At 65.9% G+C, this 56355-nt stretch carries 53 protein-coding genes and 2 pseudogenes (1 of these 55 only partly in view); 37 read left to right on the top strand and 18 right to left on the bottom strand.

Features of this window, described 5'->3' with window-relative positions; genetic code table 11:
- The 5 genes from DIE11_RS32190 to DIE11_RS32170 all read left to right on the top strand — a co-directional run.
- On the top strand, positions 1 to 1129 hold the 3' portion of the coding sequence (locus tag DIE11_RS32190; RefSeq protein WP_124629471.1) for a DUF3138 family protein. The gene continues 446 nt to the left of window position 1, outside the view; 1129 of the gene's 1575 nt are visible here — the last part of the coding sequence; its start codon lies off the left edge, out of view; the stop codon is at positions 1127 to 1129.
- Between the two features lie 26 nt (positions 1130 to 1155).
- Entirely contained in the window at positions 1156 to 2448 is a 1293-nt protein-coding gene (locus DIE11_RS32185; RefSeq protein WP_124629470.1) for an FAD-binding oxidoreductase, read from the top strand.
- Positions 2449 to 2519: 71 nt separating this feature from the next.
- Positions 2520 to 2900, top strand: coding sequence for a cupin domain-containing protein (locus DIE11_RS32180; protein WP_124629469.1), 381 nt, complete (start codon positions 2520 to 2522; stop codon positions 2898 to 2900).
- Between the two features lie 47 nt (positions 2901 to 2947).
- Positions 2948 to 4372 carry an amidase family protein gene (locus DIE11_RS32175; RefSeq protein WP_124629468.1) on the top strand — a complete coding sequence of 475 codons (1425 nt, stop codon included), beginning with the start codon at positions 2948 to 2950 and terminating at the stop codon, positions 4370 to 4372.
- A 25-nt stretch (positions 4373 to 4397) separates the two neighbouring features.
- Positions 4398 to 5888 (top strand): aldehyde dehydrogenase, encoded by a 1491-nt coding sequence (locus DIE11_RS32170; protein WP_124629467.1) that lies wholly within the window; start codon positions 4398 to 4400, stop codon positions 5886 to 5888.
- Positions 5889 to 5949: 61 nt separating this feature from the next.
- Here the strand turns inward: DIE11_RS32170 and DIE11_RS32165 are convergent, their stop codons facing one another.
- A complete protein-coding gene (locus DIE11_RS32165; protein ID WP_124629466.1) occupies positions 5950 to 7803 on the bottom strand; it encodes an ABC transporter ATP-binding protein in 1854 nt (617 codons plus the stop codon).
- Between the two features lie 288 nt (positions 7804 to 8091).
- On the opposite strand from DIE11_RS32165, the gene DIE11_RS32160 reads away from it, so the two are divergent.
- From DIE11_RS32160 to DIE11_RS32135, 6 genes are all read left to right on the top strand, one after another.
- Positions 8092 to 8658 (top strand): TetR/AcrR family transcriptional regulator, encoded by a 567-nt coding sequence (locus DIE11_RS32160; protein WP_059684599.1) that lies wholly within the window; start codon positions 8092 to 8094, stop codon positions 8656 to 8658.
- 224 nt (positions 8659 to 8882) lie between these two features.
- Positions 8883 to 9308 (top strand): organic hydroperoxide resistance protein, encoded by a 426-nt coding sequence (locus tag DIE11_RS32155; protein ID WP_059449252.1) that lies wholly within the window; start codon positions 8883 to 8885, stop codon positions 9306 to 9308.
- 58 nt (positions 9309 to 9366) lie between these two features.
- On the top strand, positions 9367 to 10401 hold the full coding sequence (locus tag DIE11_RS32150) for an alpha/beta hydrolase (RefSeq protein ID WP_124629465.1): 1035 nt from the start codon (positions 9367 to 9369) through the stop codon (positions 10399 to 10401).
- Positions 10402 to 10728: 327 nt separating this feature from the next.
- Positions 10729 to 11100: a CidA/LrgA family protein gene (locus DIE11_RS32145; RefSeq protein ID WP_059600713.1), complete on the top strand. Its 372-nt coding sequence runs from the start codon at positions 10729 to 10731 to the stop codon at positions 11098 to 11100.
- Positions 11097 to 11831 carry an LrgB family protein gene (locus tag DIE11_RS32140; RefSeq protein WP_124629464.1) on the top strand — a complete coding sequence of 245 codons (735 nt, stop codon included), beginning with the start codon at positions 11097 to 11099 and terminating at the stop codon, positions 11829 to 11831. The genes DIE11_RS32145 and DIE11_RS32140 overlap by 4 nt, the downstream gene beginning before the upstream one ends.
- 243 nt (positions 11832 to 12074) lie before the next feature.
- On the top strand, positions 12075 to 12389 hold the full coding sequence (locus DIE11_RS32135; protein ID WP_124629463.1) for a hypothetical protein: 315 nt from the start codon (positions 12075 to 12077) through the stop codon (positions 12387 to 12389).
- A 103-nt stretch (positions 12390 to 12492) separates the two neighbouring features.
- Here DIE11_RS32135 and wrbA read toward each other — a convergent pair whose 3' ends face one another.
- Both wrbA and DIE11_RS32125 read right to left on the bottom strand, forming a co-directional pair.
- The gene (wrbA, locus tag DIE11_RS32130; protein ID WP_059600705.1) at positions 12493 to 13095 is read right to left on the bottom strand and encodes an NAD(P)H:quinone oxidoreductase; all 603 of its coding nucleotides are present in this window, start codon (positions 13093 to 13095) and stop codon (positions 12493 to 12495) included.
- Between the two features lie 61 nt (positions 13096 to 13156).
- The gene (locus DIE11_RS32125; RefSeq protein WP_124629462.1) at positions 13157 to 13882 is read right to left on the bottom strand and encodes a pirin family protein; all 726 of its coding nucleotides are present in this window, start codon (positions 13880 to 13882) and stop codon (positions 13157 to 13159) included.
- A gap of 127 nt (positions 13883 to 14009) precedes the next feature.
- On the opposite strand from DIE11_RS32125, the gene DIE11_RS32120 reads away from it, so the two are divergent.
- Complete coding sequence (locus tag DIE11_RS32120) at positions 14010 to 14894, top strand: LysR family transcriptional regulator (protein ID WP_124629461.1); 885 nt, start codon at positions 14010 to 14012, stop codon at positions 14892 to 14894.
- Here DIE11_RS32120 and DIE11_RS32115 read toward each other — a convergent pair.
- Positions 14854 to 15138, bottom strand: a complete 285-nt coding sequence (locus DIE11_RS32115) for a hypothetical protein (RefSeq protein ID WP_124629460.1) — start codon at positions 15136 to 15138, stop codon at positions 14854 to 14856. The two genes, DIE11_RS32120 and DIE11_RS32115, sit on opposite strands and share 41 nt — an antisense overlap.
- 215 nt (positions 15139 to 15353) lie before the next feature.
- Between DIE11_RS32115 and DIE11_RS32110 the strand changes: the two genes are divergently transcribed.
- The 6 genes from DIE11_RS32110 to DIE11_RS32080 all read left to right on the top strand — a co-directional run bounded on the left by DIE11_RS32110 (position 15354) and on the right by DIE11_RS32080 (position 21649).
- Entirely contained in the window at positions 15354 to 16337 is a 984-nt protein-coding gene (locus DIE11_RS32110) for a lysozyme inhibitor LprI family protein (protein ID WP_409364594.1), read from the top strand.
- Positions 16338 to 16654: 317 nt separating this feature from the next.
- A complete protein-coding gene (locus DIE11_RS32105) occupies positions 16655 to 17068 on the top strand; it encodes a DoxX family protein (RefSeq protein WP_059449243.1) in 414 nt (137 codons plus the stop codon).
- A gap of 163 nt (positions 17069 to 17231) precedes the next feature.
- Positions 17232 to 18176 carry an SDR family oxidoreductase gene (locus DIE11_RS32100; RefSeq protein WP_124629458.1) on the top strand — a complete coding sequence of 315 codons (945 nt, stop codon included), beginning with the start codon at positions 17232 to 17234 and terminating at the stop codon, positions 18174 to 18176.
- A 985-nt stretch (positions 18177 to 19161) separates the two neighbouring features.
- A complete protein-coding gene (locus DIE11_RS32090) occupies positions 19162 to 19491 on the top strand; it encodes an H-NS family nucleoid-associated regulatory protein (RefSeq protein ID WP_124629457.1) in 330 nt (109 codons plus the stop codon).
- 266 nt (positions 19492 to 19757) lie between these two features.
- Positions 19758 to 21005, top strand: a complete 1248-nt coding sequence (locus tag DIE11_RS32085; protein WP_059600685.1) for an MFS transporter — start codon at positions 19758 to 19760, stop codon at positions 21003 to 21005.
- 77 nt (positions 21006 to 21082) lie between these two features.
- Positions 21083 to 21649: a DNA-binding protein gene (locus tag DIE11_RS32080; protein WP_124629456.1), complete on the top strand. Its 567-nt coding sequence runs from the start codon at positions 21083 to 21085 to the stop codon at positions 21647 to 21649.
- 42 nt (positions 21650 to 21691) lie between these two features.
- Here DIE11_RS32080 and DIE11_RS32075 read toward each other — a convergent pair.
- The 3 genes and pseudogenes from DIE11_RS32075 to DIE11_RS32065 all read right to left on the bottom strand — a co-directional run.
- A pseudogene (locus tag DIE11_RS32075) lies at positions 21692 to 21835 on the bottom strand (polyamine ABC transporter substrate-binding protein); the annotation flags it as partial.
- Between the two features lie 211 nt (positions 21836 to 22046).
- On the bottom strand, positions 22047 to 22739 hold the full coding sequence (locus DIE11_RS32070; RefSeq protein WP_059600681.1) for a pentapeptide repeat-containing protein: 693 nt from the start codon (positions 22737 to 22739) through the stop codon (positions 22047 to 22049).
- A gap of 84 nt (positions 22740 to 22823) precedes the next feature.
- Positions 22824 to 23462, bottom strand: a complete 639-nt coding sequence (locus DIE11_RS32065) for a TetR/AcrR family transcriptional regulator (RefSeq protein ID WP_124629455.1) — start codon at positions 23460 to 23462, stop codon at positions 22824 to 22826.
- A 264-nt stretch (positions 23463 to 23726) separates the two neighbouring features.
- On the opposite strand from DIE11_RS32065, the gene DIE11_RS32060 reads away from it, so the two are divergent.
- The gene (locus tag DIE11_RS32060; protein ID WP_124629454.1) at positions 23727 to 24914 is read left to right on the top strand and encodes a beta-propeller fold lactonase family protein; all 1188 of its coding nucleotides are present in this window, start codon (positions 23727 to 23729) and stop codon (positions 24912 to 24914) included.
- A 169-nt stretch (positions 24915 to 25083) separates the two neighbouring features.
- On the opposite strand, the gene DIE11_RS32055 is transcribed toward DIE11_RS32060, so the two are convergent.
- Both DIE11_RS32055 and DIE11_RS37275 read right to left on the bottom strand, forming a co-directional pair.
- Entirely contained in the window at positions 25084 to 25842 is a 759-nt protein-coding gene (locus DIE11_RS32055; protein WP_124629453.1) for a hypothetical protein, read from the bottom strand.
- Between the two features lie 144 nt (positions 25843 to 25986).
- Positions 25987 to 26121 (bottom strand): hypothetical protein, encoded by a 135-nt coding sequence (locus DIE11_RS37275; RefSeq protein ID WP_006750603.1) that lies wholly within the window; start codon positions 26119 to 26121, stop codon positions 25987 to 25989.
- Positions 26122 to 26513: 392 nt separating this feature from the next.
- Between DIE11_RS37275 and DIE11_RS32045 the strand changes: the two genes are divergently transcribed.
- The 6 genes from DIE11_RS32045 (at position 26514) to DIE11_RS32020 (ending at position 31394) form a co-directional block, all read left to right on the top strand.
- On the top strand, positions 26514 to 26945 hold the full coding sequence (locus tag DIE11_RS32045; protein WP_124629452.1) for a hypothetical protein: 432 nt from the start codon (positions 26514 to 26516) through the stop codon (positions 26943 to 26945).
- A gap of 102 nt (positions 26946 to 27047) precedes the next feature.
- A complete protein-coding gene (locus DIE11_RS32040; protein WP_124629451.1) occupies positions 27048 to 27860 on the top strand; it encodes an alpha/beta fold hydrolase in 813 nt (270 codons plus the stop codon).
- A gap of 185 nt (positions 27861 to 28045) precedes the next feature.
- Entirely contained in the window at positions 28046 to 29215 is a 1170-nt protein-coding gene (gene ampC / locus DIE11_RS32035) for a class C beta-lactamase (protein ID WP_124629450.1), read from the top strand.
- Between the two features lie 93 nt (positions 29216 to 29308).
- On the top strand, positions 29309 to 29662 hold the full coding sequence (locus DIE11_RS32030) for a hypothetical protein (protein WP_124629449.1): 354 nt from the start codon (positions 29309 to 29311) through the stop codon (positions 29660 to 29662).
- Positions 29663 to 29822: 160 nt separating this feature from the next.
- Complete coding sequence (locus DIE11_RS32025; protein WP_059600841.1) at positions 29823 to 30077, top strand: hypothetical protein; 255 nt, start codon at positions 29823 to 29825, stop codon at positions 30075 to 30077.
- Between the two features lie 144 nt (positions 30078 to 30221).
- Positions 30222 to 31394, top strand: a complete 1173-nt coding sequence (locus DIE11_RS32020; RefSeq protein WP_124629448.1) for a 4-hydroxybenzoate 3-monooxygenase — start codon at positions 30222 to 30224, stop codon at positions 31392 to 31394.
- A 78-nt stretch (positions 31395 to 31472) separates the two neighbouring features.
- Here DIE11_RS32020 and DIE11_RS32015 read toward each other — a convergent pair whose 3' ends face one another.
- Positions 31473 to 32372 (bottom strand): helix-turn-helix domain-containing protein, encoded by a 900-nt coding sequence (locus DIE11_RS32015; protein WP_124629447.1) that lies wholly within the window; start codon positions 32370 to 32372, stop codon positions 31473 to 31475.
- Between the two features lie 183 nt (positions 32373 to 32555).
- Here DIE11_RS32015 and DIE11_RS32010 point away from each other — a divergent pair, with 183 nt between their 5' ends.
- From DIE11_RS32010 to DIE11_RS31995, 4 genes are all read left to right on the top strand, one after another.
- Positions 32556 to 33392 carry an SDR family NAD(P)-dependent oxidoreductase gene (locus DIE11_RS32010; RefSeq protein ID WP_124629446.1) on the top strand — a complete coding sequence of 279 codons (837 nt, stop codon included), beginning with the start codon at positions 32556 to 32558 and terminating at the stop codon, positions 33390 to 33392.
- A gap of 85 nt (positions 33393 to 33477) precedes the next feature.
- Positions 33478 to 35259, top strand: coding sequence for an FAD-dependent oxidoreductase (locus DIE11_RS32005; RefSeq protein WP_260437231.1), 1782 nt, complete (start codon positions 33478 to 33480; stop codon positions 35257 to 35259).
- A gap of 14 nt (positions 35260 to 35273) precedes the next feature.
- Positions 35274 to 35615 carry an NIPSNAP family protein gene (locus DIE11_RS32000; protein ID WP_124629444.1) on the top strand — a complete coding sequence of 114 codons (342 nt, stop codon included), beginning with the start codon at positions 35274 to 35276 and terminating at the stop codon, positions 35613 to 35615.
- Between the two features lie 222 nt (positions 35616 to 35837).
- Positions 35838 to 37211, top strand: a complete 1374-nt coding sequence (locus tag DIE11_RS31995) for an MFS transporter (RefSeq protein ID WP_124629443.1) — start codon at positions 35838 to 35840, stop codon at positions 37209 to 37211.
- Positions 37212 to 37359: 148 nt separating this feature from the next.
- Here DIE11_RS31995 and DIE11_RS31990 read toward each other — a convergent pair whose 3' ends face one another.
- Positions 37360 to 38301 (bottom strand): dihydrodipicolinate synthase family protein, encoded by a 942-nt coding sequence (locus DIE11_RS31990; protein ID WP_059525958.1) that lies wholly within the window; start codon positions 38299 to 38301, stop codon positions 37360 to 37362.
- Between the two features lie 591 nt (positions 38302 to 38892).
- Between DIE11_RS31990 and abaF the strand changes: the two genes are divergently transcribed.
- Positions 38893 to 40272: a fosfomycin efflux MFS transporter AbaF gene (gene abaF, locus DIE11_RS31985; RefSeq protein WP_124629442.1), complete on the top strand. Its 1380-nt coding sequence runs from the start codon at positions 38893 to 38895 to the stop codon at positions 40270 to 40272.
- A 289-nt stretch (positions 40273 to 40561) separates the two neighbouring features.
- Here the strand turns inward: abaF and DIE11_RS31980 are convergent, their stop codons facing one another.
- From DIE11_RS31980 to DIE11_RS31965, 4 genes are all read right to left on the bottom strand, one after another.
- Positions 40562 to 41485, bottom strand: coding sequence for a recombination-associated protein RdgC (locus DIE11_RS31980; RefSeq protein WP_124629441.1), 924 nt, complete (start codon positions 41483 to 41485; stop codon positions 40562 to 40564).
- A gap of 154 nt (positions 41486 to 41639) precedes the next feature.
- Positions 41640 to 42626: an NAD(P)H-quinone oxidoreductase gene (locus DIE11_RS31975; protein ID WP_124629440.1), complete on the bottom strand. Its 987-nt coding sequence runs from the start codon at positions 42624 to 42626 to the stop codon at positions 41640 to 41642.
- Complete coding sequence (locus DIE11_RS31970; protein ID WP_124629439.1) at positions 42623 to 43000, bottom strand: carboxymuconolactone decarboxylase family protein; 378 nt, start codon at positions 42998 to 43000, stop codon at positions 42623 to 42625. The genes DIE11_RS31975 and DIE11_RS31970 overlap by 4 nt, the downstream gene beginning before the upstream one ends.
- 12 nt (positions 43001 to 43012) lie before the next feature.
- Entirely contained in the window at positions 43013 to 44449 is a 1437-nt protein-coding gene (locus DIE11_RS31965) for an NAD-dependent succinate-semialdehyde dehydrogenase (protein WP_124629438.1), read from the bottom strand.
- Between the two features lie 377 nt (positions 44450 to 44826).
- Between DIE11_RS31965 and DIE11_RS31960 the strand changes: the two genes are divergently transcribed.
- The 3 genes from DIE11_RS31960 to DIE11_RS31950 all read left to right on the top strand — a co-directional run bounded on the left by DIE11_RS31960 (position 44827) and on the right by DIE11_RS31950 (position 47641).
- Positions 44827 to 45762 (top strand): LysR family transcriptional regulator, encoded by a 936-nt coding sequence (locus DIE11_RS31960; RefSeq protein WP_124629437.1) that lies wholly within the window; start codon positions 44827 to 44829, stop codon positions 45760 to 45762.
- A gap of 516 nt (positions 45763 to 46278) precedes the next feature.
- Entirely contained in the window at positions 46279 to 46662 is a 384-nt protein-coding gene (locus DIE11_RS31955; protein ID WP_059684678.1) for a hypothetical protein, read from the top strand.
- Between the two features lie 298 nt (positions 46663 to 46960).
- On the top strand, positions 46961 to 47641 hold the full coding sequence (locus DIE11_RS31950) for a GntR family transcriptional regulator (protein WP_059600652.1): 681 nt from the start codon (positions 46961 to 46963) through the stop codon (positions 47639 to 47641).
- A 122-nt stretch (positions 47642 to 47763) separates the two neighbouring features.
- Here the strand turns inward: DIE11_RS31950 and DIE11_RS31945 are convergent, their stop codons facing one another.
- A complete protein-coding gene (locus DIE11_RS31945; protein ID WP_059600650.1) occupies positions 47764 to 47958 on the bottom strand; it encodes a hypothetical protein in 195 nt (64 codons plus the stop codon).
- A 742-nt stretch (positions 47959 to 48700) separates the two neighbouring features.
- Between DIE11_RS31945 and DIE11_RS31940 the strand changes: the two genes are divergently transcribed.
- The 4 genes and pseudogenes from DIE11_RS31940 (at position 48701) to DIE11_RS31925 (ending at position 52863) form a co-directional block, all read left to right on the top strand.
- A complete protein-coding gene (locus tag DIE11_RS31940; RefSeq protein WP_124629436.1) occupies positions 48701 to 49687 on the top strand; it encodes a TRAP transporter substrate-binding protein in 987 nt (328 codons plus the stop codon).
- Positions 49684 to 50262 carry a TRAP transporter small permease gene (locus DIE11_RS31935; RefSeq protein WP_124629435.1) on the top strand — a complete coding sequence of 193 codons (579 nt, stop codon included), beginning with the start codon at positions 49684 to 49686 and terminating at the stop codon, positions 50260 to 50262. Before DIE11_RS31940 ends, DIE11_RS31935 begins: the two co-directional genes overlap by 4 nt.
- A gap of 4 nt (positions 50263 to 50266) precedes the next feature.
- Entirely contained in the window at positions 50267 to 51619 is a 1353-nt protein-coding gene (locus DIE11_RS31930; protein ID WP_059449222.1) for a TRAP transporter large permease, read from the top strand.
- 396 nt (positions 51620 to 52015) lie between these two features.
- Positions 52016 to 52863 (top strand): annotated as a pseudogene (locus DIE11_RS31925) (alpha/beta fold hydrolase).
- A gap of 82 nt (positions 52864 to 52945) precedes the next feature.
- Here DIE11_RS31925 and proP read toward each other — a convergent pair.
- Together proP and DIE11_RS31915 are read right to left on the bottom strand one after the other, a co-directional pair.
- Complete coding sequence (gene proP / locus DIE11_RS31920) at positions 52946 to 54415, bottom strand: glycine betaine/L-proline transporter ProP (protein WP_059600638.1); 1470 nt, start codon at positions 54413 to 54415, stop codon at positions 52946 to 52948.
- Between the two features lie 489 nt (positions 54416 to 54904).
- Positions 54905 to 55972, bottom strand: coding sequence for a porin (locus tag DIE11_RS31915; RefSeq protein ID WP_124629434.1), 1068 nt, complete (start codon positions 55970 to 55972; stop codon positions 54905 to 54907).
- Between the last annotated feature and the right edge of the window lie 383 nt (positions 55973 to 56355).

The raw sequence follows: 56355 nt of genomic DNA, 5'->3' as shown, positions 1-56355 counted from the left end.
TACGTACTACAACAGCACGTTCGGCGACGTATTCCTCGACATCAAGAAGACATTTGGCGTTGGCCCGACCGCGCCGTCCGCGGAAATCACATTGATGCCGAACCGCGGCGCGGGCCTGGCGATGATGACTGGCAGCGGCGCGGGCGGGCTCGACATCGTGAACACGGCGGTCGTCACGGTGCCGCTGTCGGGCACGACGGCGTTCGTCGGCGGCCTCGTGCTCGGCTTCGGCGGCTACGAGTACCAGCAGTCGAACCAGATGCTCACGCTCACGCACAATCTGCTGTACGATTTCTCCGACCCCGGTTCGTCGATCGGCGCGGGCATCAACTACCAGAGCGCGGACGGCCACTGGGCGTGGAAGTTCTTCGTCGGCAACGAGCAGTTCCGCAGCGCGGGCGCGGTTACGCAGACGGGCGTCAACGCGCTCGGCGACCCGATTACGACGAGCAACAAGGTGCCGACCTTCACCGCGCGCGTCGACTACATGCACGGCAGCGCGCTCGATATCGGCGGCTCGATCAACATCGGCCGCCAGACGCTGCCGAGCGCGATCGATCCGGCGACCGGCAACGTGCGTTACGGCGTCGGCGGCAACGCGCCGAGCGCGTACGGCGCGTTCTTCTTCGGCGAAGCCGACGCAACCTACACGCTCGCCGACGCGCAGTACAACGCTGAGATCGACTATGGCCAGCAGCAGCACGGTGCGTTCAACGGCGGGCTTGCGCAGTGGTTCGGGCTGTCGCTGCTCGCGCACCGCAAGTTCAACGCGCCGGTGATCGGCCGGATGGGCGCGACGCTGCGCTATGACCTGCTCGTGAACCGGAAGAACGGCGGCGGCGGTTCGTCGATCGGCCTGAACGGCAACGGGATGGATCCGAACAACGGCTTCGGCATCGACGCGGACTGCCTTGCGCTGTCGAAGACGAACGGCGGCGTCGGCTTCGAGTGCAAGGGCGCGACGCGGCAGGCCGCCGCGTTCGACCTGCTGTTCTACCCGACCCAGCAGGTGACGGTGAAGGTCGAATACCGGCACGACTGGGCGAGCAACAAGGTCTTCCTGCGTCACGACGGGTCGTATGCGAAGTCGAACGACCTGCTCGCGACCCAACTCATCTACGCATTCTGACGCGACGCCATTCGCGAGTCTCACTCATGCTCAAGTTCAAAAACCAGCAACATGTTCAGTCGTACTATGCAGCGACGGTCAACAGCCGTGTGCACCATCCGCAGCTCGACGGGGGCGTGACCGCCGACGTCTGCGTGATCGGTGGCGGGCTCACCGGCCTGTCCGCGGCGCTCGATCTCGCCGAACGCGGCCATTCGGTCGTGCTCGTCGAGGCGTCGAAGATCGGCTGGGGCGCGAGCGGGCGCAACGGCGGCCAGTTGATTGCCGGGTACGCGTGCGACATCGATACGTTCTCGGCGTACCTGCCGGACGACGACGTGCGGCGCGTGTGGGCGATGGGGCTGGAGTCGGTCGATATCGTCAGGCAGCGGGTCGAGCGGCACGGCATCGATTGCGACCTGACGTTTGGTTACCTGATTGCCGCGAACAAGCCGCGCCATCTCGATGCGCTGCGCAAATGGCGCGATACCGCGGCAAGCCGCTTCGACTATCGCGGCTACGAAATCGTCGAGCGTGCCGACATGCAGCACTTCGTCGCCTCGGACCGTTACGTCGGCGGCCTGCGTCACGACGGCAGCGGCCACCTGCACCCGCTGAACTACACCCTCGGCCTCGCGCGGGCGGCACGCGAGGCCGGCGTGACGATCCACGAGGACACGCCCGCGCTCGCGCTCGAGCGTGCCGCGCCGTACCACCGCGTCAGGTGCGCGCACGGGAACGTGGACGCCCGCTACGTCGTGCTGGCGGGCAATGCATACCTCGGGCAGCTAGCGCCGGCGCTCGCGCGCAAGATCATTCCGGTGGCGACTTACGTGATCGCGACGGAGCCGCTCGGCGACACGCGCGCGGCCGAGACGATGCCGGCCGACGCGGCGATCTGCGACTGCAATTCGGCGCTCGACTATTTCCGGCTGACGCGCGACCGCCGGCTGCTGTGGGGCGGCAAGGCCAGCAGCTCGACAAACACGCCGCGCGACCTCGCGGCCGCGATGCGGCGCGACATGCTGAAGACGTTTCCGCAGCTTGCCGACGTGCGGGTCGATTATGCGTGGGGAGGCCTGATCGACGCGACGATGAATCGCGCGCCGCATTTCGGCCGGCTCGAGCCGACCGTGTATTTCGCGCAGGGCTTCTCCGGGCATGGCGTCAACGTGACCGGCCTCGCGGGGCGGCTGATCGCGGAAGCGATCGACGCACAGGCTGCGCGCTTCGACCTGTTCGGGCGGATTCGCCATCGCGACTTCCCGGGCGGACAACTGCTTCGCACGCCCATGCTGGCGCTCGCGATGGCGTGGCACCGCGCGATGGACCTGCTCTGACCCGCGTGGGCCGCCTCGTCCGGCCGCGCGGCACCGCAACATTTCGAACTACTCATGCCCTGGAGGCAAACATGACCAACATCACGAATCTCGTCGACCTGATGCGGGCGCCGGCGAAGCTCACGCAGAGCCGCGTGCCGAGCGGGCTGCTGCTCGACGGCAACCCGATGCAGACGCTGTCGCATCACTACATCAGCCCGTGCGGACAGTTCAGTTGCGGAATCTGGGAATGCACGCCCGGCCGCTGGACGATCGACTACGACGAATCGGAGTATTGCGAAATGCTGAGCGGCGTCGCGATCGTGCGCGATGCGGACGGCCGCGAGCGCGTGCTGCGCGCCGGCGACCGGTTCGTGATCCCGCCGGGTTTTCGCGGCACGTGGGAAGTCGTCGAAACGTGCCGCAAGGTCTATGCGTCGCATTCACCGCAGGCCGACCAGCCGCGCGCGTAATGCGCGGCCGGCTTGCGACAACTATCGAGATCAACGAGGAGCAACCCATGACTCAGGAATTGTGGCGTCTCAGTGCGGCCGAGATGGCCGCGCATGTCGCACGGCGCGACGTGTCGGCGACGGAACTCACGCGCAGCTGCCTGCAGCGGCTTGAACAGGTGAACCCCGTCATCAACGCGATCGTCGACGTCATGGCCGACAGCGCGTTGCAGGCGGCATCCGATGCCGATGCAGCGATTGCGCGCGGCGCGCCGCTCGGCCCGCTGCACGGTGTGCCGGTGACCGTGAAGATCAACGTCGACACGGCCGGATGCGCGACGACCAACGGCGTGCGCGCGTTTTCGGACCTGGTCGCACACGAGGACAGCCCGGTGACCGCGAACCTGCGCAAGGCCGGTGCGATCGTGATCGGGCGCAGCAACGCGCCGGCGTTTTCGTATCGCTGGTTTACCGACAACGAATTGCACGGCCGCACGTCGAATCCGTGGAATCCGGCGCTGACGCCGGGCGGTTCCAGCGGCGGCGCAGCCGCGGCGGTGGCCGCCGGCATCGGCGCGATCGCGCATGGCAACGACCTGGGCGGTTCGATCCGGTACCCGGCGTATGCGTGCGGTGTCGCCGGGCTGCGGCCGAGCACCGGGCGCGTCCCTGCGTACAACCCGACGCAGTCGAAGGACCGCACGCTCGCGGTGCAGCTCGCATCCGTGCAGGGGCCGCTCGCGCGCACGGTCGGCGACCTGCGTCTTGCGCTCGATGCGATGGCGGCCGGCGACGCGAGCGACGCATGGTGGATGCCGGTCGCGCCGGTCGCGCCGGTCGCGCGCGAGGCCGCGTTCCCCGCGCGCGTGGCCGTGTGCACGGCGCTGCCGGGCGTGCCGTCCGATCCGGTGGTCGTCGACGCGATCCGGCAGGCCGCGCGCTGGCTCGAGGACACCGGCTGCATCGTCGAGGAAGCGGAACCGCCGCGGATCGCCGAAGCGTGCGAACTGTGGCTCGACCTCGTGACCAACGAAGCGCGCAGCGGGCTCGGCGACGTGATCATGCAGCACGGCGACGCGGCGATCCGCACCGCGTTCGCGAGCCAGCGCAATCTCGCGGCGCCGCTGGATCTCGCCGCCTACATGAACGGCCTCGCGCGGCGCACCGCGCTGCTGCGCGACTGGCAGCAGTTCTTTACGCGCTATCCGCTGCTGCTGATGCCCGTGTCGTGCGCGCAGCCGTTCGAGATCGACGCCGACCAGCGTGGTGACGACGCGATGCGCGAGATCATCGGCCGGCAGGGGCCACTGCTTGCGACCGCGCTGCTCGGGCTGCCGGGGCTGTCGGTGCCGACCGGCATTCGCGACGGCGTGCCGACCGGCGTGCAGCTCGTCGCCGGACGCTTCCAGGAGGCGCTGTGTCTTGCCGCGGGCGAGGCGATCGAGGCGCGCGCGGGGATCTTCACGCCGATCGATCCGGTCACCGGTTCGTGATGCACGACTTTTCATGGGAGTACGAATGAATCAACGGACATACGAAGACTGGCAGGCCCGCGCGGCCGTGTTGCGGATCGAAGGGCGCGCGTTCATCGACGGCGAAGCGCGTGACGCGCACGCCGGCGCGACCTTCGCCTGCGTGAGCCCGATCGATGGCCGCGTGCTCGGGCACGTGGCCGATTGCGGCGGCGACGATGTCGACGCAGCGGTCGCGGCTGCGCGCCGCGCGTTCGACGCGCGGGTCTGGGCCGGCATGAACCCGCGCGTCCGGAAAGCCGTTTTGCAGCGCTGGACCGCGCTGATGCGCGAGCATCTCGACGAACTCGCGCTGCTCGAGACGCTCGACACCGGCAAGCCGATCGCCGACACCACAGCGATCGACGTGCCGGCCGCCGCGCATTGCGTCGAGTGGTATGCGGAAGCGATCGACAAGGTCGGCGGCGAGGTCGTGCCGGCGGACCATCATCTCGTCGGGCTCGTCACGCGCGAGCCGATCGGCGTCGTCGCGGCGGTCGTGCCGTGGAATTTCCCGCTGCTGATGGCCGCGTGGAAGTTCGCGCCGGCGCTCGCGGCGGGCAACAGCGTGGTGCTGAAGCCGTCGGAGAAATCGCCGTTGACCGCGATCCGCGTCGCGCAGCTCGCATGCGACGCGGGCGTGCCGCCCGGCGTGTTCAGCGTCGTGCCGGGCGGCGCGGAGCCGGGCAGGGCGCTCGCGCTGCATCGCGATGTCGATTGCATCGCATTTACCGGGTCGACGCGCACGGGCCAGCAGATCATGGCGTGCGCCGCGCAGTCGAACCTGAAGCGCGTATGGCTCGAACTGGGCGGCAAGTCGCCGAACATCGTGCTTCCCGATTGCCCCGATCTCGACCGCGCCGCGCAGGCCGCTGCCGACGCGATCTTCTTCAACATGGGCGAAGTGTGTACGGCCGGCTCGCGTTTGCTCGTGCATCGCGACATCAAGGATGTATTCGTCGCGAAACTGGTCGAAGCATCGCGGCGTTTCGCGCCCGGGCATCCGCTCGATCCCTCGGTGACGATGGGCGCGATCGTCGACGGCATCCAGCTCGAACGCGTGCTCGGCTATATCGAGGCGGGGCGCAGCGAAGGCAGGCTCGTCACGGGCGGTACACGTGTGAAGGAGGAGACGGGCGGCTTCTACGTCGAGCCGACGGTCTTCGAGGTGAAGCCCGATGCGAAGATTGCGCGCGAGGAAATCTTCGGGCCCGTGCTGTCGGTGATCGTGTTCGACGACGTCGACGAGGCCATTCGCATTGCCAACGACACCGAGTACGGGCTGGCCGCGGCCGTGTGGTCGGCCGACCTCGCGACTGCGCACCGGCTTGCGCGGCGCCTGCGGGCGGGCACCGTGTGGGTCAACTGCTACGGCGACGGCAGCGACGACATGAACTTCCCGTTCGGCGGCTACAAGCAGTCGGGCAACGGTCGCGACAAGTCGCTGCATGCGCTCGACAAGTACACCGAGCTGAAATCGACGATCGTGCGGTTGTAGTGTCGGGTGCGGCGCGTGGCCCCGGCAACGAGGCCGCGCGTTGCACGTATCGTGGAGCGGCTTACTGCTCCGCGCCTTCCGCCTCCGCCGTTTCGCCGAGAAACCCGCCGCTCTGGTGCGCCCACAGCGCCGCATAGATGCCGCCAGCCTGAAGCAGTTGCTGGTGCGTGCCTTCCTCGACGATGCGCCCCTCGTCGAGCACGATCAGCCGGTCCATCGCCGCGATCGTCGACAGCCGGTGTGCAATCGCGATGACCGTCTTGCCGCTCATCAGGCCGTCGAGGCTGCGCTGGATCGCGATCTCGACTTCGGAGTCGAGCGCGCTGGTCGCTTCGTCGAGCACGAGGATCGGCGCGTCCTTGAGCATCACGCGCGCGATCGCGACGCGCTGCCGCTGGCCGCCCGACAGCTTCACGCCGCGCTCGCCGACCTCGACGTCATAGCCGCTGCGCCCGTGCCGGTCGCGCAGCCGCTCGATGAAGTCGGACGCTTCCGCGCGCACGGCCGCGTCGTGCATCTCGCGCTCGGTCGCGTCGGGGCGACCATACAGGATGTTCTCGCGCATCGTCCGGTGCAGCAGTGACGTATCCTGAGTGACCATCCCGATCGCCGCGCGCAGGCTGTCCTGCGTCACGTGCGCGATGTCCTGCCCGTCGATCCGGATCGCGCCGCCGTCCACGTCGTAGAAGCGCAGCAGCAGGTTCACGAGCGTCGACTTGCCGGCGCCCGAGCGGCCGATCAGGCCGATCCGCTCGCCCGGCCGGATCGTCAGGTTCAGCCCGTCGAACACCGCGCGCTCGTTGTCCTCGTGCGCGAAGCGCACGTTGTCGAACACGATACCGCCGCGTTGCACGACGAGCGCCTTCGCGTCGGGTGCGTCGACCACGCTGCGCACCTTCGTCAGCGTGTTGATGCCGTCCTGGATCGTGCCGACGTTCTCGAACAGTTCGGTCATCTCCCACATGATCCAGTGCGAATAACTCGACAGGCGCAGCGCCATCGCGATCACGGCCGCGACGACGCCCGCGCTCGCTTCGCCATGCATCCACAGATACAACGCGAGGCCGGCCGAGCCGACCAGCAGCAGCGTCGACAGCAGATGGTTGACGACCTCGAACGCGCTGACGAGCCGCATCTGCGCGTCGCCGGTCGCCTTGAACGCCTCCATCGCGCGGCGTGCGTGGTCGGCTTCCCGCCGCGTGTGCGAGAAGAGCTTCACGGTCGTGATGTTCGAATACGCATCGGTGATGCGGCCCGTCATCAGCGCGCGTGCGTCGGCTTGCCGGCTGCCGACGGCACCCAGGCGCGGCACGAAATACGCGCAGGCCGCGCCGTAGCCGAGCGCCCACAGCGCGAGCGGAATCATCAGCCGCCAGTCGAAGCTCGCCGCGAGCGCGAGGATGCCGATCAGGTACGCTGCGACGCCGATCACGACGTCGACCGACATGAACAGCGCATCGCGCACGGCAAGCGCGGTCTGCATGATCTTGGTCGTCACGCGGCCGGCGAACTCGTTCGCATAGAACGACAGGCTCTGGTCGAGCATCAGCCGGTGAAACAGCCAGCGCAGCCGCATCGGGAAGTTGATCGCGAGCACCTGGTGCTTGACCATCGTATGCAGCGCGATCAGCAATGCGCTGCTGGCAAGGATCGCCGCGAAGCCAGCGAGCGTGCCGAAGTGTCGGCCGCCGAATTCCGCCGGTGTCGCGGACGACAGCCAGTCGACCACGCGCCCCATCATCGCGAACAGCGCGGCTTCGTACGCGGCCAGCGCGGCCGAAGTCAGCGCGATCAGCAGGATCCAGCCCCGCGCGCCTTTCGTGCACGCCCAGACGAACGAGAAGAATCCCCTCGGCGGCGTGACGGGATCTTCGAGCGGGAAAGTCGGCAGGCGCCGTTCGAACCACGAATACATCAACTGTTCTCCTTATTCGGTCCGGCGAAGTGGACGGACCCGTGATGCAGGTGCCGGATGCGACGAGATATCGGGGCGCTGGCGCGCACATTCGACCAACCGACGATTGCGTCGTGGTCGCGTCGCCTGGCTGGGAGTGTCGCATTGATTCGATTGGGCCGCAGGCCGGTTGTAAGCAGCCGCGGCTGGGCGGGGCGGGTGTGACCGCGCCCGGGGTTTCGAGGCCTTACCCTTCCACCTCATAAAAAGTCCTTGACTATCTATCTATGAGTAGATAAAGTTCGATCCATGGAAACGAAACCGACCGTCCGCGAACAGATTCTCGACCACGCGATCACGCTGATGATGCTGCGCGGTTACAACGGCTTCAGCTATCGAGACCTGTCCGACCTGGTGGGCGTGAAGACGTCGAGCATCCACTACTACTTCCCGTCGAAGGACGACCTCGTGCTGGAAGCGGTGGCGGCCTACAGCGACGAAGTCCTCGCGGCCATGCGGGCGATCGATCCGGCGCTGCCGGCCGACGTGAAGTTGAGCCTGTACACGAAACTGTTCGGCCGGACGCTCGGCGACGGCAACCAGATTTGCCTGTGCGGGATGCTCGCGGCCGACATCGAATCGTTGCCGGAGAACGTGCGGCAGGCCGTGCAGGCGTTTTTCAAGGCCAACGAGAACTGGCTTGCGGAATTGCTGGCGCAGGGCGCGAAGGAACGCACGCTGCAGTTCAGCGGCAAGCCCGAAACGGCGGCGCGCACGTTGTACGCGGCGTTCCAGGGCAGCGTGCTGGCCAGTCGGCTGTTTCACACCAGGGCGCGTCTCGAGGATGTCGAGGCCGTCTGGAAAGTCCGGTCCTGACGGGCGGGGCGAGCAGTCAGGCGGTTCGCCGCCTTTTGTCGGGTTTTGCTGTCTATCTTTTGGTAGATAGATTATCGGAGCAGGTGGATCGACCGCCTGCATTTTTTGGGGATGTTTATCTATCTATGAGTAGATAAACAAGCGTGATGCCGGCGGCAAGGCTTTCGGTACGCGGTCCCCGGGTTGGAAGGCTGTTTCACTCACTGGTTGAAAAGGAGTCTGTCATGTCGATCGAAAAAGTGTTGTACCGCGCCCATGCAAAAGCCACCGGCGGCCGCGACGGCCGTGCCACGGTGCCCGAAAGCGGCCTGGACCTGAAGCTGACCACGCCGCGCGAACTTGGCGGCGCGGGCGGCGCAGGCGCGAATCCCGAGCAACTGTTCGCGGCCGGCTATAGCGCGTGCTTCATCGGCGCGATGAAGTTCGTCGCGGCCCGCGACAAGATCGCGATCCCCGCGGACGCCGCCATCGAAGGCAGCGTTGGTATCGGCGCGATCCCGAACGGCTTCGGCATCGAAGTCGAACTGAAGATTTCGTTGCCGGGCCTCGATCGCGAGACCGCGCAAACGCTGATCGACCGCGCGCACATCGTCTGCCCGTACTCGAACGCGACGCGCGGCAACATCGATGTCACGCTCACGCTCGCCTGATCAATCGCACTGCGAACCATTAATCGTCATTCATCGGGTTGAACCCGGGAGTTTCATCATGAAGATCGTCAAGCCGCTGCTGATCGCCACCGCTGTTGCAGCCACGTTGTCCATCGCGTCCACCGCATTTGCCGCCGGCGCCGAAGCCGCTCGGCCCGATGTGGCGACGAGCGGGTTCCTCGCCGCGCTGAACGGCCAGAAGGGCCCCGGACTCGAAACGTTGAGCCCCGCGAAGGCACGCCAGGTGCTCGTCGACGCGCAGAAAGGCGCGAAGGTCGACCTGTCAGGCGTCGACGTGTCGAATCGCACGATCGAGCAGGACGGCTTGTCGGTGCCGATCACGATCGTTCGCCCGCAGGGCGCGACGGGCACGCTGCCGGTGTTCATGTTCTTCCACGGCGGCGGCTGGATTCTCGGCGACTTCCCGACGCATGAACGCCTCGTGCGCGATCTCGTCGTGCAATCGGGCGCCGTCGCGGTGTTCGTGAACTACACGCCGTCGCCGGAAGCGCATTACCCGGTCGCGATCAACCAGGCGTATGCGGCGACGAAGTGGGTGGCCGCGCACGGCGCGGAGATCGGTGTCGACGGTAGCCGCCTCGCGGTGGTCGGCAACAGCGTCGGCGGGAACATGGCGGCCGTGGTGTCGCTGATGGCGAAGGACAAGGGCGGCCCCGCGATCCGCTTCCAGGGCCTGATGTGGCCCGTCACGGACCACAACTTCAATACGGGCTCATACAACGCGTATCAGCAGGGTCACTTCCTGACGCGGCCGATGATGAAGTGGTTCTGGGACGCCTACACGAAGAACGAAGCGCAACGCAACGACATCTACGCGTCGCCGCTGCGCGCGAGCACCGCGCAGTTGAAGGGCCTGCCTCCCGCGCTGATCCAGGTCGCGCAGTTCGACGTGCTGCGCGACGAAGGCGAAGCGTACGGCCGCAAGCTCGATGCAGCCGGTGTCGATGCGACGACCACGCGTTACGACGGCACGATCCATGATTTCGGTCTGTTGAACGCGCTGGCCGCGGATGCACCGACGAAGGCCGCGACGAAGGCGCTGGCGAATGAAATCGCGACGCGGCTGAAGTAACGCGGCGGGTGGCATTCGAATGCGAACGACGAAACGGCGGGCTCATGCCCGCCGTTTCTGCATGCGGCCGACGGGCGCGGTGAAAGGCGGCTCCACTGGCGTCCGGACCGGCGCTATCGCTCCTTCGTCTTGCCCGGTTCCTCCCGATCTCTTGCCTGATCCAACCAGATTGAAACGGTCGAAGCGGGATCGTGCGATCGCACCGTCGCGGCTGGTTGCGAGCATTGTTGATACGATCGCGCGTATCGTCCACGTCGGCGCGGCACGCCGCCGGCAAATCGGTCGCGCGGCCGCCCGGTATCGCGACCACCTTCGGGAGAGCGGTTCATGCTGCAGGCGTTCGCGGTCTTGCTGACCTTCCAGTGTCTCGGGGAAGGGGTGTCCTATCTGTTCGGCCTGCCGGTGCCGGGCCCGGTGATCGGCATGCTGCTGCTGTTCGGCTTCGTGATGCTGCGCCCGCAGGTGGCCGACGCGATCGAGCCGACCGCGCTCGAGCTGCTGCGCCATCTGTCGCTGCTGTTCGTGCCGGCCGGCGTCGGCATCATGGTGTCGGCCGATCGCGTGCGCGGCGACGCGGTTGCGGTCGTCGTCGCGCTGGCGGTGAGCACGACGCTCGCGATCGCGGTGACGGCGCTCGTCACGCGTGCGCTGCTGCGGCGCCAGCGCCGCACGGGTGGTACTGCGGAGGGCACGCAATGACGGCCTTCCCGAAACTCGGCGCGATCTGGGTGTATCTCGCCGCGAGCCCGCTGCTGGGCCTGACCATCACGCTGGTCGCGTATCTGTTCGCACAGGCCGTCTATGCACGCGCGCGCTTCAACCCGCTCGCGAACCCGGTGCTGATCGCGGTCGCGCTGATCGTCGTGCTGCTGACGATCACGCACACGCCGTATCCGACGTATTTCGAGGGCGCGCAGTTCGTCCACTTCCTGCTCGGCCCGGCGACCGTTGCGCTGGCGCTGCCGCTGTATCGCCAGTGGGCGAAGTTGCGGCGCAGCGCGGTGCCGCTGCTCGTCGGGCTGCTGGCGGGCTCGCTGACCGCGATCGTGTCGGCGGTCGGCATCGCCGCGCTGTTTGGCGCGTCGCACCAGACGATCGCGTCGCTTGCGCCGAAATCCGCGACCACGCCGATCGCGATGGCCGTCGCGCAGGAAATCGGCGGGATTCCGTCGCTGACCGCCGTGCTGGTGATCTCGACCGGAATTTTCGGCGCCGTGTGCGCCCGCGCGATCCTGAACGCGCTGCGCATCGAGGAGCCGGCGGTGCGCGGTTTCGCGCTCGGCGTCGCGTCGCACGGGATCGGCACCGCGCGCGCGTTCCAGGTCAGCGAGGAGGCCGGCGCGTTCGCGGGCCTCGGGATGGGGCTGAACGGCGTGCTGACCGCATTCGTCGTGCCGATCCTGCTGCCGGTGCTGTCGCGCTGGATCTGAGCGGCGGCTGGTGCTGGCCGCGCGCGATGCTATCGGTTTCCCTGATGGCACGTGCGCCGCGCCGTCTGGCCGGGCGCCTGCCGCGCATGTATCGTTGCCGTTATCAGGAGAATTCAGGAACCGGCACGGACATTTGCGCAGCGATCGGCTAACGTTGCATCGGCGCCGTGGTCGCACGCCGACGTCCGTCGCGTGCGTGCCGGCGTTCGACCCACAACCAACAATCGACAAGGAGATCCGGCCATGACGAAGGCTCGCGTGGTTTCGGTGGCAGTGGCAGTAACGGCGTCGTTCGGTCTGCTGTTGACCGCCGCGCCGGCGGCATACGCGCAGGATCCGGCGTCCGCACCGACGCAGAAGCAGCTCGACAAGGCGCAGAAGAAGGCAGCCCGCAAGGCGGCCCGCGCGCGCCACGCGAAGGACCTGAAGGCGATCGGCACGGGCACCGGCTACCGGCTGACCAACGATCAGAGCAACTATCCGCAGAACGCGGTCGAGAAGGCGCCCGCGACGAAGGCGGCGCCCGCTGCTCCCGCCGCGCCGGCATCGGGCCAGTAACGGCCGGCGTTCGCGCGACGGAAAACGGCGCCGGGTCGACCGGCGCCGTTCGTGCTCGTGCGCGCCGTGGTCCCGGGGCTTTCCGGGACGGACGGCACCCGCGTTACGACGCGAGCTTCGCGGCGAGTTCCGCGACGTGCTTGCCCTGGTAGCGCGCGATGTCGAGTTCGTTCGCGCTCGGCTGACGGCTGCCGTCCGCGCCCGCGAGCGTGGTCGCGCCGTACGGCGTGCCGCCCGTGATTTCGTTCATGTTGACGAGCCCGCTGCACGCATAGGGTACGCCCACGATCACCATCCCGTGGTGCAGGAGCGTCGTGTGGAACGACGTGATGGTCGTTTCCTGGCCGCCGTGCTGCGTGCCGGTCGAAGCGAACACGCTGCCGATCTTGCCGACGAGCGCACCCTTCATCCACAGGCCGCCTGTCTGGTCGAGGAACGTGCGCATCTGGCCGGCCATGTTGCCGAAGCGGGTCGGCGTGCCGAAGATGATCGCGTCGTAGCCCGCGAGTTCGTCCACGGTGGCGACGGGTGCGGCCTGGTCGACCTTGACGCCGATCGCCTTCGCCTGGTCGACGGGAATGGTTTCAGGCACGCGCTTGAGCGTGACCTCGACGCCGGGCACCGATTTCGCGCCTTCCGCGACGTGCTGCGCCATCGTTTCGATGTGCCCGTAGGACGAGTAGTAGAGAACGAGTACCTTGGCCATGTTGCGAATCTCCGATTAAGAAGGCCCCGCGTTCAGCGGGGCCCGATGTTCCGAACGGGCGTCATGCCCACTCGGCCGTCACTTCGACCGGACGCAGGTCGAATACCAGCACTTCGGCATCCTTGCCGTCCGCGAACGTCAGCACCTGCTCGTCGCGGATACGTGCGCCGTCGCCTTCGCCGAGCGTCACGCCGTTGACCGTCACGCTGCCGCGTGCGACATGCACGTAGGCGAAGCGGTCCGGTGCGAGTTCGAGCGTTGCGCGTTCGTCACCGTCGAACAGGCCCGCGTAGATGCGCGTGTCCTGGCGGATCCTCAGCGAACCGCCGTTACCGTCGGGCGACACGATCGGCGTGAGCTTGCCGCGCTTGTCCTCTGCCGCGACGTTCGTCTGCTGATAGCGCGGCTCGGCACCTTTCTCGGCCGGCCCGACCCAGATCTGCAGGAAGTGGACGGGCGTCTCGTGCGAGTGGTTGAACTCGCTGTGACGCACGCCGGTACCCGCGCTCATCAGCTGGACATCGCCCGGCACGATCACCGACCCGGTGCCCATCGAATCCTTGTGCTCCAGCGCGCCATCGAGCACGTACGACAGGATTTCCATGTCGCGGTGCGGGTGCGTGCCGAAGCCGCGGCCCGGCGCGACGCGGTCGTCGTTGATCACCAGCAGGTCGGAGAAGCCGACTTGCTTCGGATCGTAGTAATTCGCGAAAGAAAACGTGTGACGGGAGCTGAGCCAGCCATGCTCGGCACGGCCACGTTGGTTTGCTGCACGAGTCTCGATCATGATTTTTTCCTGGATGTCGCCGGACCTCGGAAGTGGGGCCGGCCGTTCGTTGAGATGAATCTTAGGTCAATCGATTTGACAAATAAATGGCTGTAGAGATAATGACTGTCACTTTGGAGTGGACAATATGGAACTCAACGACCTGAGGATCTTCGTTGCGACTGTCGATGCGGGCAGCTTCACGGCGGCGGCCGATCAACTCATGCTGTCCAAGCAGTTCGTGAGCCGGCGCACGATGGCGCTCGAGGCAGCGCTCGGCGTGCGCTTGCTGCATCGCAATACGCGCAATCTCGCGGTCACGGAATCGGGGCAGGAGTTCTATGCGCGCGCGCAGCGGATCCTCGCCGAGGTCGCCGACGCCGAGCAGGCGATGTCGGTGCGCAGCACCGAGTTGCACGGCTCGCTGAAGATCAGCGCGCCGCTGTCGTTCGGGATCACGCACGTGTCGCCACTGATCGCCGAATTCCTGTCCGCGCATCCCGCCGTGCGGCTCAACGTCGACCTGACCGACCGGCGGGTCGACCTGATCGGCGAGGGCTTCGATCTCGTGCTGCGGATCGGCACGCTCGAGGATTCGACGCTGATCGCGCGCCCGCTCGGCGCGTGGGAGATGATCGCGTGCGCGAGCCCCGCTTACCTGAAGCGGCAGGGCACGCCCGCGACGCCGGCCGACCTCGCCGGCCACACATGTCTGATGTATGGACGCGAGCGGCGCGTCGGCTGGGAATTCCGGGTCGACGGCGCGTCGCGCACGTTCGACGTACAGGGGCCGCTCGTCGCGAACAACGGCGAAGTCGTGCGCGACGCGGCGATCGCGGGGCTCGGCATCGCGCTGCTGCCGCATTTCATCGTCGGCGCGGCGCTCGACAGCGGCGCGCTCGTGCCGGTGCTCGACGCGTATGCGCCGTCGCCGATCACGCTGAACGCGGTGTTTCCACAACACCGGGAAGGGTTCGTCACGCTGCGCACGTTCATCGGGTTTCTGGCGGAGCGGTTGGGCGGGCGGAGGTAGCGGGCGCGGTGTGCGTCGGATGGCGTTTTTTTGATCCGGCGAAGGAGACGTTGCGCGCGCGGTGGAAGTCGCGACGGCTTTCGTCGAGCGGCATGGCGAGTGGCGTGACCTCGTCGGCGGCCGGCATGCGGGCCCGTGCGTCGAGCGCGGCGATGGTCTCGTTTCGGCGCTCGTGTGCCGGTGTCGGATGGTTTTCCATTCGCTCGCGCGCGGTGCCGCGCGACGATTGATCGGTGGCGCGCATTCGCGTTAGGCTTCGCCGGAGGCGACGGCCGGCAGTGCATGCCGGGCCGGGTGTTTTTACCGCGAATCGCATCGAGCACGTAGCTTCTACTCACCGCCATTCACGACGAGTCCAGTCCAATGACAATGAAGAATCGATCGAATGCTCGCGCGGGCGAGCGAGGGCAAGCCAGGCTTCACCGCCGGCATGCGCGGCGTGCGAATCTGCGATCCGTCATGATGTTTGCAGTGCTTATGATCTCGCCGATGGCCGCGCATGCGGCCGGCTTCGATTGCGCGAAAGCCGCTTCGCCGACCGAAAAGGCCATCTGTGCGGACGCCGGGCTGTCGTCGCTCGACGGCGAACTGGCGGCTGCGTGGAAGAAGGCGCTGGCGAAAGGCGGCGATACGGCCGCGCTGAAGGCCGCGCAGCTGAAATGGCTCAAGCAGCGCGATCGCTGCGGCAACGATGCGCCGTGCCTCGGCGACCGCTATCGCGAGCGGCTCGCGAGCCTGAACGGCACACCGCTTGCCCCCGATCGGTGGCAGCAGACGTGGTATCGCGACAGCGCGAACCCGTCGTTCGGCGGCGTGCTGACGTTCACCGGCACGGCACCGCGTCTTCACTTCGAATTGAGCGGCAACAACGGCGCGAATACCGGCGGTCTCAGCGGCGATATCGAACTGCACGGCGACAGCGGCACGTTTCGCCAGGATCGATGCCGGCTCGATTTCAGGCGCAAGGGCGGGCGCGTGCAGGTCGCGCAGCAGGGCGGCGATGCCGATTGCGGCGCCGGTGCGGGCGTCGTGTATTCGGGCGACTACGTGACGGCGTCGAAGGCGCAGGCGAGTCAGGCGCCGGATCTCGTGACCCTGAAGGTGCTGGCCGATGCGCGGGAGAACGCGATCGCGCACAAGCTGCTCGGCGCCGATTATCAGACGCTCGTCGACACGGTCAATTCCAGCGCGGACGAACAGGATCTCGACGGCCTGAATGCCGGCGTGAAGTCGTACTGGGTACGCGGCATCGCGACGACGAACGCCGCGATCGTGATGCGCCGGGGCACCGATCTGTGGATCGGTCTGCTCGTGTTCGATGCGCAAGACAAGGTGCGGATGCGCTATTACACCAGCGTGCCGGCGTGGAAAAAGACCGTGCCGAAGACCATTCGCGCATGGCACGACAATCTCGACAAGACGCTGCCGGTCGATTTGATGTGATCCGGCAGCCTGGCGCGTCGGCCGATGTGCCCGGCCGCAATAATGTCTTTGTTACGTGACAATTGTCCACTACATAGCGACAGCAAATCTTGCTTCGGCGGATTGATGATTTCCGGTGAGACAGTAGACTGCACCCGTGCTTCGCCAGAACCGCACCGCAGCGCGCCATGACGGCGCGACCGGACGGATTCTTCGGCAGCGGGCCGGCCGGCCCGCAGTTCGATCGTGCGAGGCGGGTTCGTTGCCGATCCGTGGGTTCGCCGTTGCGGCGGCCATCGGCACCGAATGCGTCAAACCGTCAATTCAAGGTGATTGCTATGCGTTACGTTTCGCTGGAGTCGAAGAAGGACGAGCTGCTGCTGGCGGCTCGCGTGCTGATGATGATCCTGTTCGTGCTGTTCGGCTGGCAGAAGCTGAACGGCTTCTCGGGCACGGTCGCGTACATGGCATCGACGGGCGCACCGTCGCCCGAGCTGTCGGCGGTGATCGCGGTGGCGGTCGAGCTGGTCGGCGGCGCGCTGATCGCGGTCGGGTTCTATACGCGTCCGCTCGCGCTGGTGTTCGCGGTCTATACGCTCGCGACCGCGTTGATCGGGCATCGCTACTGGGCGCTGCAGGGCATGGACCAATACCTCGCGATGATCAACTTCTACAAGAACATCAGCATCATCGGCGGCCTGCTGTTGCTCGCGGTGAGCGGGCCGGGGCGCTATTCGTTCGACCGGAAGTAAGCGGGTGCGAGGCTTCGTGCCGCACGACGGGCCCGGTGCGCGGAATCGCGCACCGGGCCTTGTTTTCATCGATCGCAATTCGTCGACGTGCGATCGAAATCGACATTGGCCGCATGTTCTCGTATAGATTGGGGGCCCTCATCCCCTTTCATCGTTGGCTACCGTGTCGCATCCGACCATCCTTCTCATCGGCGCGTCCGGCCTGCTCGGCCGCGCGGTTGCCGCATCGCTGTCCCGCGAATCGTCGCTGACGCCGATCGGAACGATCCGCAATCCGGACACCGCGGGCGCGCGGCGGCTCGCTTTGCCGCCGGAAAACGTCGTCCGGCTCGACGCGCTCGATCAGCCGGCGCTCGAACACCTCTTTGCAACCCGTCGCCCGGCCGCCGTGATCATCTGTGCTGCCGAACGTCGCCCGGACGTCTGTGAACGCGACCCCGCGGCCGCGCGTGCGATCAACGTCGACGCACCGGCCCGCATCGGCGCACTCGCCGCGCGCTACGGTGCGTGGACGCTCGGCATCTCCACCGACTATGTATTTGACGGCAAGGCTGCGCCGTACCGCGAAGACGCCGCGCCGAACCCGTTGAACATCTACGGCCGTACCAAGCTGGAAGGCGAGGCCGCATTGCTCGCCGCATCGCCGCTTGCCTGCGTGCTGCGGCTGCCGTTGCTCTACGGCCCGATTGTCGACTGGCGCGAGTCGGCCGTCACGAGCCTCGTGCCGGCGATCGTCGCGTCCGCGCGACCGGGCGCGGACGCAGTCGGGATGGACGCATGGGCGATCCGCTATCCGACCTACACGCCCGACGTCGCGGCGGTCATCCGCGACCTGACGCTGCGCCATCTCGCGGGCTCGCCCGTCACGGGCATCCGTCATTGGTCGGGCGAGGAGCCGATGACGAAGTACGACATCGCGCAGCGGATCGCGGCCGCGCTCGGCGTCGACGCGGCGCTCGCGCCGATCGACTCGCCGGCCGATGCGACGCCGCGTCCGTACGATTGTCACCTGGATGCATCGCGCGTGCGCGCACTCGGGATCGATCATGCGACGCCGTTTGCGACAGGGCTGCAAGCCGTGCTGCGCGACGCGCCGCGGCTGCCGTAAGCGCGTCGGGTTGCATGGTGTGGCGTCGCACCGCGATGCCGCAACGCGTGGCAGCGGCCGCTCATCGCCGGTGCAAGGCAAGACACGCCACCGCGCAATATTCCCGTTTGGCGGGAAGCGTCGGGGCCGCGTGGCGGTGTGTCCGGTTCGCCGACGCCCTGACGCATTCGAAAAATCACGAGAGCAAGAGAGGACCCATCGTGACGTGTCTTCGTCTCGGATGCGATCGCGCGCGCGACCTCGCGCGTGCCCGTTCCGGGCGAGGCCGACAGCTTTCTTGCCGCGTCACCCGGAGAAGTGGAACGTTACGTCATCCATATCGATGTCGACACGTTCCATGCGTTGCGACTCGACGAGCACGGATTTTCCGCAGCCGGATTCACAAGACTGCGAACCGCGTGCGACCGTCTTCGGTCCGCGCCGACAATGCAACCCGGGCGACGATGCTGAATGACATGGCCGACGTCGGTGTGTCGCCGATCGCGTTCAGCGAACCGCTCGCGCGGCAGGCGCCCGTGTCTCGCGCTCGACTGGCCGTTCGACCGCTAGCGAGTCGATGCGCGCGGCAGCGACTCGCCGCTGCATCCACTACACGCACGCGTGCAGCTTCGGCACGCAAACCGCTGCACCAGCGCCGACGCTCGCCAGCTGGCGCAGGCAAGTGTGCGCCGGACCGCAAAAGTCCTCGAACATGACGGATGCGCACTGCTATCATTCGCGCCATGCCGCGCCTGTGCCCGGGCGCGGCGCCAGGTGGCGAGGAGGTCGCCACCGATGGCTCGCCGCGCGCTTGGACGCGGCGCGTCATGTGTTGCGTGCCGATCCCGTGTGGATTTCGACGACGGCGTAGCGTTCGGCACACTTCGAAAGTCTTACAGGTCCAGGCCAACGAGTCACATATCGCAACACCGATTGACGGAACTTCGTGATAGGTTCGGCCATCGGAGGTTTTTTGAATAAAAACATGCCCAAAGAGGATGAATACATGACCCAGGCTCTGCGGGATCTCGAAGCACAACTTCGGGACCTGAATATCAAGCTGTCGGAAGCCAAGCAGAAGGAGAAGCAAGCCGCGCTCGCGGCATTCAAGGAGCAGGTCGAGTTGTTGGGCATCTCGCAGCAGGAAGTGCTGAGCGCCCTCGGCTACATCGTCCAGCGAAAACGCAAGGCGCCAGCCAAGTATTACGATCCGACGACCGGCCGTTCGTGGTCGGGCCGTGGCCCGCGACCCAAATGGCTCGAAGGCAAGGATATCGATACGCTGCTCGTCGATCGCGAAGCCAAGACCTGGTGGCCCGGCGACGATCAGGGTTGAGGCTGCACCGCACCGGCACCGCTCCGGTGTCGTTCGACCCGCGCCGGAGGCGACGTCGGCCTCGCAACACCCGCTTCATCGCGTTCTTTTGGTGTCCCGCCTGACTGCGGGATCGCCGGTTTCAATATCTTTCAGATTCATTTCATGCGCTGCCTGCTTCCATTCCCGGAAGCGGGCAGCGCGGCGCTTTCCGCGTGTGCGTCCGGCGCCCGTCATGCGCGGGAACAGGCTTTAGAATGTCGCCCGGACATTTCCGGCAGGACACCATGGCAGCAAACATGAAATCTTCGGCGCTTGGCGATCCGGCGGCGCCGCGCGACGAGCAGGTCGGGGCATACGCGTGGAAGGCGCTGGCCGGTTCGGCGATCGGCTATGCGATGGACGGCTTCGACCTGCTGATCCTCGGCTTCATGCTGCCGGCGATCACGGCGGCATTGCAGCTGACGCCCGGGCAGGGCGGCGCGCTCGTCACGTGGACGCTGATCGGCGCCGTCGCGGGCGGCATTCTGTTCGGTGCCCTGAGCGATCGTTACGGCCGCGTGCGCGTACTGACCTGGACGATCATGCTGTTCGCGGTCTTCACCGGCCTGTGCGCGTTCGCTCAGGGTTTCCGGGATCTGCTCGTGTATCGGACCATCGCGGGCATCGGCCTCGGCGGCGAGTTCGGAATTGGCATGGCGCTCGCGGCCGAAGCGTGGCCGGCGAGCAAGCGGGCACGCGTCTCGTGCTACGTCGCGCTCGGCTGGCAGGCCGGCGTGCTGCTCGCCGCGCTGCTGACGCCGATGCTGCTGCTCCATGTCGGCTGGCGCGGGATGTTCGTGGTCGGCGTGCTGCCCGCGCTACTCGCGTGGATGCTGCGCAACCGGCTGCACGAGCCGGAAGTCTTCGTGCAGCGCGCGACGCGGCCGCGCGCCAACGCGTTCCGGATGCTCGTCGCCGACGCCCGCACCGCGCGCACGAGTCTCGGCATCGTGATCCTGTGCTCGGTACAGAACTTCGGCTACTACGGGATCATGATCTGGCTGCCGACCTTTCTGTCGAAGCAGATGGGCTTCTCGCTGACGAAGTCGGGGTTATGGACGGCGGCGACCGTCGTCGGGATGATGATCGGCGTCTGGGTGTTCGGGCAGCTCGCCGATCGCATCGGCCGCAAGCCGACGTTCCTGCTGTACCAGCTCGGTTCGGTCGTGACGGTCATCGTGTATGCGCGGCTGTCGGATCCGACGGCGATGCTGTGGGCCGGCGCGCTGATGGGGATGTTCGTCAACGGGATGGTCGGCGGCTACGGCACGCTGATGTCCGAAGGCTATCCGACCGCCGCGCGCGCGACCGCGCAGAACGTGCTGTGGAACATCGGCCGCGCGGTCGGCGGCTTCGGGCCGGTGGCGGTTGGCGCGCTGGCCGCGCACTACTCGTACCAGACGGCGATCGCGCTGCTCGCCGGCCTCTACGTGCTCGACATGGTCGCGACGCTGTTCCTGATCCCGGAACTCAAGGGCGTCGAACTCGAATGATGCTGCGCGGCGCGCGCCGGGTTTCGCGACCCGGCGCCACGGCACGGTTCAATTCAATTTCATCACCGGAATTCACGATGCAACGCAACAACCGAACGATCGGCGTGATGGGCTCGGGCAAGGAACCATGGCTCGCGTTTTCCGAGCCGCTCGGCGCATGGCTCGCGCAGGCCGGCTTCAACCTGCTGACGGGTGGCGGCCAGGGCGTGATGCTGGCGGTCGCACGCGCATTCGTCGGCGTGCCGGGGCGGGCCGGCCGGTCGATCGGCATCGTGCCGACGCAGGCCGATCCGCACGCGGGCTTCGTGCCGCTAGACGGCTATCCGCATCCGTTCGTCGAGATCCCGATCCTCACGCCGCTGCCGCGCCGCGAACCGGGCGCCGATCCGCACACCATCAACCGGAACTACGTGAACGTGCTGAGCAGCGACCTGATCGTCGCGCTGCCCGGCGGGCACGGGACGGCCGAGGAGATCGCGCTCGCGCAGCGCTGGCGAAAGCCGCTCATCTGCCTCAGGCCGGACGGCGAGTTTCGGGAACGCGCCGCGGGCGTGACGTGCACGTCGTCGCTCGACGACGTGATCCGGTTCATCGACGCAACATTCGCGGCGGCGTTGCCGTATGCGGAGCGGGCGCAGGGATAGTGGCCGTGGCCGTCGCGCCGTTGCCCGACGCGAGCTGCCCCGTCAGCGCCCGGTCTTCAGTTGCGCCCACAACCGGTTCTGGAGCCGGCGAATCTCGGGCGGAATCGGCTTGAGCAGCGTCATCTTGCTCAGTACCTCGTCGGCCGGATAGACCGACGGATCGCGCGCGATCGCGGGCTTAACGAAGGATGTCTCAGGATTTTCCCTAGTCATTCGAGTGCCGATGGGTTCGGTCGGCGAATATGAGCGCACGGGTCGTGCGTGACGCGAGCCGGTCGGAATGCCGCTGAAGTGATGAGAATATTCGACAGATTGCCGGGCGGCATTTGCCGCATGCGCGGCTCGCGAGCGAAGTCGCGAATATCGGCCGCGACGCGAAGAAATGCGTGTGCAGTCGTCAAGCGACCCGGATCCCCAGATTCTCGATCAGCATCGCGGCCTGGTCATACGAGATGGTCGCGCCGCGCAGCACGCCCGACGCGAGCAGCTTCGGCGTGCCGCCGAGCTCCACGTCGCGCAGGTCGGCTCCATCGAACCGTACGTCGTTCAGATGCGCGTTGCGCAGGCTGCCGCCTTCGAACACGGCATCCCGAAAGTCCGTGCCGGCGAGATCGGCATCCGAGAAGTCGAGCGCCACGAGCCGCGTCTTCCGGAACGAGAAACGTCGCAGGCTCGCGCCGACCAGCAGCGTGTTCGAGAATTCGATGCCGAGCGACTTGCATTCCTCGAAGTCGGCGCCGGTGAGCCTGCATTCGTCGAAGCGTGCGGAGCCGAGCTTGCTGCGGCGCCAGCTCGTGTTGTTGAGATCGCAGGACTGAAACTGCGCGTCCTCGAGATCGGCCGACGCGAAGCTCGCCTGGCGCGCGCGGCAGCGAATCCACGCGGTCTGCGCGAGCGTCGCGCCGACGAACGACGCTTCCGCGAGCGCGCAGCGCTCGAACCGCACGCCGCGCAAATCGAGCCGCGACAGGTCCGCGCCTTCGAGGTCGCAGTCTTCGAGACGAATCGGCGCGGGCGAGCCTTCGACGAGAAGCAGCAGGTCGGCGCGATCGAGTGTTCGGCCGGAGACGGAAGCTCCGCAAGTCGTCATGGGGAAATCCAGTGTGAGTTGAAAGGTACGTGGCCGGTATCGGATGGCATCGACCGGGTTGCGCGACATCGCGCGCGCTGCCGTTCAGCGCGCCGCCTTCATCCTGGCCGCGGCCGGCTTGCCGGCCGGCTCGCGCCGGAACGTCCACAGGATGCGCATCTGCGCGCGCATTGCCTGCTCGTCAGCCGGAATCAGGGAGTACGCCAGCGCGATGCGGCTGATCAGCGCGATGACGTCGTCAAGTGCGGGCACCTGCGCGCCGTGCAGGGCAGCGTATTCGCGGTACGGCTGTTCCAGCACGCGTTGCCACATCGGCGCGACGTTCTCGACGATGTAGCCGAACACTTCCGTCGAGACGCTCGTGGCGAGATAGTTGTGGTGAAAGCCGCCGTGATGACGATCGCGGTAGCGCACCGCGAAGCACACGCTTTCCGCGCAATAGGCCTCGAAGTCGTGCTCGAAGCCGGTGAGCGCGCGCTGCATCTCGTCGAAGAAAGCGGCATTCTCGACGCCGATCACGCCCTGGATCAGTTCCTTCTTCGTGCCGAAATAGCGGTACAGCGTGCGTCGAGAAATGTTCGCGCGACGTGCGACGTCGTCGATCGACAGACGGTCGATCCCGTGCTCGATCATCGCGTCGAGCGTCGCGCGCAGGATTGCATTTCGCCCGTCGTTGACACTGTCCATCCTGCTGGCGTCGCCCCAGCGCAGTTGCCGATCCATCCTTTTCCTCGATGCCGCGCGTTGCGCTGCGTGTGCCGGTGTGCCGACCGAATGCGTCGGTTCGGAATTCTCGCACACTTTGTCACAAATTAATTAGTCTGTGACATAGCGTTGGGCGCATCAACCCGCCCGGCGCGTTCTTGAGCGGCGGGCGCGAGACGCCGGATTCGCGCGCTTTCGTGCATCATGCGGTTGCATCGGCCCGTCGAGCAGCAGGGCCGTGCGAATCATTGCGTCCGCAACCGATCCGGAGAACCGACCGCCATGCATTCGAATCTCTTTCGCCTTCGTCGCGCCCGCCTGCTCGCCGCGCTGACGCTCGTCACCACTGCCGTCGCCGCGCACGCGGCCGACTGGATCGTGTCCGGCAACGACGGCAAGTACCAGCGCGTCGAAGGGCGCGATACCTATCTCGCGTCACCGCCCGCCGACACGCTGACGCTGCTCGACGCGAGCGTATTTCCGCCGAAGGTCGCGTTGCAGGTCGATGTCGAGAACGGCATCCAGGGGCCGCCGCAGGCCGTCGCGATCGCGCCGGGCGCAAAGCTCGCGCTGGTCGGCGCGCCGACGCGCTACGACATGAACGCGAAGCAGCTCGTGTACGACACGTTCCTGCAGGTCGTGGACCTCGATGCGTCGCCGCCGGCGATCACGCGTATCGAACTCGGTACGCACCCGCAGGGGATCGTGATCGACCGATCGGGCCGGCTCGCGCTGGTGGCGAACGTCGACGGCAGCGTGTCGATCCTGCGGATCGACGGGACGCAGGTGACGCTCGACGGCAACCTGAAGATCGGCAAGAAGCGGCTCGCGGGGATCAGCTTCACGCACGATGGCAAGCATGCGCTCGTGTCGCTGCGCGATGAGCAGGGCGTCGCGGTGCTGAACGTCGACGACGGCAAGGTGACCGACAGCGGCACACGACTGAGCACGGGCGTCGCGCCCTATACGATCGACGTATCGAGCGACAATCGCTGGGCCGTCGTCAGCAACGTCGGCCTCGCGGGGCTGCCGGGCTACACGGGCACGCTCGCGGGCGATGCGGATTCGGTCGCGCTGATCGACGTGTCGCGCACGCCGTTCCGCACGGTCCAGTACCTGACGGTGCCGTCGCTGCCGGAGGGCGTCGCGATCTCGCCGAACGGGAAGTGGATCGCCGTGCAGGCGATGGACGGCTCGAACCTGACGGCCGACAACCCGGGCCGCCGCAAGCTCGGCAAGGTGGTGCTGTTCGAGATCCGCGACGGTCGTGCGGTGCAGACGAGTGAAGTGCCGGGCGGCGAAGCCGCGCAGGGCATCGTGTTTACCGCCGATAGCCGGCACGTGATCGTGCAGTTCAACGTCGAGCGCCAGCTCGCGCTGTATGCGGTCGAAGGCGGCAAGCTGCGCGATACGGGCAAGCGCATTGCGCTGTCGGGCGGGCCGTCGTCGTTGAGGACGTTGCCGCGGTGATGTGTTGAAGCGTTGACGGGCTGGTCGATGCGCGCATCGAGCCGGGCCGGGATGCGGGGCTGCGCACGCAGCCCGACGCTGCGGCGCTGGCGACGGTCAGCCGCCTTCCGCAAGCCGGACGGCTCGCGCCGCTACGCGTCGCGCAGCGCCAGCCGTTCGCGCACGCGGGTCATTGACCGAGCAACGCCGGCAGGTTGCCTTCATAAAGATGAACGCCCACGTGGACGGTCTTGAACCACGAACACGCATACAGCTTGCCTCCGCACATCCGCCATTTCCTGCAGAAAGACAGATCCTCCGACAGCGAGCGCCCGTCGGGTTCCCTCAGGAATTCGAAATGCTCGTACATGGTGGTCGAATTCGGCGACAGGTTTTGATAGCTCGGCGGGAACTGGACCTTCGTCTCGGGAAAAGCTTGCGCCATCTTCTCGAACACGCCGCGCGCGATCATCATCAGACCGGCGCCGCCCGAGTGGATTTCGGAAACCGAATCGAGCTGGATCCGGGGCGCGGAACCGTCCACCGCATACACGGTCTGGCTGTAATCGGAGCTGAACAAGGCGAGCCGTTCGGGCGGTGCCGACGGATCCGAGCGCGCGGCCTCGGCGACCGCCGGCCAGTTGATGCTCTTGGACGGATACAGCCCGAGCATCACGTCGTGCTGCTGTTCGAACATCCGGATCACGTCGCTGCCGCGAAAGCCGATGTCCGCATCGATGAACATCATGTGCGACAGGCCGCTATGCAGGAAACGCTCGACCGCGACGTTTCGTTGCTGATGCAACAATGCGGTGCCGCTCACGTAGAAGTATTCGAACGCGAGGCCGGCACTCAGGCACGCACGCTGAAGCTCCAGCAACCCGTTCACGTAGGGCAGATAGCACATGCCACCGTAAGCGGGCGTGGCGACGAAAATGCCTTGTTTCATGGTCGGATGGCGGTCGTGGGTGATTGCCGTGTTCGCACTGCGCGAGGATGACGATTCTGACCAGCATCTTACGCTGCGTCACGGCCCGCCGGTCGGCATTTTTCAGCGCAGCGGCAAATCGCGTCGCTGCACGCGCCGTCGCCGTTACGGACGCAACAGGTCGAATCCGCCGAATACGACCACGCCGCTAAGCGCAATCATCGCGACCGAATGCTGGCCGAAATAGAGAATCGCGGCAGCGAGCCACGTGGTCAGGCAGAAGGCGCCGATGCGGGCCATCGTGAGTTCCTCGAAATGCGTGATGAAGGGCGTGCGTGCCGGAGTCGGCGCGTCGTCATGTCGATGCGGGCGCGGGGCTCGCGCATCGACGGCGCCGGAGGGCATCGCGTATCGGGCCCGACCGGGCGGGCGCTAACGCGGGGGTAGCCCGCGAGACCTTTGCCGGAAGCAGCCGGTGTGCTGCGGCAGCAGGCCAGCGGGCGATTTTACCAGCGTCGACGGTCGGCTAATCTGGCCCCTTCGCGACAATCGACCGTACGCGCTTGGCAACCGCCGCTTCAAGGCACTTCGGAGGTCGGGGCTAAAGTTTTATCTGACGAATACCGTAAACAAGTTGCAAGGTATTCCCTGTTCAACCAACCCGAGTTGCACACTCATTACGGACCGACACGATGCAGATCGATCTTTCTTCCGCCGCTCAGACTTCGCTTGCCACCGGTCAGGCGACTGCCAACCCATCCGGCACCGGTGCCGCGCCGACGGCGACTTCCACCGCGTCGTCGTCGACGGGCAGTGCCGCGCCGGCCGGCGGCGCGGGGCAGACGCCGGGCGCGTCGGGATCCTCGGCCGCGGATCCCGCAGTCACGCAGCTCAAGCAACTCATCGAGCGCTTGCAGAAACAGCTTGCGCAAGTGCAGCAGCAAATGGCGGCCGCCGCGCAGCGCGCGAAGAACGATCCGGCCGCGGCGATCGAGCAGCAGACGCTGAGCGCGGAAGCCAGCACGATTTCCGCCGCGCTGTCGACGGCGATCGCGCAGCTCGCGCAGGCGATCCAGAAGTCGGGCGGCTCGACGTCCGGCGGGCTGGTGTCGACGCAGGCCTGACGGCACGGCGCCGCATCGTCCCGCCGCGCGCGCACGCGTCGCGGCACGCTACCCCGCGCATTACAATCCGAAGCTCGTCTCCCTCGAAAGGACGGCAGAACGATGAATGCGGAATTCACCGACGACGATCTCGTCCGCTTCGACGCGCAAGGCGGCACGCCGCTGCCGGCGGCCGACACCGAAGGATGGCTGGACCACGACGGCGCGCGCATCTGGCACGCGTCGTTCGGCCATGGCGCGCCGGTCGTGCTGCTGCACGGCGGCCTCGGTCACGGCGGCAACTGGGGTAACCAGGTGCCGGCATTGCTCGCGGCCGGCTACCGCGCGATCGTGATCGACAGCCGCGGCCACGGTCGCAGCACGCGCGACGATCGCCCTTATTCCTACGAACGCATGGCCTCCGACGTGCTCGCGGTGCTCGATGCGCTGCGCATCGGGCGCGCACGCTTCGTCGGCTGGAGCGACGGCGCGTGCGTGTCGCTCGTGCTGGCTGCCCGCGCGCCGGAGCGTGCGGCGGGCGTGTTCTTCTTTGCGTGCAACATGGATCCGGGCGGCGCAAAGGAGATGGTGCCGGGCCCGCTGATCGACCGCTGCTTCGCGCGGCACCGCAAGGACTACGTGCGGCTGTCCGCGACGCCGGGCGAGTTCGATGCGTTCGTCGCGGCCGTCAGCGAAATGATGCGCACGCAACCGGATTACAGCGCGGCCGACCTCGCGGCGATCGCCGTGCCGGTCGCGATCGTGCAGGGCGAGCACGACGAATTCATCCGCCCCGACCATGCAGCGTATCTCGCACACACGATTCCGGGTGCGACGCTGACGATCCTGCCGGACGTGAGCCACTTCGCACCGCTGCAGCGGCCGGCGCGCTTCAACGCCGCGATGCTGGCATTTCTCGACCGGTTGCCGAACTGACGTCCGCATGGCCGGTTCACGCGCCGCATAAGATTTTCTTTAGGCTCGCGCAAAATTTCATCGATTGTTGGCAAGCGGCCGGCGGGGGATAGTCCTGCTCGACAGGCCGGCTGCCCACGGTCCTCGCGCGGCGCGGCCGGACCTGTTGTTCACGCAACCATCATAAAATCGAAGGAACCGCAATCATGCGATTCAACGCGATCCGCATCGCCGCGACCCTGTTCGTCGCCGCGTGCGCCGCTGCCATGGCTGGCCGCGCGGCCGCTGCCACGCAGGACGAAATTCACGACACCGTGACCCGCCACGTCGCGCCGCTGATGAAGCAGTTTGCCATTCCCGGCATGGCGATCGGCGTCGTCGTCGACAGCAAGCCTTATGTGTTCGACTACGGCGTGATGTCGACGCAAACCGGCAAGCCGGTGACCGGCGACACGCTGTTCGAGATCGGCTCCGTCAGCAAGACGCTGACCGCGACGCTTGCGGCGAACGCACAGGAAGGCGGCGAGCTGTCGCTCTCGGACCCGGCCGGCAAGTACCTCCCCGCGCTGCAGGGCAAGCCGTTCGGCGTCGTCACGCTGCTCAATCTCGGCACGCATACGCCCGGCGGAATGCCGCTGCAGGTGCCGGACAGCATCCGCGACGACGCGGACCTGATGCGTTATCTCGACGCGTGGCGGCCTGCATACGCGCCGGGCACGCGTCGCACGTACTCGAACGTCGCGATCGGGATGCTCGGTTTTCTCACCGCGAAGGCGATGCATGAAGACTTCACAGTGCTGATGGAACAGAGGCTGTTCCCCGCGCTCGGGATGACGCATACCTACATCGACGTGCCCGCCGCACGCCAGGCCGATTATGCGCAGGGTTATACGCAGGACGGCAAGCCGATCCGGATGACCGGCGGCATGCTGTGGCAGCCGGCGTACGGCGTCAGGACGACGGCGGCCGACCTGCTGCGCTTCGTGCAGGCGAACATGGGGCTCGTCGAAACGTCGCCGCGGCTGCAGCGCGCGCTCGAACGCACGCATACCGGCTATTTCCGTGCGGGCCCGTTCACGCAGGACCTGATCTGGGAACAGTATCCGTATCCCGTCGCGTTGCCGACGCTGCTCGCGGGGAATGCCCCGCCGATGCTCCACAACGCGACACCCGCGACCGAACTCGAGCCGCCGCTCGCGCCGCGCGCGGACACGTGGATCAACAAGACGGGGTCGACCAACGGCTTCAGCGCCTATGTCGCGTTCGTTCCCGCGAAGCGGATCGCGATCGTGATGCTCGCGAACCGCAGCTTCCCGATCGAGGATCGCGTGAAGACCGCGTACGGGATCGTCGAGTCGCTGCACGGCAAGCCGTAACCTGAGTCGCGTCCGCCCGCGTGGTTCGGCAACTGGACCGGACGAGTGCGCGAACCGCCGGTCGGCAAGGGCATGCGCGGCCGGCGCCGCTGAGTGGGTTCGGTCGCCGCACAGCGAGACGGGACCCGCGCTTCCTCTCACGCCCGTTCTTGCGACGATCGCCTTGATCGTGCTGCGCACGGTGCCAATCCGCTCGCCGTGCGTGCCGCTGCCGATGTCGGTCGTGATGGTCATTTCCGCACGCATGAGCGTGCCTTGGATATCCCCATTCCCAGATTGCCGCACGCGCCGCATCGCGCGGATGCGGTGCGATCGATTCAAGCAGTCATCCTCAATATTGTGGATGCCGTCGCGAGGCGGAGCATCTACGATCGTCAGCGAAGGATCGCAATGCGGATGCAACCGACGCGGCACAACGGCGACGTTTCGAAGGCTGCGCGGCAATGATCCGATGATATGAACTAAATCGTTGCGCGGATCGGCGGTGTTCTGACACAGAGCGCGCGTACCGTGACGGGAAGCGAGTACGACGTGTTCCCCGAAAAGACCATGCGGTGACGCGGCGATGACGACAGGCCAGGGCAGTGTTGCGGGGGGTATCGATCAGATGCTCACGAGAGACTATGTGGAGCGCGAGCTCTCTCATATCGAGAGAATGGTCGCGCTGCTGGAAAGCGATGCCGATAGCGGCGATGCGGCGATGCCGTGTGCGATGCGTGTGAGTCGTCCGAGTTACTGGCGCGGGCGGATCGAAGCGCTGCTGGCGATCCCCGACATGCCGCGCCATGTGACGGAACTCGCCAATGGCCTGCTCGCGAAGATCGACGGGATGGAGTCGCGCCTGGCGACGGTGAAACCCTGACCGAGTGGGCGCACGCCACGGATGGCGCGAAGCGCATCCGGCCTTTATCTATTATCGAGATAGTCCATATTCCGGATATCGCGTTGCGGGATAGCGCGTGCCGCCGCCAAACTTGCGCAAAATCAATTCCACCCGGAGACATTCATGCGTACGCAAGTCGGCATCATCGGCGCGGGGCCCGCGGGCCTGCTTCTTTCCCATCTTCTTCATCTGCGCGGCATCGAGTCGGTCGTCCTGGAGTCGCGCAGTCGCGAACAGATCGAGTCCACCATTCGCGCCGGCGTGCTCGAACAGGGCACGATGGACGTGTTGACCGAAGCCGGCGTCGGCGACCGGATGAAAGCGGAAGGCGCACTGCATCACGGCTTCGAACTCGCGTTCGAAGGCAAGCGCCGCCGCATCGATCTCACCGAACTGACCGGCAAGGCGATTACCGTCTACGCGCAGCACGAGGTGCTCAAGGATCTCGTGGCCGCGCGTGTCGCGGCCGGCGGTGCGCTGTACTTCAACGTATCCGGGACGACGATTTCCGGCATCGAGACCGATGCACCGTCGATCCGCTTCGTGCACGACGGTGTCGAACAGACGCTCGACTGCGATTTCGTGATCGGCTGCGACGGCTCGCAGGGCGTGTCGCGCACGATGATCCCAGCCGAATTGCGGCAGGACTACGAACGGGTCTTTCCGTTTGGCTGGTTCGGCATTCTCGTCGAAGCGCCGCCGTCGTCGGACGAACTGATCTATGCGCGCCACGAGCGCGGCTTCGCGCTCGTGAGCACGCGTTCGCCGAACGTGCAGCGCATGTATTTCCAGTGTGACCCGAAGGATTCGGTCGACAACTGGTCCGACGATCGTATCTGGGCGGAGATGCATGCGCGTGTCGATTCCGCCGACGGCCAGCGGGTCGTGGAAGGCCGGATCTTCCAGAAGAACATCGTCGGCATGCGCAGCTTCGTGTCGACGACGATGCAGCACGGCCGGCTGTTCCTCGCCGGCGATGCCGCGCATATCGTGCCGCCGACCGGCGCGAAGGGCCTTAATCTCGCGGTGTCCGACGTGCGCATCCTGACGTCCGCGTTGCAGGCGTTCTATGACGAAGACCGCACCGACCTGCTCGACGCATACAGCGAAACCGCGCTGCGCCGGATCTGGCGCGCCGAACATTTCTCGTACTGGATGACGCGCATGATGCATCGTCTCGACGACGCGTCGCCGTTCGAGCAGCGTTTGCAGGTCGCGGAGCTCGAGCACGTGACGACTTCGCGCCCGGCGGCGATGGCGATGGCGGAAAACTACGTCGGTGCCGTCGCGGTCTGACGTGCCGCTAGCGGGTCGGCTGTTCCGGTCGCGACACCCTGGCGTCGCGACCGGTTCCACCGGCTGAATCGGGCCGGTTCAAGACTGGCCGGGCATCAGCTCGCGATGGGCCGATTCCCTGAATTCGCCCGGTGTCTGGCTGGTCTGCTTGCGGAAATAGCGGCTGAAGTACGCGCTGTCCGCAAAGCCCATCTCGTGCGCAATCTGCTTTACGCTCAGATTCGAATAAACCAGCTCGCGTTGCGCTTCCCGGATCAGATGCGCGTTGACGACCGCCGTCGTCGAAATCCCCAGCTCCTCGCGGCAGACACGCGCAAGCTGCGCGGCCGTCACGCCGAGCCGCTCCGCATAGAATTCCACCGGTCGATGCTCGCGAAAATGCGCGTCGATCAGCTCGCGAAAACGTCGCAGCAACGTCCCGCGCCGGTCGATGCCGGCATGCGACGGCGCTGCCGCGAGATCGCTCAAGCGCGCGACATGCACGACCAGCGCGACGAGCAGCGCCATCCCGGCCGCGCCGCGGCCGCGTGACGTGCTGCGGAATTCCTGTTCGAGCAACGCGAACAGCGGCATCAGCATCGACACGCTCGCGTCCGGCCCCTTGACCGGAATCATCGCCGCACGTTGCAGGGTCGACAGCGCGCCCGGCGCGACCGTCTTGACCAGCTTTTCCAGCGCGTGCTGCACGACCGTGACCACGAGGCCGTCGATTTGCGGCGAGAACTCGAAAGCATGGACCGTCTGCGCGGGCAGCAGCACGAGGCACGGCGGCGCGAACGTGTGCTTCCCGCTCTCGATCACGACATGCCCTTGCCCGCCGCGGATGTACAAAATCTGCAATAGCGCATCGTGGCGGTGCGCGGCGATATGCCAGTCGTTCGGCCGGCTGCGCTCCGGTATCCATTCGAAGTTGAACGCGTCGTACCAAGGCGGACGAGCCGATTCGCCATACAGATCGTAGTTAGGGATTCTCCTCATGCCGCGCGGCCTCCTGTGTACAAATTGTCCTGTTGCTTGCGGCGTTTGTCCAGTTTTCGCGCGATGCGCGCTTCTATACTTTTCTCATCGACGTAGCGCTTGCAACTGACGCATCGCGCGACGTTCCGGCAGCGTATGCCGGATCGATCCGGACATTTCAAGTCTATTTAAAGAGGAAACCTAATGATATCGCAAGCAGACACCCGACAGGCGGACTGGCTTCGTCTCGACGGGCAGGTGTGTGTCGTGACGGGGGCGGCGGGCGGCATCGGTACATCGATTGTCGAAGCGCTCGTGGCAGCCGGTGCGCGGGTCGCGTTGCTCGACCGTGACGCGGACAGGACGATCGCCGTCGCGGAGCGGTTGCGGACGGCAGGCGGCGATGTCGTCGCGATCGGATGTGACATTGGCGACGCGGCGAGCGTGAGCCAGGCCGCGGAACGCGTCGAGCGCGATTTCGGTCCCGTCGACGTACTTGTGAACAACGCCGGCCTGTTGCGTGCCGGCGGCATCGAGACGATCAGCCTGAACGCATGGAACGCGATGCTTCAGGTCAATCTCACCGGCTACATGCTCTGCTCGCAGGCGTTCGGCCGCGCGATGCTGGCACGCGGCTCGGGCTCGATGGTGCATGTCGCGTCCATCGCGGCGCGCTACCCGCAGACGCATAGCGGTGCGTACAGCGCGAGCAAGGCAGCGGTCGCGATGCTCGCGCGGCAGCTGGCGGCGGAGTGGGGGCCGCGCGGCATCCGCAGCAATACGGTGTGCCCGGGGATGATCCGCACGCCGTTGTCCGAAGCGTTCTATCAGAGCGGCGACATCGAGGCGCGACGCAGCGCGATGACCGCGAGCCGGCGCATCGGCCGCCCCGACGACATCGCGAACGTCGTCGCCTTTCTCGCGAGCCCGCGCGCCGCGTATGTGAATGGGGCGGAACTGGTGGTTGACGGTGGACTCGACGCGATGCTGATGGATCTCGTTCCGCGGCCTGGCTATGAGGCCGGTGCCGGCGCAAGGTAGTTCAACGACATTGCCGCGCGTGATGCAGACACGCCGCATTCAGCGGCGTGGCGGCGCGGCTGTTCCATCCATGGAGGAAGACATGATGAACGATCGGCATCGTTCGAAGCACGTCACGTGCGATCTGCTCGTGATCGGTTCGGGAGCGGGCGGCCTGTCCACCGCGATTACCGCGCGCAAGGCCGGCCTCGACGTGATCGTCGTCGAGAAGGACGCGTGCTTCGGCGGCACGACCGCGTTTTCCGGCGGCGTGCTGTGGATCCCCGGCAATCGCCACGCGAGTGCAAACGACGTGCGCGATACGCGCGAGGCGGCACGCACGTATTTGCGCGGCGAAACGGGCGCGTTCCGTGACGACGCGGCAATCGAGGCCTTTCTCGAGCACGGCCCGCGCATGCTCGAATTCTTCGAGCGCGAAACGGACGTGAAATTCGTCCCGACGCTGTATCCCGACTATCACCCGGACCAGCCAGGCGGAGTCGACATCGGCCGCTCGGTCGTCGCCGCGCCGTACGACGCGCGGCGGCTCAGGCAGGATCTCGAGCGCCTGCGTCCGCCGTTGAAGACGATCACGTTTATCGGGATGATGTTCAATTCGTCGAATGCGGACCTGAAGCATTTCTTCAACGCAACGCGCTCGCTCAAGTCCGCGTGGTACGTGACGAAGCGGCTCGCCGCGCATCTGAAGGATCTCGCGCTGTACCGGCGCGGCGTGCAGATCACGAGCGGCAACGCGCTCGCTGCACGACTCGCGAAGTCGGCGCTGGACCTCGGGATCCCGATCCTGACGAACACGCCCGCACGTGAACTGGTGACCGACGGAGGCCGCATCGCCGGCGCGACGGTCGGGGCGGAAGGCGAGACGTATCGCATTACCGCGCGCCGTGCGGTCGTGCTGGCAAGCGGCGGCTTCTCGCACGACGTCGCGCGAATCGCGCGTGCGTATCCACACGTTGCGCGCGGCGGCGAGCATGTGTCGCCCGTGCCGGCCGGCAACACCGGCGACGGCGCGAAACTGGCCGAGCAGGCCGGCGGCCGCGTGGAGATTCGCTATCCGCAACCGGCCGCATGGATGCCCGTTTCGCGCGTGCCGCTCGGCGATGGCCGTTTCGGGGTGTTTCCGCATCTGCTCGATCGCTACAAGCCGGGTGTCATCGGCGTGACCCGTCGCGGCACGCGTTTCGCGAACGAATCGAATTCCTACCACGACGTCGGTGCGGCGATGATCGCCGCATGTCGCGACGAGACAGAGACGGCGATGTGGCTCGTGTGCGATCGCGCGACGATCCGCAAATACGGGCTCGGCTTTGCGAAGCCCGCACCGGTGCCGCTCGGGCCGCTGCTGCGCAACGGCTATCTCGTGCAGGGCCGTACGTTGGCGGAACTCGCGCAGCGGGCCGGTATCGATGCGGCGAATCTGGAGGAAACCGTGCGGCGCTACAACCGCGACGCCGCGCGTGGCGAGGATCCCGAATTCGGCCGCGGCACGACGTCGTTCAACCGCTATCTCGGCGACGCGGACCATCGTCCGAATCCGTGCGTGGCGCCGCTCGGCGACGGGCCGTATTACGCACTGAAGGTCGTGATGGGCGATCTCGGCACCTTCGACGGAATCCGCACCAACGCGGTCGGGCAGGTGCTGGCAGCCGACGACCGGCCGATCGCCGGCCTGTACGCGGTCGGCAACGATCGCGCCAGCATCATGGGCGGAAACTACCCGGGTGCAGGGATCACGCTCGGTCCGATCATGACGTTCGGCTACCTGAGCGCGCGCCATATCGCGGGGCTCGTCGACCTGACCGGCCTCACCGAACCGACACCGGGCGCTGCCGTGGCGCATCCCGCCGACGCGCGCGCGACCGCGTGAACCCGGAGCACACCATGACTACCGCGAAAGCATTCATCGACCATCGCATCTATACGATCCGCCCGCGCGGCATGGCGGAATTCATCGAGATCTTCGACCGACTCGCGATGCCGATCCAGGTGAAGTATCTCGGCCCACCCGTCGGCTTCTACATGAGCGACATCGGCGCTTTGAACCAGGTTGTCCACCTGTGGGGCTACGACAGCATCGCCGATTACGACGCGCGGCGCACCGCGCGCGATGCCGATCCGAATTGGCCCGCGTACCTGCAGGCGTCCGGCCATCTGATCGTCGCGCAGGAGAGCCGCATCATCCGCCGCGTCGAGTTCCCGAGCCTCGCGTACCTCACGCGCTGAGCCCATGACGACGACACCCCGATACGACATGGGCGCCATTCGCGTGGAGAGGGGGGCAATGATGACGAGCTGCGCGGACGGCATTGGCGCCGGGGATTCGCCGCCTGGCTGACCTGCGCACGTCACCCGGACGCCGGGCCTACAACGAAACATGAACATGGAGATGTCCGCGTGCGTGCGGCGTATCAGCGCCGTCGTGCACCGGATCGAAGGAGACACACGATGAAAACCCAACCGCGTACGCTCGACGTGCAGTCGTTCATCGACGCCGAGCGCTTTTCCCCCTGCCAGTGGCTGATCCTGATCCTGTGCTTTCTGGTCGTGGCCGCCGACGGCTACGACACGGCCGCGATCGGCTTTATCGCGCCGGCGCTGACCCACGACTGGGGCATCGCGCGCAGCGCGCTCGGCCCGGTGATGAGCGCGGCGCTCGCCGGGCTCGGCATCGGCGCACTCGCCGCCGGCCCCTGCGCCGACCGGCTCGGCCGCAAGACCGTGCTCGTGCTGTCGGTTGCGTGCTTCGGCGCGTGGAGCATGGTGTCCGCGCACGCGCAGTCGATCGAGGCGCTGACCGCGTTTCGCTTCCTGACCGGGCTCGGCCTCGGCGCGGCGATGCCGAACGCCGTCACGCTGATGGCGGAATATGCGCCGGCCCGGATCCGCGGCGTGGCCGTCAACGCGATGTTCTGCGGCTTCTCGTGCGGGCTCGCGGTGGGCGGCATCACGTCGGCATGGCTGATTCCGCACTTCGGCTGGCAAAGCGTGCTGACCGCTGGCGGCATCGGGCCGATCGCGCTGGCGGTCGCGCTCGTGATGTTGTTGCCCGAGTCGGCGCAGTATCTCGCGGCACGACCCGGCACGCATGCGCGCATCGCGCGCATCCTCGCGCGGATCGCACCGAACGAGCGCTTCGACGACCGTGCGTTCGTGGCCGCCGGCGCGCGCCCGCAGGCCGGCGGGGCGTCCGCGCTCGCGCAGGTGCTGTCCGCGCAGTTTCGTTCGCGGACGCTGATGCTGTGGGCGGCCTACTTCATGGGGCTGCTGATCTATTACCTGCTGACCAACTGGATGCCGACGCTGCTTCGCGATGCGGGCTTCAGCGCCGAAGGCGGCGCGCTGATGACGTCGCTGTTCCCGCTGGGCGGCGTGCTCGGCAACCTCGGTGTCGGGTGGCTGATGGATCGCTTCAATCCGAACCGGACGATCGTGATTGCGTATGTCGTCGCAGCGCTGCTGGTGCTCGTGGCGAGCCGCACGATCGGGCATGCCGCGTGGCTCGGCACGCTGATCTTCCTGTGCGGCACCGTGGTGACGAGCGCCGTGACGTCGATGTCGGCCTATGCGGCGAGCCTGTATCCGACGCGTTGCCGCGCGACGGGCGTGGCCTGGATGCTCGGCATCGGACGGATCGGCGGCGTGGCCGGCGCGTTCGCCGGCGCGATGCTGATGGGGTTCGGCTGGCGCTTCGGCGATGTGTTCAGCCTGCTTGCGGTACCGGCGCTCGTCGCGGCCGGTGCGTTGCACGCAATCGGCCGCTGCCGCACGGAACTCACGGAACAGGAGCGCGCGAGCGGCGCCGCCGTGCAGCAACACTGATGCGGCGGATGCCTGCCGAGCGTGTGCGGGCGTGCTGCTTCAGGACGGGTCATAGACAAGAAAAAAGCCACGGAGCGATCCGTGGCTTTCCCTTTCCATCACGCAGCCGTGTCATGGCCGCATACTGCACTGCATCGTGCGAGCGCGCTTACGCGATGCTCTTCGACCAGTTCGCGTACCAGTTGCGGAACAGCGTGTACTGCGCTTCCGCGTAGTTCCGTTGCGCGTCGCTCAGTGCATCGGTTTCGTTGAAGTGCAGCGTGTATTCCTTGTCGCCGTTCAACACCATCAGGTGCTTGTAGAACAGGACCAGGTCGCAGCCTTCGTCGAACGAGGACAGCACGGCCAGCGCCGCTTCCAGTTCCTTCGCACGGACGCGTGCCACCGCATCGCCTTGCGCAGCCTTCTTGCACAGGTCGACGAGTTGCAGCACTTCGCGCGGCAGCGCGTTGCCGATGCCGGTGATCGCGCCGGCGGCACCGCAGTTCACGAAGCCGTGGAACACTTGCGTGTCGACGCCGGCCATCAGCGTCACGCTGTCGTCCTGCGACGTGATGTTCTCGGCTGCGTAACGCATGTCGGCCGCACCACCGAATTCCTTGAAGCCGATCAGGTTCGGGTGCTGGCGACGCAGTTCGAAGAACAGGTCGGCACGGGTCGCGAAGCCGTAGTACGGGCTGTTGTAGATCACGGCCGGCAGGTTCGGCGCGGCGTTCAGGATCGCGGCGAAGTGTGCCTTCTGTGCGGCCGGCGATGCGCCGCGCGACAGCACGCGCGGGATCACCATCAGGCCGTGCGCGCCAACCTTCGCGGCATGCGCGGCGTGCGACACGGCTTCCTTCGAGTTCACCGCGCCGGTGCCGACGATCGTCGGGACGCCGGCTTCGACCAGGCGCGCGACGCCTTCCTGGCGCTGCGCTTCGGTCAGCAGCGGCCAATCGCCCATCGAGCCGCAGTACACCACCGCGCGCATGCCGAGTGCCACCAGTTCCTTGCCCTTCTTTACCAGCGCGTCGAAATCCGGCTGACGGTCAGCGGTGCACGGCGTCATCAGGGCCGGAATGGTGCCGGTAAAAATGTTGTCGCTCATCTCGTTTCCTCACATTCAGATAGGGTCAACTGCCATTGCTGGCACAACCTGGGCAGTACGCGCGCTCGCCGTCTCGTCGGTGCTTCACGTGATCCGGACGGCGGCTGGCCACCTCTTGCGTGCCTCGGTGCCGAAACGTTGCCTCCGGTTTCGCCCGAAAGTCAGCCATCGACGAGTGCATTCTAGCCAGTTCGCATATTTTATACAATATAAAATAAAAAGGGCATGACATAGCCCCTGGTTTCGGGGCATCGGGGAGGGCGGCGAACCGCGTCGCGACGGCCTCCGGCGAGGATGGCGGGCGATCCCGGCGAAGGCGGCGCGATGCGCGTCCCGGCTCCACCGGATGCCCGCGAATCCCGAACAGCGTTGCGCAAGCCCGTTCCCGTCGCGCTTTCATCTGACCGAAATCCGTTCCTTCGCAGGGTCCCGGAACGGCCGGCGGCGGCTCGCCGACGTGTCGCATTTCCGCCGAAAGCATTTTTGAGATTACTTGGATTGTGTATTGGATATTGTATAAAATCTTTCAGCGCGCTTACCCGCGAACCGGCCCGTCAAGGGAAATGGAAGACAACGAGAGGAGATACGGAGATGACAAGTCAGGTCGGCGAGGCAGTCTCGCCTGGTGGTGCGACGGCCGTGCAGGACACGGCGTCGAAACGGGAATTGAAGCGGGTCGTCGCGGCGTCGATGGTCGGATCGGTGGCGGAGTGGTACGAGTTCTTCCTGTATGGAACGGCCTCGGCGCTGGTGTTCGGCACGCACTTCTTCAAGAAGACGGGCAACCCGATCGACGGCTTGCTCGCGGCGTTCGCGCTGTATGCGGTGGGGTTCGCCGCGCGCCCGATCGGCGGGCTGGTGTTCGGCTACTACGGCGACAAGTTCGGCCGCAAGTATCTGCTACAGGTCAGCCTGATCGTGGTCGGCATCACGACTTTCCTGATGGGCTGCCTGCCGACCTTCGATGCGATCGGCTACTGGGCGCCGGTGCTGCTGGTGTCGCTGCGCCTGATCCAGGGCTTCGCGTTCGGCGGCGAGTGGGGCGGCGCGATCCTGCTGGTCAGCGAGCACAGCCCGGACAACCGCCGCGGCTACTGGGCCAGCTGGCCGCAAGCCGGCGTGCCGGCCGGCAACCTGGTCGCGACCATTATCCTGCTGGTGCTGTCGAGCTCGCTGTCCGAGGCCGACTTCCTTGCGTGGGGCTGGCGCGCGGCGTTCTGGTTCTCGGCGGTGGTCGTGCTGATCGGTTTCTGGATTCGCCGCAAGGTCGACGATGCGCCGATCTTCAAGGAAGCGCAGGCGCGCCGCGCGCAGAAGCAGGAAAGGCAGCTCGGCGTGGGCCACGTGCTGAAGTACCACTGGCGGCAGGTGCTGATCGGCATCGGCGCGCGTTTTGCCGAGAACATCCTGTACTACATGGTCGTCACGTTCTCGCTGACCTATCTGAAGCTGGTCGTTGGCTTCGATACCACGCGGATCCTGAAGCTGATGTTCGCCGCCAACGCGATCCACTTCTTCTTCATTCCGCTGATGGGGCTCATGTCGGACATCGTCGGCCGCAAGCCCGTATACCTGACCGGCGCGGTGCTGACCGCGGGCTGGGGCTTCGTTGCGTTCCCGATGATGGACACCGGCAACGACTGGATCATCATGGCCGCGATCGTGCTCGGCCTGTTCATCGAATCGATGACCTACTCGCCGTACTCGGCGCTGATGACCGAGATGTTCCCGACCAACGTGCGCTATACCGCGCTGTCGCTGTGCTACCAGGTCGCGCCGCTGATGGCCGGCTCGCTCGCGCCGTTGATCGGGCTGTCGTTGCTCGAGCGCTATCACTCGTCGACGCCGATCGCACTGTATCTGGTCGCGGCGGCGGCGATCTCGATCGTTTGCGTGGGCCTCGCGAAGGAAACGCGCGGCAAGTCGCTGCGCGACGTCGATGCCGAGGCGAGCCGGCGCACCCACGCGTGACGTATGCGACCGAAGCCCGGTCGAACGCACCGAAGCCACCCGCGAGGGTGGCTTTTTTTCGGTTCAGCGCGGATTTCCCGGGGAGAGCGGGGAAGACGGTCGGTGGTCTTATACGAATTGCCTGGCGACCTTGACGATCGCGGCCGCGTTCAGGGATTGCACCGGTCTCCTACGGATCGCGAGCGCGCAGCCGCGACCCGCGCCAGAGCGGCGACGCTCCTGCTCGACATGTCGCGTCAGCGCGAAGCCACGCCGCCGCAGGGCGATGATCCTTGACAGCCGGCGAGACTCAGGCTGCTGCCGCCTGATGAATCGCGTCGTGCCGATCACCACCCAGGATATCGACAAGATCGGTCAACATCCGCCCCAATTCACCCGTCATCAGCGTGACGTCCGAGTCGAAGCGTTCGTCGTCGTTCTGCGCGGTGGGATCCGCCGCTTCCTTGATCACGTCGAGCGGTGTGACGCGCTTGATCGTCAGCGACGGTGTCAGCACGAAGGAGATTCGGTCATCCCAGGTCATGGCGAGGCGCATGCATTGTTTGCCGGCCTCGATGTGCCGGCGCATGTCGTTCGCTTCCAGCGCGTGGCCGACGTATCGCACCGTGGCCCCGCCTTCGCCGCTCGAGCGCAACTCGGCGTCCTGGTCCACGGTGAACCCGCCCGGCGCGTCGCCGGACAGCAGCCAATCCGTCATCGCGGCGACCGGCGAAAGCGCCACTTGAACGCCGGCGAGCGGCAATTGATCGATCGATTTGACGAGCAGGCCGCGGACGTCGTCGGCAAGAGCCTGTGCAGCCGCATCGATGACGAGCCAGCCATTCACCGTATCGATCCACACGCGGGTATCGCGGCGAATGGTGAACGCGCGCGGCAGCAGTTCGTCGGTCACCTGCTCCTTGAGTTCGCGCAGCTGTTTTCGCCCGACCTTGAAGCCCTGCTGCTCCTCGACTTCAAGCGCCCGGGCCTTGGTCACCTGATTGACGACCGAGGCCGGGAGCAGTTTCTTTTCGGCACGAAACATCAGCAGCATCTGCCGGTTGATCGAATACACAAGCGCGCCGTCGTCACGCGGTGACGCCCATCCGAAGCGCTGCATCTCGACGCTGGTGCCCGGCTGAAACGCGTGGGGCGCCAGCCATTCTTCCATCTGATCGGGGGTAACGGCCCACGGTGCCGGAAGACGATGAAGCTGAAGATTCTTGAACCACATAGGCGTGCGGGCAAAAGCGCATCATTCTATATGATGGTCACCGACCATACGCGGTCACTCGCGCAAGTCGCCCGAGTGACCCCTTCGCTGCACTTTGCTGCCCAACACTCGAGTGCATAGCCGTGCGACGTCAAGAAGCTTCAGTTCAGACGTATTAGTTCATCGTCAGGATGATCTTGCCCACGTTCACGGCCGACTCCATCCGTCGATGAGCCGCCGCGGCGTTTGCGAGTGGAAATACGCTGTCGACGACCGGCTCCAGGCCCGCACCACCCGCAAAACGGTCGAGCCAATGTTCGCGAAACCGCTGAACCATCGCGTGTTTCTCGCGCTGGTCGCGAGACTTCATCACCGTGCCAATGATCTGCAGATGACGGTACAGGATCTGTTCGAGACTGACGCTCACGTCACCGCCTCCGCCCAGTATGCCAACCTGCACCAGCCGGCCACCGTTCGCCAGCGATGCGACGTTCCGAGAAAAATAAGGCGCACCCACGAAATCGATAACGACATCGACACCGCGTTTTTCTGTCCTGCTTGTGATGACTTCCGAGAAATCCTGCGTTTTGTAGTCGATCGCATGGTCCACGCCCAGTTGAACGATCCGTTCCAGCTTTGAAGCTTCGGCGGTCGCGAATATCGTCGCGCCGGTTGCGTAGGCCAGTTGGACAGCTGCGGATCCCACCCCGCCCGCCGCTGCGTGAATAAGCACCGAATCGCCACGCTGCAAGCGGCCAAGATGCAACAGCGCTTCGTGCGCAGTGACGAAGACTTCCGGTATCGCAGCCGCGTGCACGTAGTCGATCGTTGCTGGAATGGGCATCGCCATCCTCCAGTCAATACGCGCCAGTTCTGCATAGGCCCCGCCGCCCACTACGCCCATTACACGATCGCCGACCTTGTAACCCTGCACGGAACTTCCGGTCTCGATCACCTCGCCAGCGATTTCGAGCCCCATGATGGTCGAGTCGCCGAAGTTCGGTCGGCCGTATCCGCCTCGCCGATGTGTCAGATCCGCGCGATTCACACCTGCGGCATGGACGCGTACCAGTAGATCGTCGGGGCGAACCTCGGGTGCCTGAACCTCGGCGAGATGAAGCACCTCGGCCTCGCCGAATTCGTTGAATGTGATGGCTTTCATTTCAAACCTTCCTGCGTCGTAGATGAATTGCCGGCGAAATCGTCGGACTGAGGTTGTGCGCCAAGCGTTGCCTGCGCCGCGGCGGATGCCGAGATTGCCGCGGGAAACCCCGTATAGAACGCGAGGTGAGTGATTGCTGCGGCGAGTTCTTCGCGGGTTACGCCGTTCGTCAACGCGCGGCGAAGGTGCGCCGGCAACTCGTCGAGATGGCCCCCCGCGATCAGCGCGGCGACGGTCACGAGGCTGCGGTCGCGCGGCGAGAGCGCCGGATCGCTCCAGATCCGCGGATAGAGCGTGTCGTCGACGAATGCCGAGAGCTTCGGCGTGAACGCACGCGCGGCCTCGCGCGGACTGTCGAAATGCGTGTGAGACATGGTGATTCTCCTTCAAGCCTGGCTGATGAATTTGCGCGTGAGGTAGTACTCGATGCCCTCAGTGCCGCCCTCGGAGCCGTGGCCGCTTTCCTTCATGCCGCCAAACGGCAGTTCGGTCGAAACGATGCGGTACTGATTGATACCGATCATGCCGGCTTCGAGACCGTCTGCTACATCGATGGCCGTGCGCGCACTGCTCGTGAACGCATAGGCGGAGAGCCCGTACGGCAACCGGTTCGCTTCGGCGAGCCCGTCGGCGAGGGCATCGAAGCGCATCAGCACCGCGATCGGGCCGAACGGTTCTTCGTGCATCACACGTGCATCCTTCGGTACGTCGGCCAGGACCGTCGGTTCAAAGAAATACCCGTCGCCCTCGATACGCTTTCCGCCGGCGAGGACCCTTGCGCCACGTTCGACCGCATCGGCGATGAGCTCCTCCATCTTGGCAAGCTGGCGCGGATTCGCCAGCGGCCCCACCTGCGTGCCGGCATCCATGCCATTCCCGACCTTGAGGGCCTTGGCAGCGCGCACGAAGTGCCCGACAAACTCGTCGTAGACTTCGCGTTGGATCAGGAAGCGTGTCGACGAGATGCAGATCTGGCCCGTACCACGAAAGCGATTGGCCGCACCGTCGACCGCGGCCTTTTCGACATCCGCATCGTTGAATACGAGGACGGGCCCGTGGCCGCCCAGTTCCAGCGTGATGGGTTTGACGCCTTCGGCAGCGCGCGCCGACAGCAGACGGCCGATCGGCACCGAGCCCGTGAACGTCACCTTCCGTATGACCGGGGAAGCGATGAGGTGCTTCGACACCTGGTCGGGCACGCCGAATACGACTTGAAGCACACCCTTCGGCAAACCGGCGTCATCCAGTGCACGTGCCAGCGCGAGCGCTGTTGCGGGGCTTTCCTCGCCGGGTTTGATGATGACGCTGCATCCGGCGGCGAGTGCGGCGGAGAGCTTGCGAGCCGGGGTGATCGCCGGAAAATTCCACGGCGTGAATGCGGCGACGGGCCCGATCGCCTGTTTCTTCACGAGCTGTTGCACGCCCGGGCGGTTGGATGGCACCACGCGGCCGTCGATGCGACGCGCCTCTTCGGCGAACCATTCGAAGTAATCGGCGGCACGCAAGACTTCGTCGCGACTTTCTGCCAACGGTTTGCCTTCCTCGAGCGTCATCATGGTCGCGATGTGGTCGGCGCGTTCACGCATCAGATCAGCGCCCCGCTTGAGAATCCGCGCGCGTTCGACTGGTGCGGTATTGCGCCAAACGTCGAAAGTCCGTGCAGCGACCTGCAGGGCAAGATCAAGATCGGCTGCCGTCGCCAGCGGGACGCGACCGATCTCGGTTTGCGTGGCGGGGTTGATCACCGGCGCCGTTTCGCGTTCGCCCGCGCCGATCCATTCGCCATTGATGAAAAGATGAAGTGCGTCGTAACTGATGTCCATGGTAGTAACCTTTATGGTTAGGATTGCGATTCAATGTGTGTTCGCCACGAGCCGGACAGGGGAACCTGCGTCACGCCGCGTCTGGATGATTCGCCGTGGCGGGCCGAGTTCGGGTTTGATACGTCCGCGTTCTGATTGCCTGACTTCGGGACCAAGTCTAGGCGTGAAGCGGGCCGCAACTTAGAGGGGCCGGAAAGAATGAATCTTGTCTCGGGAGAGAAAATCCCCCCGTCGATATGAAAGCGTGTTGAAAGGATGCGCAAAAACGACAGGGGGTTGCGCGCTGCCTGCATGAAACAGGCGCGGGCCCTATGATCACAGGCTCGCGCGGGCCGAAACGCAGCGATTCGACGAAAAATTCAAAGCCAGGGTGCGTAATGGACAAGGTTCACACGATGTCGGTGTTTGCGAAAGTGGTCGAGATGGGCAGTTTCACGGCTGTCGCAAACCACCTCGATACGACAGTCGGCAACATTTCCCGAGCGGTCTCGGTACTCGAGGACAATCTCAACACCCGGTTGCTGCAGCGCTCGACGCGACGGCTCGTCGTCACCGATGCGGGGCGACGTTTTTACGAGCGCAGCGTTGCGATCCTCTCGGACATCGAACAGGCAGAAGCGGAAGCGCGCGATGCGCTGCTGGAGCCGCGCGGTGTATTGCGCGTGCATGCGGTGCCGGGATTAGGCCGTCAACTCGTTTCGCAGGCCGTGCTTGCCTATCGGAACGCGTACCCGGAAGTATCGGTCGATCTCATGCTGTCGCAGCGGATGCCGAATCTGCTCGAAGAGCAGCTCGACGTAGCGATCGTGATTGCGCGCACGCTGCCGGACTCGGCGTATGTGAGCCAGAAGATCGGCGCCAGCCATTGCATTCTGGCGGCGTCGCCCGATTACCTGGCGCGGCATCCGGCTCCCGAATGTGTGGAAGATCTCGTCGATCACACATGTGTGCTCCTGAGCACGGTCGATTACGCACCGGACGAGTGGCATCTGCAAGGCAGTGCCGGCGACGCGACGTATCGTCCGACGGGATCGCACTTCAGTGTCAACGACATGGATGCGATGTCCACGGCGCTGCAGGAGGGCGCGGGGATTGGGCTGATCGCCGCTTTCTCGGCAATGGACGATTTGCGTAAAGGATCGCTGGTTCGCGTCCTGCCTGAATTCCATACCGCTCAGCGCAACGTATATGCGATGTATTCGTCGCGTCAGTTCGTCGACGCGAAAATCAAACGGTTCATTGATGTACTCAAGGTGCGGGTAGGTGACCGGTTGAATGCGTATGCGGAGGAGCTCGCTATCACGGTCGTATGATCCACCTCACGGTCGGAATGGTCGGGTAGGTATTCGCTTTCCCTGAGCCGACCCGTCGTATTGAGCGTATGCGGTTGTGACAGTGCAAGTACGTCGGATCGACGAATCTGCGTACGTTGCACGCTCGTGCTGAGCTAAATGCTGTGCGACCGGTTCCCGATCCATTGCAGTCGTTCGCCCACGTTCCGCCAACGACGTATTCGGGTCGGGTTGAGCCAGTCGCTGGCCCGCCGGGGATGTGGCCGGCCGAGTCCGGCCACGAGCGACCGATCGATTCCATGTTTGCTCGGACGCCCAGACGTCGGCTTCGCCGACTAAACGGTCATTCCCGTCAACGACGATGCGTTGACACATGTGCGGGGCATAAGCCTGAGACGCCGATACGGCCGTTGAACAAGCGCGAGGGCGCACGGGCCAAACGTCGGCGTCGGGCGGCGCGTTGCACCGTCCTGATTCGCGGCACCTGTCGCGATGCGACCCGTGCGATCATGTGCCATGACCAACATGAGAGATGGAATGACGACTACGTTCGACGAGGCGACAACGGCGGCGATCGCCGCGTTTGCCCAATTGGATTTCTACACGGCTGTGCAAGCGATGCGCGCCGAAGCCGATTACGACCGCGAACGAGACCAGTGGATCTCGCGCTATATCGACGAGCATGGCGGCGGCGCGGACGATGCAGAATACGACGCCCTGCACGCGCAGGCCCAGGCTACCCCGGAATACGCGCAGTTCATCGATGCGGTTCGCCGGGAAATCCTGGAATACTTCGGCGTGACCGACGATCAGCTGGACAACATGGTCCTGCTGCGCGATGACGACAGCGATGAGCTTTGGGCGGAAGTCAACCGGCAGCGGAGCGCGCTGGGAACCGGTGAAGTGCGCGGAGATCTCTGACCATTGCTTGCCATTGGGGTCCCAAGTCGTGCTGGGTGCGGGACTAGAGTGGGCTCGGTCAGGTGGTGCGCCCGGCTTTCAGTTGCTGCAATCGATACCTGCCCTCGGAAGTGCAACGCTCGACTAGCAGCAATGGCGTGGCAAGCGACATACGCAGGCGGCCGAACGCAGGGCGCGACAGGGTGAAGCCCCATGCGGCGGCGGCTCGACGGCGCGGGCCCTCTGCTAATATTGTAGAAAATATGCAATATCCGCCGCCGCGCCGACATCTGCCTGACCGCCTTCCCCCAGTCCGAACATGAACGAGAAACGCCCTCCTCTTGTCTACGCCACGCGCGCCGAAGCCGCGGCGAACGAATTGCGCCGCCGTATCCTGACAGGGGAGTATGTCGACGGCTATCAGCTTCGCCAGGATGCGCTGGCGACCGAGCTCGGCATCAGCCGGATTCCGCTGAGGGAAGCGCTCGTGCAGCTCGAGAGCGAGGGGCTCGTCAAGATCCTGCCCCACAAGGGGGCGATCGTCTCGGAGCTGTCCCCGGAAGACATCACCGAACTGTTCGAACTGCGCGCGCTGCTGGAACCCGTGCTGCTGAAGAAGTCGATTCCGAAGCTGACCGCCGAGGATTTCGCGCGGCTCGATGCGATCCTCGAGGAATACAGCGAAGTGCTGCATGCGAGCCAGTCCGGGCGCTGGGGCGAACTGAACACCGAGCTGCATCAGGTGTTGTTGTCGCGGGCCGACCAGCCGAAGACGGCGGCGATCGTCGCGTCGCTGCTGCAGCAGACCGACCGCTACACGCGCGTGCAGTTGTCGCTGTCCGAGGCCGCGCGTGACGTGGCCGAATCCGAACACGCCGAACTGGTCGCGTTGTGCCGCAAGGGCGATGCGCGCACGGCGGCATCGCTGCTCAAGCGGCATATCGAGCATGCGGGCGGCGAGCTGAACGCGTTCCTGCGGGATCGACGCCTCGGTCGTTGAGAGCGCGTCCGGCCAGGACGCTGTGAATACCACGTTGCAGCAGATTCCGGTGCCGAGGCGTCGCATGCGAGGCGCGGCCCGTCCGGGCATCGCGGCAACCGGCCTGCATGCGCGTCGTTCGCCTATCCGCCGCCAATACCCTGCAGCACCTTGCCCGTTCCGCCGCACACCGTGCATGGCTGTCCTTCGACCATGCCCGTGCCGCGGCACACGCCGCACAGGTCCTCGCCCACGCCCGGCGCATCGGGTGGCCCTTCGTCGCCCGGATTCAGCGGCGTGTCCTGATTCGGACCGGCCGACGTTCTGGTCGTCTGCATCGCACACCTCCATTCGCATTTCCGATGTCGCCGCAAGCACGCATCGCGCGTGCCCGCGGCGTGTACACGCGCGCAGGCGCCGGCCCGCATGCCGGAAGCGCGCAACGACGGGCGCACCGGGCCCGATGACGCCATTCCCGCGTAACGGCGGGGAATAGCGTCATCGCATCATCATTACAACGGCGGCGCCCCCGTCGAGCCGAACGGGTTTGACTGGTCCGATGCCGGAGGAAGTCGACGAACTCGACCACGTTGGCCGGACGCATATTGCGCGTTGCCTCGACGTTCACGACGACGCGGTTCGCGGTCGACGCTCAAACCGGCAGGTTCACGTTGTGCAGCGTGAGGTTCACGGCCGATTGATCGTCCTGGCTTGGCATCGTGCGGCTGCGGGCGCGCAGTAGTCAGTCATCCTATAACTAATGAAATAGAAGCGAAAGCCGGCGTCCGGTCTCGCGAAAGCGATTCAACATCGTGCCGATTCAAATGCAGACCTGTTTACGGAAAACGTTTTGCAGGTAGTCCACCGAGTTGAGACGATTTTTTCCCATCTCCCGCCGCAAGCCCGCTACAGAGCCCGTTATAGGGTATGCACCAAGTGAGTTAAACGATTAACCGACGTACATTCGCTCCGACACGTCATACAACGTATGACTGCGAATCCGCGAAGGCCGTGCATCGATGCATGCGGAGGCCGACCGGATCGCCGCCAAACAACGAGCAACCAGCAAGGAGACTGACGATGAAGCACCGATTCACCCGCTCCCGTACCGCACTGGCCGTCGCGCTGATGGCCGGCTTCGCGGTGTCCGCGCAGGCCCGCGTGTTCCGCTCGGCGGACGTGCACGGCGACAGCTTCCCGACCAACATGGCGGTCAAGTACATGGGCGACGAGCTGTCGAAGCTGACGGGCGGCAAGGACTCGATCAAGGTGTTCGGCAACAGCGCGCTCGGCTCCGAGAAGGACACGGTCGACCAGGTGCGGATCGGCGCGATCGACATGGCGCGCGTGAACGGCGCATCGTTCAACGAGATCGTGCCGGAGTCGCTGATCCCGTCGTTCCCGTTCCTGTTCCGCGACGTCGACCATTTCCGCAAGGCGATGTACGGCCCGGCCGGCCAGAAGATCCTCGACGCGTTCGCGGCGAAGGGAATGATCGCGCTGACGTTCTACGAGAGCGGCGCGCGCTCGATCTATGCGAAGCGCCCGGTGCGCACGCCCGCCGACATGAAGGGGCTGAAGGTGCGCGTGCAACCGTCCGACCTGATGGTCGACGAGATCAGGGCGATGGGCGGCACGCCGACGCCGATGCCGTTCGCCGAGGTCTACACGGGCCTGAAGACGGGCCTCGTCGACGCGGCGGAAAACAACCTGCCGTCGTACGAGGAAACCAAGCACTTCGAGGTGGCGCCCGACTACTCGGAGACGCAGCACGCGATGACGCCGGAAGTGCTGGTGTTCTCGAAGAAGATCTGGGACACGCTGTCGCCGCAGGAACAGGCCGCGATCAGGAAGGCCGCGGCCGATTCGGTGCCGTACTACCAGAAGCTGTGGACCGCGCGCGAGGCATCGGCGCAGCAGACGGTGACGAAGGGCGGCGCGAAGATCCTGCCCGCCGCGCAGATCGATCGCGCGGCATTCGTGAAGGCGATGCAGCCGCTGTGGGCCAAGTACGAGAAGACGCCGCAGATGAAGCAGATCGTCGACGAGATCGAGGCAACCAAGTGACCCGTCGCACTTCGCTGAATGGCGCGGCGGCCGCGGGCTCGCCGGATGCGGCCGTCGCGGACGGTGCGGCACCGTGCCGGCCGCGCGCGGCGGCGCCGCTCCTGCGTTGCGTGAACGACCTGCTGTTCCGCGCGCTGGCCGTGGTCGCGTCGCTGTGTCTGGCGGCGCTCACGGTGCTGGTGTTCTACGCGGTCGTGATGCGTTACGTGTTCGAGAACGCGCCCGATTTCGTCGAGCCGATCGCGTTGCTGCTGGTGATCGTGATCGCGATGTTCGGTGCGGCGATGAAGGTGCGCGACGGCGGCCACATCGGCCTCGACTCGCTCGTGAGGCGCCTGTCGCCGGGCGCGCGCACCGTGGTGATCGCGATCCAGCACCTGAGCCTGATCGCGTTCGCGATCGCGATCATGGTCGGCTGCGGCAGCATGGCTGCCGAGACGATGGGCGACCGCATTCCGATCATCGGGCTGCCCGAGGGTGTGCGCTACCTGATCACGATTCCCGCGGCGATCGCCATCATCCTCTTCTCGCTCGAGCACCTGCTCGCGCTTCGTCGTTCTTCGTCGGGCCAATAACGCCATGGAACTCGCGATCCTGTCCGTCAGTTTTCTGATTTTCCTCGTGCTCGGGGTGCCCGTTTCGTTCGCGCTCGGGATTGCCTGCGTGCTGACCTATATGGTCGAAGGGCTCCCGATCGCGACCGCGATGCAGTCGATGATCTCGGGAATGAACGCGTTCTCGTTCCTCGCGGTGCCGTTTTTCATCTTCTCCGGCGAGCTGATGCTGCACGGCGGCATCGCGGACCGGATCCTGCGTTTCGCGCAGGCAACCGTCGGCCACTTCCGAGGCGGCCTCGGGATGGCCAACGTCGTCGCATGCACGCTGTTCGGCGGCGTGTCGGGCTCGCCGACCGCCGATACGTCCGCGATGGGCGGCGTGGTGATTCCGCTGATGAAGCGCGAAGGCTACAGCGCGGCCTACGCGGTCAACGTGACGACCCACGCGTCGCTCGCCGGCGCGCTGATGCCGACGTCGACCAACATGATCATCTACGCGTTCGCCGCACAGGGGATCACGGGAATGCTGCACGGCCAGCAGGTGAGCGGCGTGTCGATCGGCGACCTGCTGTTTTCCGGCCTCCTGCCGGTGCTGTGGGTCATGGGCTTCGTGCTCGCCGCCGCGTACTGGCAAGCCGTGCGTCACGGCTATCCGCGCCGTGAAGACGGTTCGTCCGCGCTGCCGGCGTTCCCGGGCTGGTATGCGGTGCTGCGCAGCTTCGTCGGCGCGGTGCCGGGCCTGATGGTGATCGCGATCATCCTCGTGTGCGTCGCGAAGGGAATCGCCACCGCAACCGAAGCGGCCGCGATCGCCGTCGTGTATTCGCTCGTGCTGACCGCGATCGTGTACCGCACGCTGACCGTCGAGAAACTGCGCCGCGCGCTGTCGCATGCGGCGCGCACGACGGGCGTCGTGCTGCTGCTGATCGCCGTGTCCAACATGTTGCGCTTCCAGATGTCGTACCTGGAGATTCCGGATGCGATCGAAGGGCTGCTGAAGCAGTCGACCGCAGCGCCCTGGCTGATGCTGCTGTACATCAACATCATTCAGGTGTTCCTCGGCACGTTCGTCGACATGGCCGCGCACATCCTGATCACGACGCCACTGTTCCTGCCGATCGCGATGGCGTGCGGCGTCGGGCCGGTGCAGTTCGGGATCATGCTGCTGCTGAACTGTTCGCTCGGCCTGGTTCACCCGCCGATCGGTTCGGTGCAGTTCGTCGGCTGCGCGATCGGTAACGTGTCGATCGGCGAGACGACGAAGATGGCGTGGCCGTATTACCTCGCGATCTTCAGTGCGATCAACATCGTCACGTACATGCCGTTCTTCTCCACCTGGCTGCCGAGCCTCATCAGCGGGCACGCAGTGTTCTGATCGTGCGTTTCGCCCGTCGCGGCACCGGACGACCGAGGTCGTCCGGTGCCGCGAACACGTTAACGGTCGCTTCACGCACGGCGCATTCACATCAACATGAAGACAGCATGGCGGGCCGTCGAGGCCGCCGCGTTCGCGCTGGCCGCGTCGCTCACGCACGCATCGACGCAAGCGTATGTCTCGAACGGCGACAGCCTCGACATTCCGGTGTCCGGCGTCGTCCCGGTCGCACGGCGGAAGTGCACGACGCCATGCGTCGCGGGACGCGCGACGGCAGTCACACGCAGCGCGGGCAAGCTGTGCGATGATTCGCCGCTTCGCGTTCGTCGCAGAACGCCGCGGATCGCGGCGCCCGTTTCCGGGCCGCCGCCGATCGCATTGACATCCGGAGACGACATGCCCGCACACATCGTTCATGGCAGCACCCTGCATTACCAGGATCACGGCACCGGATTTCCGGTGCTGCTCGGACACAGCTACCTGTGGGATTCGGCGATGTGGGCGCCGCAGATCGACGCGCTGGCGAGCCGCTATCGCGTGATCGTGCCGGACCTGTGGGGGCATGGTGCGTCGGGCCCGCTGCCCGACGGCACCGAGACGCTCGACGACCTCGCCGTGCACGCGAGCGCATTGCTCGATGCGCTGGAGATCGAGCAGTGCGCGGTCGTGGGGCTGAGCGTCGGCGGGATGTGGGGCGCGCGGCTCGCGTTGCGCGAACCGCAGCGCGTGCGCTCGCTCGTGCTGATGGATGCGTCGCTGGAGTCCGAACCCGACGCGACGCGGCTGCGCTACTTCGGGATGCTCGACGCGATCGCCGCCGCCGGTTGTATCGCGCCGCCGTTGCTGGATGCGATCGTGCCGCTGTTCTTCCGGCCGGACGTGAACCTTGCCGACCCGGTGCCGACCGCGTTTCGCGCCGCGCTCGCGAACCTTCCGGCCGACCGGCTGCGGCAGTCGATCGTCCCGCTCGGTCGACTGATCTTCGGACGGCCGGATACGCTCGTCGCGCTCGCTGAACTGGATGCCGAGCGCTCGCTGAACTGGATGCCGAGCGCACGCTGCTGATGTGCGGCGCGGGCGACATGGCGCGGCCGCCGTCGGAGACGGCGAAGATGGCGGGCGTGATCGGTTGCCGCCATGTGCTGGTGCCGGACGCCGGCCACATCTCGAACCTGGAGAATCCCGCGTTCGTCACGCGGACGCTGCTCGACTGGTTCGACGAACAGCAGCTCGCGGCGGGCTGACAGTCAGATGCGCGGCGCCCGCGAGGGGGTGCCGCGCGGCGTCGCATGACGACGCAACGGCTTGCATCACTGCATGACTGGATTACGCGCGTTCGCCGACCGGCGCGAACTTGCGGTCGCGCACACGCCCCTCGTCAACGCCGCGGCGAATCAGGTCCTGCGCTTCCGCGCGGCTCGCGACACACGGCGCGGAGCCGGGCAGCGGCCGCCGTGCGGTTTCGCGCAGCGCGAGCACCGACACGATGCCGATGAACGACGCGCCCATCAGGTAGTAGGCCGGCATCATCAGGTCGCCGGTGCGATCGACGAGCCATGCGGTGACGAGCGGCGTCGTGCCGCCGAACAGCGACACCGACACGTTGAAGCCGATCGCGAGCGCGCCGTAGCGGATCCGCGTCGGGAACAGCGCGGGCAGCGCGGACGGCATCACCCCGGTGAAGGTCGACAGCAGCGTGCCGTAGATCATCATTCCGCCGAACACCGACAGCATCCCGCCGGAGCGGATCAGCAGCAGCGCGGGCACCGACAGCACGAGCAGGCCGACGCAGCCGAACATCATTACCGGCTTGCGGCCGAGCCGGTCCGACAGATGCCCGGCGTAAAGCGTCATCGGCATCATCAGCACCATCACGAGCAGCACCATGAACAGGCCGTGCGTTTCGTTGAAGTGCAGCGTCGCCGACAGGTAGTTAGGCAGATACGACAGCGCCATGTAGTCGGTCACGTTGAAGATCAGCACGAGGCCGACGCACTGGAGCAGCGGCTTCCACTGTTCGACGAGCAGCGTGCCGAACGACTGTTTCGGGCGCGATCGTTCGTCCGCTTCGCGCGCTTCGGCTTCCTTCTTGAACGCGGGCGTCTCCTCAAGCTTGATCCGGATGTACAGGCCGACGAGGCCCAACGGACCGGCGATGAAAAACGGCACACGCCAGCCCCACGACAGCAGGGCTTCCTGCGAGAGCGTCGCCGTCAGTATCGCGACGGTGGCCGCGCCGAGCGTGTAGCCGATCAGCGTGCCGAACTCGAGGAAGCTGCCCATGAAGCCGCGGCGCTTGTCGGTCGAGAATTCGGCGATGAAGGTGGCGGCGCCGCCGTATTCGCCGCCGGTCGAGAAGCCCTGCACGAGGCGGGCGACGAGCAGCAGTATCGGCGCCATGATGCCGATCGACGCGTAGCTGGGGATCAGGCCGATCGCGAAGGTGCCGACGGCCATCATGATCATGGTGGCGGCGAGCACGCGCTGGCGGCCGATGCGGTCGCCGAGCGGGCCGAACACCATGCCGCCGAGCGGGCGCACGAGGAACGCGGCTGCGAACGTGCCGAAGGTCGCGAGCAACTGCGCGGACGGGTTGCTGGAGGGGAAGAACACCTTGCCGAGCGTGACGGCGATATAGCTGTAGACGCCGAAGTCGAACCATTCCATCGCATTGCCGAACGCCATGGCGCCGACCGCTCGCTTCAGGACGGCGGGGTCGACGATCGTGATGTCGTCCAGCTTGAGGGACTTGCGCGAAGACCGGGCTTTCGCGGGGTGCGCTTGCGATGAACTCAAAGAACGCTCCTGGAGGAGCCTTCGGCTGGCCGAGCGGATGCGGAACCGTCGGGAACGAAGGCGGTTGTCTCGGGATCGCCGTGATGTCGGTGATGCGGCGCGCGTCATGCGACATCCGGCAGGTGTGTGCTGGTGTGAAGCAGTGTAGAGAAACGGGAAACGCGGACTATCGGTCATGCGCCCGGAAACCGGTCGAAAACGACACGGATGGCGCAGCCGGGCAACTCCGCGTATCAGCAGGTTCGGCGCGCGGCGGTCCGGGCCGCGCCGATGGCGGTCTATACCGGACGCTGATCTTGCCGTGTGCGTGGATGCTGCACATGGCGGATTGCGCGGGCGTGAGATGGGTGATACGTCGGGCACGGATTCGTGCGCGATGGAGATCGCGCCGAATCCGAACGCCTCCTGGCGTACCGAAATCGGCGCGAGATGATTCGGACTGCGAATGCATGGCGGTGGCGATTCGGCACGGAAACCGCCACCTGCGCATCAGAACATGTGGCGGATTCCGACGTTCGCGCCGACGGTCGTGCCGGTGACCGCATAAAGCGCGTTGTTGATCCCGAGCCCGGTGTTCATCGCACCGTGGTTGTTGACCATCGCGACCTGCGCGTACAGCGCGGTTGCCTTCGACAGGCTGTAGGTCGTGCCGACGGCCGCGAGCAGCGAGTGATTGGCCGTGTCGTTGCGATCGCTGGTGAACCAGACACCGCCGTTCAGGTCGACGGCCGGCGTTGCCTGGTAATCGAGGCCGCCGCCATACACGTTGTTGCTGAACGATCCGCCGACCTTGTAGCTCGTGAACGACGCCTTCGCGGTGACGGGGCCGAACCGGTATGCGGCGCCGATCGTGCGCCCGACGAACGCGACGGTGCTCGGCGTCGGCGTCGGGTTGGTGCCGTCGTTGCCGTCGTAGAACGCGGCGTCGATCATGAAGCCCTCATGTTCGTACTTGAGGCTCGCCGAATACTGGCGGCCGGCCTGGAAGTCGCCGGCCTTGCCGCCGAACGCGAACATCGCGCTGCCGGTGAGGCCGGCGATCGTCGGGCTGGTGTACGACACGGCGTTCGGGTTGAACAGGCCCGTCACCAGCACGTTGTCGACGTAGTTGATCAGCCCGCTGCCGAAGTGCGAGAAGCTGCGCGGATCCGAATCGAAGATCGCGAGCAGGAATGGCGAGTACTGCACGCCGGCCTTGACTGTGCCGAAGCCGCCGTCGAGCCCGACCCACGCCTGGCGGCCGAAGAAGTTGCCGTTCGAATGGGCGAACGCGCCGTTGGTGACGGCAAAGCCGCTTTCGAGCTGGAATTTCGCCTTGAGTCCGCCGCCGAGATCCTCGGTGCCGATCATCCCGAACGTCGTCGGCGTCATGCCGGTGTCGGTCATCGCGAACTGATGGCCGGCGTTCGCGCCGGTGGCGGCGTCGAGCGTCTTGCTCGTGTACAGCACCGCGGCGTCGAGGTTGCCATACAGCGTTACGCTGCTCTGTGCGAAGGCGCTGCTGCTGACCATCGCGCCTGCCAGCGCGGCGCAACCGATCACGATTCTGTTTTTCATTGGGTGTCTCCAGTGTTGTTGTACGTCGATGCATCGAACGGGGAATGCGACGGACCGCCGCGAAGCGGTGTCCGTCGCGCGGGCCGCATACGCACGATGGGGCGCGGCGGAACGCACGTGCGTGGCCGGGTGTCGGCCGCATGCGACGCGTTCATGGCGGGGATGGCCGCCCGAACGCGCGTGCGTCGAAGAGATTGGGTAAGGCCGGCCGATGCCGGCCCCGTCATTCAGAGCGACTGGCCGAGCTGCTCGAGGATCGCGGGGTTCTCGAGGGTGGACGTGTCCTGCGTGATCGCCTCGCCCTTCGCGAGCGAGCGCAGCAGGCGCCGCATGATCTTGCCCGAGCGCGTCTTCGGCAGGTTGTCGCCGAAGCGGATGTCCTT

The sequence above is a fragment of the Burkholderia sp. Bp9012 genome (assembly GCF_003853825.1).
Taxonomy (GTDB): domain Bacteria; phylum Pseudomonadota; class Gammaproteobacteria; order Burkholderiales; family Burkholderiaceae; genus Burkholderia; species Burkholderia diffusa.
Note: the sequence above shows the minus strand (reverse complement) of the source record. Positions and strands in the feature narration are given on the sequence as shown.

Bases quoted from the DNA above. Each gene is read 5' to 3' on its own strand.
- DIE11_RS32185 (WP_124629470.1), top strand. From the start codon at position 1,156: ATGCTCAAGTTCAAAAACCAGCAACATGTTCAGTCGTACTATGCAGCG.
- DIE11_RS32180 (WP_124629469.1), top strand. From the start codon at position 2,520: ATGACCAACATCACGAATCTCGTCGACCTGATGCGGGCGCCGGCGAAG.
- DIE11_RS32175 (WP_124629468.1), top strand. From the start codon at position 2,948: ATGACTCAGGAATTGTGGCGTCTCAGTGCGGCCGAGATGGCCGCGCAT.
- DIE11_RS32170 (WP_124629467.1), top strand. From the start codon at position 4,398: ATGAATCAACGGACATACGAAGACTGGCAGGCCCGCGCGGCCGTGTTG.
- DIE11_RS32165 (WP_124629466.1), bottom strand. From the start codon at position 7,803: ATGTATTCGTGGTTCGAACGGCGCCTGCCGACTTTCCCGCTCGAAGAT.
- DIE11_RS32160 (WP_059684599.1), top strand. From the start codon at position 8,092: ATGGAAACGAAACCGACCGTCCGCGAACAGATTCTCGACCACGCGATC.
- DIE11_RS32155 (WP_059449252.1), top strand. From the start codon at position 8,883: ATGTCGATCGAAAAAGTGTTGTACCGCGCCCATGCAAAAGCCACCGGC.
- DIE11_RS32150 (WP_124629465.1), top strand. From the start codon at position 9,367: ATGAAGATCGTCAAGCCGCTGCTGATCGCCACCGCTGTTGCAGCCACG.
- DIE11_RS32145 (WP_059600713.1), top strand. From the start codon at position 10,729: ATGCTGCAGGCGTTCGCGGTCTTGCTGACCTTCCAGTGTCTCGGGGAA.
- DIE11_RS32140 (WP_124629464.1), top strand. From the start codon at position 11,097: ATGACGGCCTTCCCGAAACTCGGCGCGATCTGGGTGTATCTCGCCGCG.
- DIE11_RS32135 (WP_124629463.1), top strand. From the start codon at position 12,075: ATGACGAAGGCTCGCGTGGTTTCGGTGGCAGTGGCAGTAACGGCGTCG.
- wrbA (WP_059600705.1), bottom strand. From the start codon at position 13,095: ATGGCCAAGGTACTCGTTCTCTACTACTCGTCCTACGGGCACATCGAA.
- DIE11_RS32125 (WP_124629462.1), bottom strand. From the start codon at position 13,882: ATGATCGAGACTCGTGCAGCAAACCAACGTGGCCGTGCCGAGCATGGC.
- DIE11_RS32120 (WP_124629461.1), top strand. From the start codon at position 14,010: ATGGAACTCAACGACCTGAGGATCTTCGTTGCGACTGTCGATGCGGGC.
- DIE11_RS32115 (WP_124629460.1), bottom strand. From the start codon at position 15,138: ATGCGCGCCACCGATCAATCGTCGCGCGGCACCGCGCGCGAGCGAATG.
- DIE11_RS32110 (WP_409364594.1), top strand. From the start codon at position 15,354: ATGATGTTTGCAGTGCTTATGATCTCGCCGATGGCCGCGCATGCGGCC.
- DIE11_RS32105 (WP_059449243.1), top strand. From the start codon at position 16,655: ATGCGTTACGTTTCGCTGGAGTCGAAGAAGGACGAGCTGCTGCTGGCG.
- DIE11_RS32090 (WP_124629457.1), top strand. From the start codon at position 19,162: ATGACCCAGGCTCTGCGGGATCTCGAAGCACAACTTCGGGACCTGAAT.
- DIE11_RS32085 (WP_059600685.1), top strand. From the start codon at position 19,758: ATGGCAGCAAACATGAAATCTTCGGCGCTTGGCGATCCGGCGGCGCCG.
- DIE11_RS32080 (WP_124629456.1), top strand. From the start codon at position 21,083: ATGCAACGCAACAACCGAACGATCGGCGTGATGGGCTCGGGCAAGGAA.
- DIE11_RS32070 (WP_059600681.1), bottom strand. From the start codon at position 22,739: ATGACGACTTGCGGAGCTTCCGTCTCCGGCCGAACACTCGATCGCGCC.
- DIE11_RS32065 (WP_124629455.1), bottom strand. From the start codon at position 23,462: ATGGATCGGCAACTGCGCTGGGGCGACGCCAGCAGGATGGACAGTGTC.
- DIE11_RS32060 (WP_124629454.1), top strand. From the start codon at position 23,727: ATGCATTCGAATCTCTTTCGCCTTCGTCGCGCCCGCCTGCTCGCCGCG.
- DIE11_RS32055 (WP_124629453.1), bottom strand. From the start codon at position 25,842: ATGAAACAAGGCATTTTCGTCGCCACGCCCGCTTACGGTGGCATGTGC.
- DIE11_RS37275 (WP_006750603.1), bottom strand. From the start codon at position 26,121: ATGGCCCGCATCGGCGCCTTCTGCCTGACCACGTGGCTCGCTGCCGCG.
- DIE11_RS32045 (WP_124629452.1), top strand. From the start codon at position 26,514: ATGCAGATCGATCTTTCTTCCGCCGCTCAGACTTCGCTTGCCACCGGT.
- DIE11_RS32040 (WP_124629451.1), top strand. From the start codon at position 27,048: ATGAATGCGGAATTCACCGACGACGATCTCGTCCGCTTCGACGCGCAA.
- ampC (WP_124629450.1), top strand. From the start codon at position 28,046: ATGCGATTCAACGCGATCCGCATCGCCGCGACCCTGTTCGTCGCCGCG.
- DIE11_RS32025 (WP_059600841.1), top strand. From the start codon at position 29,823: ATGCTCACGAGAGACTATGTGGAGCGCGAGCTCTCTCATATCGAGAGA.
- DIE11_RS32020 (WP_124629448.1), top strand. From the start codon at position 30,222: ATGCGTACGCAAGTCGGCATCATCGGCGCGGGGCCCGCGGGCCTGCTT.
- DIE11_RS32015 (WP_124629447.1), bottom strand. From the start codon at position 32,372: ATGAGGAGAATCCCTAACTACGATCTGTATGGCGAATCGGCTCGTCCG.
- DIE11_RS32010 (WP_124629446.1), top strand. From the start codon at position 32,556: ATGATATCGCAAGCAGACACCCGACAGGCGGACTGGCTTCGTCTCGAC.
- DIE11_RS32005 (WP_260437231.1), top strand. From the start codon at position 33,478: ATGAACGATCGGCATCGTTCGAAGCACGTCACGTGCGATCTGCTCGTG.
- DIE11_RS32000 (WP_124629444.1), top strand. From the start codon at position 35,274: ATGACTACCGCGAAAGCATTCATCGACCATCGCATCTATACGATCCGC.
- DIE11_RS31995 (WP_124629443.1), top strand. From the start codon at position 35,838: ATGAAAACCCAACCGCGTACGCTCGACGTGCAGTCGTTCATCGACGCC.
- DIE11_RS31990 (WP_059525958.1), bottom strand. From the start codon at position 38,301: ATGAGCGACAACATTTTTACCGGCACCATTCCGGCCCTGATGACGCCG.
- abaF (WP_124629442.1), top strand. From the start codon at position 38,893: ATGACAAGTCAGGTCGGCGAGGCAGTCTCGCCTGGTGGTGCGACGGCC.
- DIE11_RS31980 (WP_124629441.1), bottom strand. From the start codon at position 41,485: ATGTGGTTCAAGAATCTTCAGCTTCATCGTCTTCCGGCACCGTGGGCC.
- DIE11_RS31975 (WP_124629440.1), bottom strand. From the start codon at position 42,626: ATGAAAGCCATCACATTCAACGAATTCGGCGAGGCCGAGGTGCTTCAT.
- DIE11_RS31970 (WP_124629439.1), bottom strand. From the start codon at position 43,000: ATGTCTCACACGCATTTCGACAGTCCGCGCGAGGCCGCGCGTGCGTTC.
- DIE11_RS31965 (WP_124629438.1), bottom strand. From the start codon at position 44,449: ATGGACATCAGTTACGACGCACTTCATCTTTTCATCAATGGCGAATGG.
- DIE11_RS31960 (WP_124629437.1), top strand. From the start codon at position 44,827: ATGGACAAGGTTCACACGATGTCGGTGTTTGCGAAAGTGGTCGAGATG.
- DIE11_RS31955 (WP_059684678.1), top strand. From the start codon at position 46,279: ATGACGACTACGTTCGACGAGGCGACAACGGCGGCGATCGCCGCGTTT.
- DIE11_RS31950 (WP_059600652.1), top strand. From the start codon at position 46,961: ATGAACGAGAAACGCCCTCCTCTTGTCTACGCCACGCGCGCCGAAGCC.
- DIE11_RS31945 (WP_059600650.1), bottom strand. From the start codon at position 47,958: ATGCAGACGACCAGAACGTCGGCCGGTCCGAATCAGGACACGCCGCTG.
- DIE11_RS31940 (WP_124629436.1), top strand. From the start codon at position 48,701: ATGAAGCACCGATTCACCCGCTCCCGTACCGCACTGGCCGTCGCGCTG.
- DIE11_RS31930 (WP_059449222.1), top strand. From the start codon at position 50,267: ATGGAACTCGCGATCCTGTCCGTCAGTTTTCTGATTTTCCTCGTGCTC.
- DIE11_RS31915 (WP_124629434.1), bottom strand. From the start codon at position 55,972: ATGAAAAACAGAATCGTGATCGGTTGCGCCGCGCTGGCAGGCGCGATG.